Origin of the sequence: Methylobacterium sp. DB0501 (assembly GCF_011043735.1) — a bacterium.
In the GTDB taxonomy this organism is placed as follows: Bacteria; Pseudomonadota; Alphaproteobacteria; order Rhizobiales; family Beijerinckiaceae; genus Methylobacterium; species Methylobacterium alsaeris.
Genome location: NZ_JAAKGV010000003.1, coordinates 282,043 through 339,713, shown reverse-complemented (window position 1 = coordinate 339,713; position 57,671 = coordinate 282,043). Strand labels below are relative to the sequence as shown.

The window sequence follows — 57,671 nt, the reverse complement described above, 5'->3', positions numbered from 1 at the left end:
GCGGTCGACGGCGTTGTGGCAGGCATTGACCTCGGCGCCGGGAAACCAGCGGCCGTAGATCCCCTCGTCGGCCGCGAAGACGCGGGTGGCGGGGGTCACCCAGTCGATCGCCCCGGCGGCCTGCGCCCAGAAACCTTCCGGATCGCGCTGCCAGGCGGCGTAGGTCTCCGGGTAGCGGCTCGGGCTCGCCATGGCGTCTCCTCCGGTGCAGCCCGTCTGCGGGGCGGCCTCATCGTCCAGATAGGATAGGGCCCGCCCCCGCCGGAAGTCGAACTTTCGTAAGGAGCGCGGGCGGATTGATCGCCCTGCCCCGGCGGGTACTCTGGTGCGACAGCGAGGACGACCCCATGACCGGCGCGACGATCTACGACCAGGGCCTCGACCGGAACCCGGCCAACCACCAGCCGCTCACGCCCCTCACCTTCCTGGAGCGGGCGGCGGCGGTCTTCCCCGACCACACCGCCGTGATCCACGGGAGCTTGCGGCGCAGCTACCGCGACCTCTACGCCCGCAGCCGGCGGCTCGCCTCGGCCCTGAAGGCCCGCGGCATCGGGCGGGGCGACACGGTGGCGGTGATGCTCGCCAACACCCCGGCGATGATCGAGTGCCATTACGGGGTGCCGATGGCCGGCGCGGTGCTCAACACCCTCAACACCCGGCTGGATGCCGCCGTCATCGCCTTCTGCCTCGACCACGGCGAGGCCAAGGTGGTCATCACCGATCGGGAATTCGCCCGCACCATGGGCCCGGCCTTGGGCCAGGCCGGCGTCAAACCCCTGGTGATCGATTACGACGATCCCGAATATGACGGCCCGGGCGAGCGGCTCGGCACGATCAAGTACGAGGATGTCCTCGCCGAGGGCGATCCCGCCCATGCCTGGGCCATGCCCGGCGACGAGTGGGACGCGATCACGCTCAACTACACCTCGGGCACCACCGGCGACCCGAAGGGGGTGGTTTACCACCATCGCGGCGCGTCGCTTCTGGCGGTCGGCAACGTGGTGGCGGGCAACCTCGGCCGGCATCCGGTCTATCTGTGGACGCTGCCGATGTTCCACTGCAACGGCTGGTGCTTTCCCTGGACCCTGTCGGTGGTGGCCGGCACCCATGTCTGCCTGCGGCAGGTCCGGGCCAAGGCGATGTACGACGCGCTGGCGGATCACGGCGTCACGCATCTGTGCGGCGCGCCGATCGTGATGTCGCTCCTCATCAACGCGCCGGCGGCCGAGCGGCGGGAGCTGCCGCGGCGCGTCTCGTTCCTCACGGCGGCGGCGCCGCCGCCGGAGGCGGTGCTCGCCGGGATGGCGGAGGCCGGGTTCGACGTCACCCACGTCTACGGCCTGACCGAGACCTACGGCCCGGCGGTGGTGAACGAGTGGCACGCCGACTGGGATGCGCTCGGCAAGGACGAGCAGGCCGCCCGCAAGGCGCGCCAGGGCGTGCGCTACCCGCCGCTCGAGGCCCTCGACGTGCTCGACCCCGAGACGATGGAGCCGGTCCCCGCCGACGGCGAGACGCTGGGCGAGGTGATGTTCCGCGGCAACGTGGTGATGCGCGGCTACCTCAAGAACCCGACGGCCACCGAGGCCGCCTTCAAGGGCGGCTGGTTCCATTCGGGCGATCTCGGGGTGAAGCACCCGGACGGCTACATCCAGCTCAAGGACCGTTCGAAGGACATCATCATCTCAGGGGGCGAGAACATCTCCTCGATCGAGGTCGAGGAGGCCCTGTTCAAGCACCCGGCGGTGGCGGCGGCCGCGGTGGTGGCCAAGCCCGACGAGAAATGGGGCGAGACGCCTTGCGCCTTCGTCGAGCTGAAAGGCTCCGAGATGGTCTCGGCCGAGGAGCTGATCGGCTGGTGCCGCCAGTCGCTCGCCGGCTTCAAGGTGCCCCGGCACGTCGTCTTCACCGAACTGCCGAAGACCTCCACCGGCAAGGTGCAGAAGTTCGTGCTGCGGGAGATGGCGAAGGCGCTGTGATGCGAAATCCGGACGATCGGTCGGACATCTCTGTCGGACATCGCATGAGCGTCGCTGGGCCGGGGTGATTCGATCGGTTCACGCGACCGGTCCGACACCCTCCGCGACATCCCGGGGCCGCGCAGCGGAGCCTGGGATCCAGACACGCAAGCGGGAGAGAATCAGGCAGAACACTGACCGCCCTTTCCTGACAGACATCAGTGTCCGGATCCTAGTTTCCGCTGCGCGGCCCCGATGGACGCAGCGGATCACGGTCTTGTCGGGCAGACAATCAGGTTGTGACGGGAAAAGAACGCGGTGCGCCGGGATGACGTCTTGCCCGGCATGGCCTCGAGCGATCCGAGCGGGAGCGAGGCGGCGACGCGGGTCGTCAGGAGCCGCCGCGCCGAACGCGGGCGCGGCGGCACGCGGGTCTGGTCTGGGCTAGTGCATCACGCGGGTGGACGTCGTCCGCAGGCGACTGATCTCATCCTTCAAGTGAAGCTTTCGGCGCTTGAGTTCTACAACTCGCAAGTCATCGGTGGAGAGGTGGGTGATCGCGTCCTGGATCTCGCGCTCCAAGGCCTCGTGCTTACGCTCAAGCTCGGAGAGATGCGTGTGCAGCGACATCAGCCATTGCCTCCTGTCATGTAGGTGACACATGCAGCCTGCCACAGCTCGCGGCGGATGTCGAAGGCATTTGTTGCTGCACCTGCGTCATGCGCCGCAGCGTCGGCAGTCCCGGAATGCATGCCGGACGCCCGCCGGCAAGCCCTGCGAGGCCGCACCGCAAGGTGGCGCTGCACAACCCCTCCGGCGCCCGCGCGACGCCCTTGCCGCAGGCCGGGGGCTGGTTCATGCTTCGTCGCATCTCTCCCGGAATATCTCCAGGACTTGGGGCGAGGGCTTGGGGCGGCGATGGCGTTCGACGAGTTGAGTGCGGAATCCGCGGCGGAGTACGAGACCGAGCTGGCGCGGCTCCGGGAGGAGCACCGCGACCTCGACGATGCGATCGAAGCCCTGTCCGGGGTCATGGCCGGCGACCGCCTGCAGCTCCAGCGCCTCAAGAAGCGCAAGCTCTCGCTGCGCGACCGCATCACCTTCCTGGAGGACCAGCTCACCCCGGACATCATCGCCTGAGGGCGGTGGATCCGGCCGGCGGCGGCTTGCGGCATCGCGGTCGCGCCGCTACTGCGGGCGGATGACCGGTCGCGGCGTGGACCGCGGCCGATCGGCTTTTTTTGCGAGAGGATGCGCTTGACGATGGCGGCATCGCCCCCCGTCGCGGTGATCATGGGCAGCCAGTCCGACTGGGCCACGATGCGCCACGCCGCCGAGACCCTCGACGCCCTCGGGATCCCCTACGAGGCCCGCATCGTCTCGGCCCACCGCACCCCGGACCGCCTGGTTGCCTTCGCCAAGGGCGCGAAGGCCGCAGGGTTCCGGGTGGTGATCGCGGGTGCCGGCGGCGCCGCCCACCTGCCCGGCATGGCCGCCGCCATGACCCCGCTGCCGGTCTTCGGCGTGCCGGTGGAATCGAAGGCGCTGTCGGGCCAGGACAGCCTCCTGTCGATCGTGCAGATGCCGGCCGGCATCCCGGTCGGGACGCTCGCCATCGGCCGGGCCGGCGCCGTCAACGCGGCGCTCCTCGCCGCCGCCGTCCTCGCCCTGACCGACGACGACCTGGGCCAACGGCTCGATGCCTGGCGCGCCCGCCAGAGCGCGGCGGTGGCCGAGCACCCGGATACGAGCGCCCCGTGAGCAAGTCCCCCGAATCCACGCCCGGCGCGGGCAACGGTCCCGTCGCGCCCGGCGCGACCATCGGCATCATCGGCGGCGGCCAGCTCGGCCGCATGATCGCGGTCGCGGCGGCGCAGTACGGCCTCAAGGCCCATATCTACTGCCCGGATCCCGACAGCCCGGCCTTCGAGGTGGCGGGACGGCGCACGATCGCCGCTTACGACGATGCGGCGGCGCTGCAGGCCTTTGCCGAGTCCGTCGACGTGGTGACGTACGAGTTCGAGAACATCCCGAGCGCCACCGCCGAGATCCTGGCGGCGCGCCGGCCGCTGCACCCCAGCGCCTCGGCGCTGGCCACCACGCAGGACCGGCTGACCGAGAAGAGCTTCGTCGCCGGCCTCGGCATCCCGGTGGCGCCGTTCCGGGCGGTGGACGACGCCGCGAGCCTCGACCGGGCGGTGCGCGAGATCGGCCTGCCGGCGGTGCTGAAGACCCGACGCTTCGGCTATGACGGCAAGGGCCAGGTCATGCTGCGGCAAGAGGATCTCGGCGACGCGGGCTTCGACCCCGCCGCCGTGATGGCGTCGCTCGGCGACCAGCCCTGCATCCTCGAAGGCTTCGTGCCGTTCGAGGCGGAGGTCTCGGTGGTCGCCGCCCGCAACGCGGAGGGGCGCTTCTCCGCCTACGAGCCCTGCGCCAACGAGCACCGCCACCACATCCTCGCCCGCACCGTGGTGCCGGCCCCCGGCATGGCGGAGGAGACCGCGGCCGAGGCCATGGCGATCGCCCGCACCATCGCGGAGGCGCTCGGCTATGTCGGGGTGCTGGCGGTCGAGATGTTCCTGGTCCGCGGAGCGGACGGCCGCGCCGGCGTGGTGGTCAACGAGATCGCGCCGCGGGTCCACAATTCCGGCCACTGGACCATCGAGGGCGCGCAGACCTCGCAATTCGCCCAGCACGTCCGGGCGATCTGCGGCTGGCCGCTCGGCAGCCCGGCCCTGACCGGTCCGTCGGTCGAGATGCTGAACCTGATCGGCGACCAGGCCGACGGCTGGACCCGCATCCTCGCCGAGCCGGGCAGCCACCTCCACCTCTACGGCAAGGGCGAGGCGCGGCCCGGCCGCAAGATGGGTCACGTCACCCGGGTCGCGACCGGGGCCTGACCCCGGGTGCGGCCTCGCGGCCACACCCGTCCCCTGCCGCCGCCTCCCCTGCCCCTGCGGCGCCCGCAGGCCACACCTTCGCCACATCGGACCGCACAAGCGTCGGGGGCGCATCGCTTTAAGCCGGTGTTCACCCCGATCCGGAATGGTCGTCCGGCATCGGGGCCGCCGTCGAGCGGGGCGCGAGTGCGGATGGCGAGGGTGCGCGGCGCGACAGGACGCGCCGCCCCGGGGGAGCGGGCGATGAACAACGTGATCGTACTGGGCCGCATGAAGCCGGCGGCCCGGGTGCTGGGAGCGACCGTGCTGACCGCGCTGGCGCTCGCCGGCTGCGATACCGTCAGCCGTGCGACCGCGACGCGACAATTCGCGGTGGTCGAGGCCGACAAGTCCGGCGCCACCGAGGTCAACATCGCCTCGCTGTCGGACGTGATCCAGCGCAACCCGAGCGACGCGGCGGCCTACAACACCCGCGGCGCGGCCTATGCCCGCGCGGGCAACTTCGATTCGGCCATCGCCGACTTCACCAAGGCGATCCAGCTCGACCCGAACTCGGCCTCGGCCTACGGCAACCGAGCCCTGGCCTACCGCCAGTCGGGCCGCAACGACGCCGCTCTGCAGGACTTCACCAAGGCGATCAACGCCGACCCGAACTACACCGCCGCCTATATCGGCCGGGCGAACCTGCAGCGGGCGCAAGGCAACTACGAGGCCGCCTACAGCGACCTCAGCCAGGCGATCCGCCTGACGCCGGAATCGGCCGAGGCCTACCATGCCCGCGGCCTGGTGCGGCAGGCGCAGGGGCAGCACCGCTCGGCGATCGGCGACTTCGACGCCGCCATCGACCGCAACCCCTTCGTGGCCGCCCCCTACGCCGCCCGCGGCCAGAGCCTGATCGCCACCAACCAGTACGACAAGGCGATCGAGGACTACAACGCGGCGCTGAACGTCAACAACAAGGACGCCGACTCCTGGGCCTACCGGGGTCTCGCCTACGAGAAGTCCAACCGCCGCCAGGAGGCGACGGAGAGCTACCAGCGCGCCATCGCCATCGACCAGGGCAACGCGGTCGCCAAGCAGGGCCTGGGACGGATGCAGGGCGGGATGGCGTCGCTGTTCCGGTAGGGCGGCGACGTACCGCTCCGCGCGAACGAGGCCTCCGGCGACGCGCCCGGGGGCCGATATCCTCGACCGGATCGATGGGAGCGAGCGTCGGGAGCCAACCGTCTGCATCGAGACTCCGGTGCATGAGCAGTCCCTGCGGGACGTCGGTCAGGTATTCGCGAACAGGCGCGCGCCGAAGGCGGGCACGTCTCTGAAGCTCGCGGCGACGTGCCCGGCCAGGGCACGTGCGGCAGAACCGGCACCGTCGCGCATCCGCATCAGCACGTCGTAGCTCCCGAGGGGCGGCAAGTCGGACAAGCGGTGAAACGGTAGGCGCGCCGAACTGACGGGAAGCGGCGCGACGGCCAAGTCGGCTTCGACCGCCGCGATCTGCCCCAGGCAATGCTCGCTCGTATAGGCGATGCGATAGGGGATGCCCGCCTGGTCGAGGGCATCGAGCGCCATGGCCCGCCATGCACACCCGCTGTCGCAGACCGCGAGCGGCAGAGGACGCCGTTCCGCGGCGAGCCCTCCCCTAAGCCCGATCCAGGCGAGATCGTCGGCATGGACGACCTGGACATCCCGGCTCGAGGCGGCGATGCCGGTGAAGAGGATCAGGTCGAGGCTGCCCTCGGTGCAGGATTGCTGCAGCAGGCGGCTCGCCTCGAGCCGGACGTCGACCTCGACCTGCGGGTGCGTGACCGCGAAGCGGCGCAGCATCGCCGGCAGCGCGAAGAGGCCCGAATCGGTGGGCGCGCCGAACCGCACCCGCCCTTCGAGCGGCGGTGCCTCGAAGAAGGCGACCACCTCGTCGTTCAGGGACAGCAACCGTCGCCCCAGGCTCAACAACGCCTCGCCGTCGGGTGTCGGGATGACGGTCCGGGGCAGTCTCAGGAACAGCGCCCGTCCCAGACGGTCCTCCAGTCGCTTGACCTGGAGGCTGACGGCCGACGGGGTCCGGCCGACCCGTTCGGCGGCACGAGAGAAGTTGCCGGTCTCACAGATCGTCACGAAGGTGCGAACGAGATCCAGATCGAGGTTGGATGGGTTGAGCGTCGACACCGGCCCCCTCGGCTTTCCTCGTCCCGACGGACGCGACGCGACCCGGACCCGCCTCGCTCCTGTGAGCATTTCTCAACGATAACATAAAATCAATTCGCTTCTCTCATCCGTAAGACCGCGCGACAGTGTCGGCCTCGGATCACGGAGGCAGCGATGGCGGCATGGTTCGCAGACCGGTTCGGCGCTCGGATGAGGGAATTGCTGGTGCGGCCCGGCGAAGCCCGGTCGGAGAGGTGCCTGAAGGCTCTCGCGTGCGACCTCCCGGACAGCACGCTCGAGGATATCGGGCTGACCCGGGCGGGCACGCTGCTCACGCACGGCAGCGAGGCCGACCGCGCGGCGCCAATCCGCCCCCACCCGGACGCGTGGCTGATGGGCGTGGCTCATAGGCCAGGAACGCGTCCCGCTCCCGGCACGGCGGACGCCTCCCCCCCTCACGGCAGGCGGACGATCCTGGCCGGCTGGCGGCGTTACAGCACCTTCCGGTACTGGATGAAGCCCGGCCGGTCCGCTACCGTGTCGTAGAGCGCCCGCGCCGTGACGTTGGCCTCCTGGGTCAGCCAGTAGACCCGGCTCGCCCCCGCCTCCCGCGCCGCGGCGTAGACCGCCTCGATCAGCGCCCGGCCGACCCCCTGCCCGCGGGCGGCGGGTGCGGTGAACAGGTCCTGGAGGTAGCAATAGGGCCCGGCGGTCCAGGTCGAACGGTGGAAGATGTAGTGGACGAGCCCGGTCACGGTTCCGTCCTGCTCGGCCACGAGGGCGTGCATCGGCTCCGACGCATCGTTCAGGCGGGCGAAGGTGAGGTCGGTGACTTCGGGCGCGACGGTGGCGCCGTAGAAGGCGAGGTAGCCCTGCCAGAGCGGGTCCCAGACGGCGCGCTCGTCGGGGCGCAGCGGGCGGATGGTGGGGCTCGGCATGACCGGCGATTCCTCGAATCGGAGACGCCGCAAGGTTGCGGGGAAAGCTCCCCGGATCAAGGGGGCCGCGCCATGGTCCCGGCGCGGCCCACCCGTCGAAAGGTCCTATTTCAGGTGGAACTTGTCGAAGTCGCGGTGCTCGGCCTCGATGCGGCGCACGGTGCCGGTATGCGAGCGGTACACCACCGTCTCGGTGCGGATCGTGCTGCGGCCGAACTTCACGCCCTTGACGAGCGCCCCGTCGGTCACGCCGGTCAGCGCCACCACCACGTCGCCGCGGGCGAGGTCGTCGAGGGCGTAGAGGCGGTTCGGGTCGGCGACGCCCATCTTGGCGGCGCGGTCGCGCTTCTCCTCGGTGTCGAGGATCAGGCGGCCCTGCATCTGGCCGCCGATGCAGCGCAGCGCGCCCGCGGCCAGCACGCCCTCGGGGGCGGCGCCGATGCCGAGATAGATGTCGATGCCGGTGTCTTCCGGCATCGTCGTGAAGATCACGCCGGCGACGTCGCCATCGGAGATCAGGCGCACGCCGGCACCGGTCCGGCGGATCGCCGCGATCAGGTCGGTGTGACGCGGCCGGTCGAGCACGAGGGCGGTGATCTCCGCCGGCGGCACGCCCTTGGCCTTGGCCAGCGCGTGGATGTTCTCCTCAGGCGAGGCGTCGAGGTGCACGGTGCCGGCCGGGTAGCCCGGGCCGATGGCGATCTTGTGCATGTAGACGTCGGGGGCGGCGAGCAGCGTGCCGCCCTCGGCCATCGCCATCACGGCGACCGAGCCCGGCATGTCCTTGGCGCACAGCGTCGTGCCCTCCAGCGGATCGACGGCGATGTCGACCTTGGGGCCGGAGCCGTTGCCGAGGGTCTCGCCGATGAACAGCATCGGTGCCTCGTCGCGCTCGCCCTCGCCGATGACGACGGTGCCGTCGATCGGCAGGCGGTTCAGCTCGCGGCGCATCGCGTCGACGGCGGCCTGGTCGGCGGCCTTCTCGTTGCCCTGTCCGCGCAGGCGGGCCGCCGCCACCGCCGCCCGCTCGGTGACGCGCACCAGTTCGAGGGTCAGGATGCGCTCGATGACCTGGCTCGGTCCCGGCTTCTTGGCGTCCGACATGCGTTGATGATCCTCGTGCTGGTCCTTGAGGCCGGGTCTTAAAGGATAAACCGGCGCCGCTGAACTGGATTCTGTCAATCGAGGGGGCGTGGACCGGTGAATGGCGCGGACGATGCCGGACACGATCCGTCGCCGCGTCCGGGCCGATGCGCTCGCGGCGGCGGCCCTTACTCGCGCTCGATGCGGATGAGCTGCGGCGGCTCGGAGAGCAGGCCGTCCGCCGCCATCGCGTCGAGGCTCTCGCGGATCGCCGCCTCGGTGGCCGCGTAGGTGATGAGCACCAGCGGCACCGGCAGGCCCGAGCGGCCGTGGCGGTCGCGCGCCGCGGCGCTCTCGGAGCGGTGCTGCAGGATGCTCTCGAGCGAGATCTCGCGCTCGGCCATCTTGGTCGCGACGCCGGCGGCGACGCCGGGGCGGTCGTGGACGGTCAGGCGGATGTAGTAGCCACCCTCGTGGCGCTGCATCTCGGCACGGGCCGGAGCGGTGAGGGCCGCGACCGGGCGGCCGAAGGCCGGCGGCGTCCGGCCGGCCGGCCGCCACGTCGGCGATGTCGGCGACCACCGCCGAGGCGGTGGCCTCGCCGCCGGCGCCGGGGCCGATCAGGGTCAGCTCGCGCAGGGCGTCGGTGTCGATGGTGACGGCGTTGGTCACGCCCATCACCTGGGCGATGGCCGAGGATTTCGGCACCATGGTCGGGTGGACCCGCTGCTCGATCCCGGCGGCCGTGGCCTCGGCGACGCCGAGCAGCTTGATCCGGTAGCCCAGCTCGTCGGCCATGCGCAGGTCGAGGGGCGTGATCGCCGAGATGCCCTCGACCGAGACGCCCTCGGCGTCCAGCTCGGTGCCGAAGGCGAGGCTGGTCAGGATCGCGAGCTTGTGGGCGGTGTCGAAGCCCTCGACGTCGAAGGTCGGGTCGGCCTCGGCATAGCCCAGAGCCTGGGCGTCCTTCAGGCAGGCCTCGAAGGTCAGGCCCTCCAGTTCCATCCGGCTCAGGATGTAGTTGCAGGTGCCGTTGAGGATCCCGTAGACGCGCGAGATCCTGTTGCCGGTCAGCGCCTCGCGCAGGGCCTTGACCACCGGGATGCCGCCGGCCGCCGAGGCCTCGAAGGCGAGCGCGACGTTCGCACCCTCCGCCGCCCGGGCGAGCGCCGGGCCGTGGCGGGCGAGCAGCGCCTTGTTGGCGGTAACGACGTGCTTGCCCGATGCGAGCGCCGCCTCGACGGTCTCCCGGGCCTTCCCCTCCGCGCCGCCGATCAGCTCGACCACGCAATCGACGTCCCCGGAGCGGGCGAGCGCCACTGGATCGTCGAACCAGGTCACGCCGGTCAGATCGAGGCCCCGGTCGCGCGCGCGGTCGCGGGCGGCGACGGCGGTGACGGTGACCGGCCGCCCGGCGGTGGCGCCGATCGCCTCGGCGCGGCGCGCGACCATGCGGACGACGGAGGCTCCGACGGTGCCGAGACCGGCGATGCCGAGGCGGAGGGCTTGAGTCATGGCGAGCAATCCGGGCAGGCAGGCGCGCGAGAGCCGCAACCGTGGCGGCCGCGCAGCGGCGTCCTTCTGCAACGGTTTCCGGACCCGTGCAAGGAAGGCGCGTCCTTCGACGTCAGGCGGCAGGTTCGGCGCGCCGCGCCGCCCGCACCAGGCCGTAGAGCACCCAGGCATTCAGCAGGTGCCAGAGCCAGTGCGTGCCGATGGGCACGAGGGGGCAGAGGGCGGCGTCCAGGGTGCGGGCGGCGAGCGAGGCGAGGAACAGCGCGCCGATGCCGATCAGCGCCCCGCCGGCCCGGTTGCCGAAACGCCGCGCGGCCGCGCCGACGCCGAACAGCGCCAACGCCGCGGGCGCGTAGGCGATCGAGCCGTTGCCGAGGGGGCCGAGCGGCCGCCCGGCGAGGAGCGACAGGGCCGGCTCAAAGACGGCGGCGGCGACCGCGAAGGCGAGCGTGCCGGCGAGCGCCGCGAGCGCCCCGAATCCGAGGAAGCGCCGCAGGGCGAGGAAGAAGTAGGCGTGGATGAACAGGGCGATCGGGATCACGTCGGCGAGCATCGCCCACTGCACCGCGAGCGTGTGGAACAGCGCGCTGCCGATGCCGATCGCGCCGATCAGCCAGGCGAAGCCGTCGGCGATCCGGTCCGGCGCCCGCCCGCGCCCGAGCAGCAGGATCGCCGCGACCACGAAGGCGCCGTTCGAGACCGCGTTCAGCGGCTCGGCCCACGGCTCCGGCCCGGTGCGCTCGCAATAATCGCGCACGGGCTCCCACCATTCCGCCATATCCGGTCCCCAGGCCACCGCCGCGCGCCGGCTTGCCAGCGCGACGCGAAACCCCGATGACGGGGCCATCGGCGAGAGCTTGGTTGCGAGCGGCGCGGGACGCGATGCGGATCACCACCTGGAACGTCAACTCGGTCAAGCAGCGTCTGCCGCATCTCCTCGGCTTCCTGGCCGAGGCGCAGCCGGACGTGGTCTGCCTCCAGGAGCTGAAATGCGTCGACGACGCGTTTCCCCGCACCGAGATCGAGGAGGCCGGCTACGTCGTGGCGACCCACGGCCAGAAGGCGTTCAACGGCGTCGCGCTGCTGGCCCGCCGGCCGCTGCCCCTGCAGGAGATCCGCCGCGGCCTGCCGGGCGACGCGAGCGACGAGCAGGCGCGCTATATCGAGGCGGTGATCCCGACCGCGGCCGCCACCGTGCGGGTCGCCTCGATCTACCTGCCGAACGGCAATCCCGTCGGCACGCCGAAATACGACTACAAGCTCGCCTTCATGCGCCGCCTCCAGGCCCATGCCGTGGGCTTGCGGGAGCGCGAGGAGGTGCTGGTGCTCGCCGGCGACTACAACGTGATCCCCGAGCCCGAGGACGCGGCCGACCCGGCGGCCTGGACCGGCGACGCGCTGTTCCTGCCCCAGACCCGGGCGGCGTTCCGCACGCTCCTCAACGAGGGCTTCACCGATGCCTTGCGCGCCTGCGACGGCAGGCCCGGCGTCTACAGCTTCTGGGACTACCAGGCCGGCTGCTGGCCGCGCAACCAGGGCATCCGGATCGACCATCTGCTGCTCTCGCCGCAGGCCCTCGACCGCCTGGTCTCGGCCTCGGTGCAGAAGCACCTGCGCGGCCTCGAAAAACCCTCCGACCACGTGCCGGTGACGGTGGAGCTGGATGTCGGCTGACGCTCCTCAGCCCGCCCGGCACGGCCGGTCGCCCTCCGCGGGGCGCGGGTAACCGGCCTGGAACTCGGCGATGGCCTCGGACCGGCGAGGGTGAGGAAATCGATCCGCTCGCTGCCGGGCTCGACGAGCCGCATCAGCCGCAGGACGCGGATGGCGTGGACGTGCGACAGGCCGGTCGTGTCGGCGACGCGCTCGGCATCCTCACGGCGGGCGGGGCGGAAGGCGATTCGAGGTGAGCGTCGGCGCGAGGCGTCCGGCGATCCAGGCCTGGGCGGCGTCGAGGTCGGCGAACTTGCCCGGCTGCGGCGAGGCCAGGGTGCCGAACCCGGCCTCGAGGAACCACAGCCCGGCATCGTCGCCATGGGCGTCGGAGAGGCAGACAAGCACGGCCGAGAGGATGCCGTCGGCGAAGACGAGCAGGCCCTGCTCGTCCTCGCTCCCGGTCCTGACGCGCACGGGCTGGAGCGTGAGATCCATGCCGGGGCAACGGGGCGGCGCTAGCTTGGTTCTGGATTGCTGGATCCCCGGACCACCGGCCGCCGCCATCGGCGGGACCACCGGCGGCCCGTGGCACGGCGGCCGGCCCGGCCTCAGCTAAGCGGATTTCGCGAATGTGGTCGCCGGTTTCGCGACAAAGATCTGCGACAGAACAAGAAACTCAGCGGACGACGCGTTGGCCTGCCGACACAAGTCCGCTGGGCAGAGGGCAACCAGGGCGCCGGCCGCAGCAGCCTCGGCACCGGTCCCACCGGCGAGCATGCCGGCGGCAGCGCAACCGGCGCGAGCGAGCCCGGGCAGGAAAGCCGAAGTGAGGTCGGGCTTGACTGCCGCGGCAAGCGGATATCGATCAAGGCGAGGCCGGCGACGCACCGTTTCCCGGACGAGCCCCTTCGCCTCGACGGCCCCGGCGCCTCCGGAGGACGACGCCGGACCGGACCACGGCGCCGCGAGCCGCCGACAGCCGGCCCGACGGCAAGCCCGGCCGTAGTCGATCCCCGCCCGCACCGGACGCTGCCGCAGAGGTCCCCCGGCCCTTCCGCCTAAATCGCCGGTGATTGATCCAAGTTGAGGACGCCCCCCGGAAACCGGCCCAATGTCCGCCTTGGCCACGCCGGCCCTGTCCCGTCCGATCGACGGCACTCGGCTGGTGTCGCTCCCGCGGGCCGGGACATCTCTCCTCGGCGTTCAGCGCATCGGCCCGGCCCGCCCTTCCCGTTCAGGCCGCCTCGCCGTTGCAGGTGGCCTCCTCCTCCGGCACCACGTCGACCGCGACGCGCAGGCTCTGCGCGCCCGACCCGGCGATGATGCCGGCGACCGGCGCCACGTCGGCGTAGTCGCGGCCGCGGGCGACGACGATGTGGTCGTCCTGCACGCCGATGCCGTTGGTCGGATCGAGGCCGACCCACCCCTCCCCGCACCAGAAAGCCACCCAGGCATGGCTGGCATCGGCCCCCTCCAGGCGGGGCTGGCCCGGCGGCGGCAGGGTACGCAGGTAGCCGCTGACATAGGCCGCCGGCAGGCCGAGGCCGCGCAGGGCCGCGATCATGATGTGCGAGAAGTCCTGGCAAACGCCGCGCCGGCCGGCGAAGGCCTGCGCCAGCGGCGTGCCGACCTCGGTCGCCGCGGCATCGAAGGCGAAATCGGACCGGATGCGGCGCATCAGGTCGAAGGCGCCGGCATAAGCGCCGCCGCCGGCGGGAAAGCTCGGCCGGGCATAGTCGGTGACCTCGGGCAGCAGCGGCACGCGGCGGCTCGGGGCGCAGAAATGCAAGGGGGCGTCCGGGCCGAGGCTCCCGCCGACGAGGACCCGCGTCCGCACCTCCTCCCAGGCCGGCCCGGTCGCGGGATCGGGCAAGGGCGGCCGCTCGACCCGGACGCGGGAGCGCGCGTCGATCCGGAAGTCCCGATGCGGCGTCTCGACGGTGAGCGACACCGTGCGGTTGCCGAAGAAGTCGTCGCGCTCGGTCGCGGCGCGGGGCGCGGGCTCGACCACCACCTCGTGCGAGAGCGGCACCTGCCCCTCCCCCGCCGCCGGCGCGAGGCGCAGCGAGCAGCGGGCGAAGCCGACCGGGTTGCGATAGGCGTAGGCCGTCAGGTGGCGCAGGCGGTAGAGCATTTTCTTATGGGGGCTCAGGCCAGCGTGACGAGGGTTTCGGGCCGGGCCGCGTCGGACCCACCGGGGAAGTAGCGCGCACCGATCGCGTCGGCGATCTCCCACAGGCGCCGCTCCCAGGCCGCCACGGTGTCGAGCGGCAGGGTGGCGGCCTCCGCCCCGGCGATCTCGCCCCTCAGACCGGCCACGAGGCGGGCCGGCGCCTCCGTTACTCCGTCCTGGCGCAAGGACGGCAGGCCGGCCAGGCGCTCGGCCAACCGCTCGATCTGGAAGGCGACCGAGCGCGGGTTGTAGGGATCGAGCAGCACCATGTCGCGCACCGGCGCCAGCGCCACGCCGAGGATGTAGCGCGCGCCGTACGAGATGCGGGAATCGACCAGATCGAGAAGCACCCCGAGATCGTCGGTGCTCGCCCCCGCGGCCCCGAAATCGAGGGCGAAGCGGCAGGCATTGACCGCCCGCTCGACCCGCCGGCCCATGTCGACGAAGGCGAAGCCGCCGGCCCGGTTCATGTTCTCCTGGGCGAGGCCGGCCAGCGACGCGGTGAGCGACAGGGCGCGCTCGGCCCGGTCGAGGAGGGCTGCCTCGGAATCCGTGGCGTCCGCCGGCGCCTCCAGGGCGCCGTGCAGGGCCGAGAGTGCCCGCCAGGTCTCGCCCGACAGGCGCTCGCGCAACGACGCGGCGTTGCGCCGGGCCGAGAGGGCGTGGCTGAGGCCCGAGCCCCATTGCCCGCCATCCGAGAGGGCGTGGTGGGCGAGATCCGCCGCCGTGCCCTCGATGGACGGCACGGCGCCCCAAGTATGGAGCAGGGTGCGGATGCGGGCCGAGGTGGCGCGGTCCTCCTCGGCGGTCGAGACGCTGCCGGCCCCGTCGAGCAGGCAGGCGGTGAGGCGGATCACCGCCTCGGCCCGCTCCAGGTGGCGGCCGAGCCAGAACAGGTTGTCGGCGGCCCGGCTCGGCAGCAGGCCGGGCACCCGGCGCACCGGGACTCGGTCGCTCGGCGGCAGGAGGCTCGCCTGCGCTTCGGTAGAGCCGGAGGACAGCACCCAGACGTCGGCGGCGCGCACGCCCACCCCCATCGCCACCGGGCGCACGTCCGGCGTCTCAGAGATGCGGCAGAAGCCGCCGGGCATCACCCGCCAGCCTTCCGGCGTCGCGGCGGCGAAGACCCGCAGCACGAAGGGGCGGGGCACCAGCCGCGTGCCGTTCCAGACCGGGGCGGTGGAGAGCCGGACCGGCTCGTGGGCGACGAGGTCGCCCGGCCGGTCGCGCAGGACGCCGCGCAGGCGCTCGGTCTCGGCCTCGTCGCGGCCCTCGCCGAAGGCCCGGCTGGTGAAGGCGCCCTGCGCCGGCGCCGCGGCCGGGCGGAAGGCGAGCGCATCGAACCGCTCCAGCACGGCGTCGCGCTGCGCGGGGTCACCGCACCACCAGGTCGGCAGGCCGGGCAGGCGCAAGGCTTCGCCGAGCAGCCGCTCGCACAGGGCCGGCAGCGAGGCGGCGAGCCAGGCGCTCTCGACGAGGCCGGTGCCGGGCATGTTGCCCATCGCGACGGCGCCGGCCCGCAGGGCCTCGACGAGGCCCGGGGCCCCGAGCCGCGAGGCGGGGTTGAGTTCGAGGGGATCGACGAAGTCGCCGTCGATGCGCCGCCACAGCACGTCGACCCGCTTGAGACCGGCGACCGTGCGGATCGACACCATGCCGTCGCGGACGAGCAGGTCGTCGCCCTCGACCAGGGCGAAGCCGAGATAGCGGGCGAGCACCGCCTGCTCGACGTAAGTGTCGCTGTAGGGGCCCGAACTCATCAGGCCGATGCGCGGCTCGTCGCGGGTCGCCGTGGCGGCGAGGCCGTCGCGAAACGCCTGGAAGAACGAGGCGATCCGCTCGACGTCGAGGGCGCCGTAGACCTCCGGCAGGGCCCGGGCCATGACCAGGCGGTTCTCGAGGGCGTAGCCGGCCCCCGACGGCGCCTGGGTCCGGTCGGCCAGCACCCGCCAGGCGCCGTCCGGCCCGCGGGCGAGGTCGGCGGCGTAGGTGTGCATGTGGCGCCCGCCCGGGGGGGCGACGCCGACCAGGGGGCGCAGGAATTCCGGATCGCCCGCGGCGGCGGCCGCCGGCAGCAGGCCGGCGCGGGCGAGCGCGCCGTCGCCGTAGAGGTCGGACAGCACGGCTTCCAGCAATTCGGCGCGCTGCGCCACCCCGGCGGCGATCGCCTGCCACTCCGCTCCCTCGATGAGGAGCGGCAGGGCGCCGATCGGCCAGTCGCGCTCGGTCGTCTCGCCATAGGCCCGGTAGGCGATGCCGGTATCGTGGATGTGCCGCCCGGCCGCGGCGAGGCGGGCGGCGATCTCGCCGTCCGGCAGTCCGGCGAGGCGGCGCAGGAATTTGTCCCAGGCCGGCCGCAGGGCGCCATCCGCGCAGACCAGTTCGTCCGGCAGGCCGGGCAGCGGGGCGTATCCCGCGGTCCAGCGCGCCAGCCGCTCCTCCGGACCCTCGGCCCGCGATTCGCCGGGCCGCACGACCTCGACCCCGGCCGGCCCCGCGCCGGTGGTCGCTTCCGCGATCGGGGCCTCGCTCATCGGGGCCCCGTTCACCGGGGAGCGGGCGTGCGCAGGTCGAGGGTCAGGGGGAACTCGCGCCGGAGCTCGTCCGGCGGCGGGCTCACCCGGCCCGGGGTATGGCCGTGCTCCTGGAAGCGGGCGAGGCGCCGCCCCTCCGCCTCGTAGGTGTTGATCGGGAAGGTCTCGTAGTTGCGCCCGCCCGGGTGGGCGACGTGGTAGACGCAGCCGCCGAGCGACCGTCCGCTCCAGGTATCGAGCACGTCGAAGGTGAGCGGCGCGTGGACCGGCAGGGTCGGATGCAGGGCCGAGGCCGGCTGCCACGCCTTGAAGCGCAGGCCCGCCACCGCCTCGCCCGATCGGCCGGTATCGGTCATCGGCAGGCGCCGCCCGTTGCAGGTGACGACGTGCCGGCTCGGCACGTAGCCCGACACCTTGACCTGCAGCCGCTCGACCGAGGAATCGACGTAGCGCACCGTCCCGCCGATCGCGCCCTCCTCGCCGAGCACGTGCCAGGGTTCGAGGGCCTGGCGCAGCTCCAGCTTCACGCCGCCGCGCTCGACCTCGCCGTAGCGCGGGAAGCGGAACTCGGCCTGCGCCTCGTACCAGGCCGGATCGAAGGCGTAGCCGGCGCGGCCGAGGTCGCCGAGGACCGCGGAGAAGTCCTCCCACAGGAAGTGGGGCAGCATGAAGCGGTCGTGGAGCGTCGTGCCCCACCGCACGAACCCGCCCTCCTGCGGCTCGCGCCACAGCCACGCGACGAGGCCGCGCAGGAGCACCTGCTGGGCGAGGCTCATCCGCGCCTCCGGCGGCATCTCGAACGAACGGAATTCGAGCAGGCCGAGCCGCCCGGTCGGGCCGTCCGGCGAGTAGAGCTTGTCGATGCAGATCTCGGACCGGTGGGTGTTGCCGGTCACGTCGGTGAGGATGTTGCGGAAGAGCCGGTCGACGAGCCAGAGCGGCACGTCCGGCCCGCCGGGAGGCGGCACCTGAGCGAGCGCGATTTCGAGCTCGTAGAGCCCGTCGTGGCGCGCCTCGTCCATCCGCGGCGCCTGGCTGGTCGGGCCGACATAGAGCCCCGAGAACAGGTAGGACAGGGACGGGTGGCGCTGCCAGTACAGCACCAGGCTCTTGAGAAGGTCGGGCCGGCGCAGGAACGGCGAATCCGCCGGGGTCGCGCCGCCAAGCACGACGTGGTTGCCGCCCCCCGTCCCGGTATGGCGCCCGTCGATCATGAATTTCTGCGCGCCGAGCCGGGTCTGGCGGGCATCGGCATAGAGGCCGGTGGTGATCTCGACCGCCTCGCGCCAGGTCTTGGCCGGTTGGACGTTGACCTCGATCACGCCGGGATCGGGCGTGACCTTGACCACCGACAGGCGCGGATCGTAGGGCGGCTCGTAGCCCTCGATGTGGAGCGGCTGGCCGATCTCGGCCGCCGCCGCCTCCAGGAGGCCGAGCAGCTCCAGATACTCGTCCACCCGCTCGATCGGCGGCATGAACACGCACAGCACCCCGTCCCGCGGCTCGACGGCGAGCGCCGTGCGCACCGCGATGCCGGCCGGGGCGGGCTTGCGCTGTGGCGCCTTGGCGGCACCGGGGGCGAGGGGGCCACGCTGCTCCAGCGGGTCCTGCGGCACGTAGTAGGGATAGGAGTTCGGCGGCACGTAGGGCAGCGAGGCGAGCGGCAGGCGGAAGCCCGCCGGCGAATCGCCGGGCACGAGGTAGATCGCGCCGCGCTTGAGCGTCCACGGCTCGGACACCCACTGCCGGGCCGGGCCGACCGCGACGTTGGCGAGAGGCAGCACGTAGCCGGTCGCCTTGTCGAGCCCGCGGGTGAAGACCCGCACCATGCGCGCCTGGGATTCCGCATCGCCGACCTTCGGGTCGAGCGGCGTGACGTTGACCGGCAGCTCCGCCGCCTTGCGCTCCCAATGTTCGGGATCCTCGAAGAGCGGCTGGATGTAGGGCTCCAGATCGAGCCGCCGGGCGAGGCCGCGCATCAGCGCCTCGGCTTCCGCGATCCCGGCGTCGCGCGGGCCGGTCTCGGAGGCGACGAGGGCGGGATCGCGCCAGACCGGCTCGCCGTCCTTGCGCCAGTAGAGGCCGAAGGCCCAGCGCGGCAGGCTCTCGCCCGGATACCACTTGCCCTGGCCGTAATGCAGGAAGCCGCCGGGGCCGAAGCGCTCGCGCAGGCGGCGGATCAGCTGGTCGGCCAGCCCGCGCTTGGTCGGCCCGACCGCGGCGGCGTTCCATTCGGGCGATTCGAAATCGTCGACCGACACGAAGGTCGGCTCGCCGCCCATGGTCAGGCGCACGTCCTGCTCGGCGAGGTCGCGGTCGATGCGCTCGCCCAGCGCGTCGAGCGCCCCCCAGGCCTCGTCCGAGAACGGCTTCGTGACGCGGGGCGCCTCGGCGACCCGGGTGACCTGCATGGAGAAGTCGAACGTGACCTCGGCCGGTTCGGCGAGGCCGGAGATCGGCGCCGCCGACCGGTAATGCGGGGTCGCCGCGAGGGGGATGTGGCCCTCGCCGCACAGCAGCCCCGAGGTGGCGTCGAGCCCGATCCAGCCGGCGCCCGGCACATAGACCTCGGCCCAGGCGTGGAGGTCGGTGAAGTCGGTGGTGGTGCCGGCCGGCCCGTCCACCGCGGTGGTGTCGGGGACGAGCTGGAGCAGGTAGCCGGAGACGAAGCGGGCGGCGAGCCCCAAGCGCCGCAGCACCTGGACCAGCAGCCAGGCCGAGTCGCGGCACGAGCCGCTGCCCTTCCGGAGCGTCTCCGCCGGGGTCTGCACCCCCGGCTCCATCCGCACGACGTAATTCACCGTGTCCCGCACGAGGGCGTTCAGCGCCACCAGGAACTGCACGGTGCTCGGCTCGGCCGGCAGCCGGGCCATCAGGGCCTCGATCTCCGATCCCCCGTCCTCGACGGCGAGGTAGGGAGCAAGCTCGGCCTTCAGGTCGTCCGGATAGGCGAAGGGCCGGGTCTGGGCGTAATCCTCGACGAAGAAGTCGAACGGGTTGATCACCGACATGTCGGCGACGAGATCGACCTCGATCCGGAACTGCGTCGTCTTCTCGGGAAAGACCAGCCGGGCGAGCCAGTTGCCGTTGGGATCCTGCTGCCAGTTCACGAAGTGGTTGGCGGGCGTGACCTTGAGGGCGTAACTCTCGATCCGGGTACGGGTATGCGGCGCCGGGCGTAGGCGGATCACCTGCGGCCCGAGGGCGATCGGCCGGTCGTAGGTGTAGGACGTGACGTGGTGCAAGGCGGCCTTGATCGACACGACGACTCCGAACCTTCTGCTGCGTTTCAGGGGTGAGCCCGCCGGCCTCTCGTGCGGTCGATGCGGTTCTACACCTTGGCCGGGCCGGCGTCAGCCGGGACGTCGACGACTCGAGCCCGCATCGTGTGCCTTTGCGTCACCATGCGGCCCGTCCCGGGTGGCCGGGCGAAATAAAATTAGGCAAGTCCCGTGCCGCTGCCGAGGGAACCGCGGGCGGGTATCGCCCCTTGGTGCAGGCAGGTCCCGCTTCCGCCCCGGGCGCCTGCCCGGACGCCGCGATGAAGATCTTCCAGTGCCAAGCCTGCGCGCAGCCGGCCCATTTCGAGTCCGATGCCTGCGAGAGCTGCGCGTGCCGCCTCGGCTACGACCCCGACCTCGCCGACATGACGGCGGTTCTGCCGGCCGGTTCGCACTGGCGCGGCCTCGCCGATCCGCGCCGCACGTATCGCCCCTGCGCCAACCGCGAGTCCGGCGGCTGCAACTGGCTGGTGCCGGCGGGCGCGCCCGAGGCCTACTGCCTCGCCTGCCGCCACAACCGGGTGGTGCCGGACCTGTCGATCCTCTGGAACCGGACCCGCTGGCGCGAGGTCGAGGCGGCCAAGCGCCGGCTGTTCTACGCCATGCTGCGCCTGCGCCTGCCGCTCGTCTCCCGGCGCGAGGACCCGGCCGGCATCGCCTTCGACTTCCTGGTCGACCCGGCCGAATCCTACCTGATCGGCCCGCCGGTGCTCACCGGGCACGATAACGGCCTCATCACCCTCAACATCGCCGAGGCCGACGACGTCGAGCGCGAGCGCCGGCGCACCCAGTTCGGCGAGCATTACCGCACGCTTCTCGGGCATTTTCGCCACGAGATCGGGCATTATTTCTGGAACGTGCTGGTCCGGGCCGATCCCTGCCTCGACGCGTTCCGGACGGTGTTCGGCGACGAGCGGGCCGATTACGGCGCCGCCCTCCAGCGCCACTACGCCCACGGACCGGACGAGGGCTGGCAGGAGACCTTCGTGTCGGCCTACGCCACCTCCCATCCGTGGGAGGACTTCGCCGAGACCTGGGCCCACTACATGCACATCGTCGACACGCTCGAGACCGCGAGCCAGTTCGGCGTCCGGGTGCAGCCCAAGCTCCAGGCGGGCCCCGCGCTCCACGCGCCGATCACGCTCTCGGCCAAGGTCGATTTCGACCCCTATCGCAGCCCGGATTTCGGCCGGCTGATCGAGGCGTGGCTGCCGCTGACCTTCGCGATGAACTCGCTCAACCGCAGCATGGGCCAGCCCGACCTGTACCCGTTCCGGATGACGCCGGCGGTGATCGGGAAGCTCTCCTTCGTGCACGACCGCATCTATGCCCGCACCGACGCGCCGGAGGCCGAGGCCGGGACGCTGCGGGCGGTGATCGCGGGCCTGCGCCACCCGGTGGCGGCGCCGCGGTCGACGTGAGGACATCGTCGAGCGAATTGCCCGTCGGAGAGCGAGACGGGTTCGGCCCGTTCCACCCTCCCGCCTGATCCCGGGATGGGAGGGCGGGCTGGCCCCGTGCCCCCGTCACGGCGTCGCGAAGACGAACACGACCTTGATGCGGCCGGTGCGATCGCGATCCCGCATCCTGATCGACGTTCCGTCGGCCCTGATGCGGACCTGCAGGGTCGCCGCGTCGCGCCAGACCGCCGGCGGCGAGGCCGGCGCGTCCGGCCGATCGCCGTCGGGAAGGGCCGAGCAATCGCCGACGAACACGTCGTCGGCGGCGTCCGGGTCTTCGGAGGCGTCCGGACCGCCCCGGACCACGGCGACGCTCGACGTGCGGTAGGGCGAGATCGCGCCACCGCAGACCCGCGTCGCCACGACCGCGTTCATCGTCGCATCGGGAGACGGATACACGTGGCGCTGCACGTCGCCCGAGGGCGGCAGGAGGCCGGCCAGTCCGGCGATGCAGGCCGCAAGACCGGCCCCGACCACGACCGTCGCCGCGCCGATCACGCACAGGATCGTCCGCACGATCGGCCAGCCCCGCATCGCCCTCTTCCTCGATCCGATCGCCGGCAGGCTGCCGCCGCATGAACAGACTCTGAAAAATCCGCCTGCCGGCAAGTCGAATCGCGCGTCCCGGTCCCGGCGGGCCGGACCTGCCTGCCTCACCGCGGGCACAAAGGCACTTCAGATGAAGGCCACTCGCCGGACGGCATCTCTCACCTTCCGTCAGCCTTCGGCCGCAAGCTTAGCTGTGGCGAGGTCGCAACACCCCGAAAGCATCCCAGGTTTGCCCCAGACCGCACTTTGCTCCGCCGCGTTCCCGCCATAAACCGACGGCACCTCAACGGCCACGTTAAACGACTGTCCCCACAGTGATTTATCGCGGTGTTTCCGGGTCCCCGGGGATCGCGGGCGGCGCTGGCGGATTGATCCGGCAACGGGTCCGTTTCGCGTGAGCCGTCCCAGGGCGGTGCAGGGAGTGGGACCGGGGAAAAACCGGCCTTTCAAGAAACCACGGGTACGGGACAGGGCCATGGACGCGCGTCACACCACCGACAAATCGAAGCTGCCCAGCCGCTACGTGACCGAGGGTCCCGAGCGGGCGCCGCACCGGTCGTACCTGTACGCCATGGGTCTGACCCGCGAGCAGATCCACCAGCCGCTGATCGGCGTGGCCTCGTGCTGGAACGAGGCGGCGCCCTGCAACATCTCGCTGATGCGCCAGGCGCAGGCGGTGAAGAAGGGCGTGGCCTCGGCCGGCGGCACCCCGCGCGAGTTCTGCACCATCACGGTCACCGACGGCATCGCCATGGGGCATCGCGGCATGCGCGCCTCGCTGCCGTCCCGCGAGGTGATCGCCGATTCGGTGGAACTCACCATGCGCGGCCACGCCTACGACGCGCTCGTGGGCCTCGCCGGCTGCGACAAGTCCCTGCCCGGCATGATGATGGCGATGGTGCGCCTCAACGTGCCCTCCGTCTTCATCTACGGCGGCTCGATCCTGCCCGGCACCTTCCGGGGCCAGCCGGTGACCATCCAGGACCTGTTCGAGGCGGTCGGCAAGCACTCGGTCGGCACGATGAGCGACGACGACCTCGACGAGCTGGAGCAGGTCGCCTGCCCCTCCGCCGGGGCCTGCGGCGCGCAGTTCACCGCCAACACCATGGCGACCGTCTCCGAGGCGATCGGCCTCGCCCTGCCCTACTCGGCCGGCGCGCCCGCCCCCTACGAGATCCGCGACCGGTTCTGCGCCACCGCGGGCGAGATGGTGATGGAGCTTCTCGCCAAGAACATCCGGCCGCGCGACATCGTCACCCGCAAGGCGCTGGAGAACGCCGCGACCGTGGTGGCGGCCTCCGGCGGCTCGACCAACGCGGCGCTCCACCTGCCGGCGATCGCCCATGAATGCGGCATCAGCTTCGACCTGTTCGACGTCGCCGAGATCTTCAAGCGCACCCCCTACATCGCCGACCTGAAGCCCGGCGGGCGCTACGTCGCCAAGGACCTGTTCGAGGTCGGCGGCATCCCGCTCCTGATGAAGACGCTGCTCGACGGCGGCTTCCTGCACGGCGACTGCCTGACCGTCACCGGCCGCACCATCGCCGAGAACCTCGCCAAGGTGGCCTGGAACGCCCAGCAGGACGTGGTTCGCCCGTCCAGCCAGCCGATCACCGCTACCGGCGGCGTCGTCGGGCTCAAGGGCAACCTGGCGCCGGAGGGCGCGATCGTGAAGGTCGCCGGCATGCCGCCGGAGAAGCAGACCTTCGCCGGCCCGGCCCGCGTCTTCGACAACGAGGAGGCCTGCTTCGAGGCGGTGAAGAACCGCCAGTACAAGGAGGGCGAGGTCCTGGTGATCCGCTACGAGGGCCCGCGCGGCGGCCCCGGCATGCGCGAGATGCTGGCGACCACCGCCGCGCTCTACGGCCAGGGCATGGGCGACAAGGTGGCGCTCATCACCGACGGGCGCTTCTCGGGCGCCACCCGCGGCTTCTGCATCGGCCATGTCGGGCCCGAGGCGGCGGTGGGCGGCCCGATCGGCCTCCTCGAGGACGGCGACCTCATCCGCATCGATGCGATCCAGGGCACGCTCTCGGTCGACCTGACGGATGACGAGCTCGCCCGGCGCCACGCGGCCTGGCAGCCGCGGGCCAACGATTCGACCTCGGGCTACCTGTGGAAGTACGCGCAGACCGTCGGCCCGGCGGTGACCGGCGCGGTCACGCATCCGGGCGGGGCCCAGGAGACGCTCTCCTATGCGGATATCTGAGGCCGGCCTGCCCTCCCGGGCGGGCCGCCGGTTCCTCCTCGCGCTCCTCGGCCTGACCATGGCCGGGGCAGGCCCCACCGCGGCGCTCGACGCCGCGGTGCGGACCCCGGTGCCCGCGGCCACGGGCTACCGCAACGCCCGCGAGGCGATGCGGACGGGCATGCGCGACTACAATGCCGGCGACAAGGAGGGCGCCGCCCGCGCCCTCGAATACGCCGCCGGCCAGGGCCACGCCCTGGCCCTGTGGAAGCTCGGCCGCATGTACGCGGAGGGAGACGGCGTCCCGCACGACGACCTCAAGGCGTTCGAGTTCTTCTCGAAGATCGCCGACGAGAACGCCGACGAGGGCCCGGAGGCGCCGAATGCCGGCGTGGTGGCGAGCGCCTTCACGGCGCTGGGCCGCTACTTCCTCGACGGGATCAAGGGCTCCTACGTGCGCCCGAACGTCGAGCGCGCCTACGACATGTTCAACTACGCGGCGACCTATTACGGCGACCCGAACGCGCAGTACAACCTCGCCCGGCTCTATCTCGACGGCACCGGCGTGACCCAGGACCCGCGCCAGGCGGCGCGCTGGTTCAACCTCGCCGCCGAGAAGGGCCATCCGGCCGCGCAGGCGCTGCTCGGCCAGCTCCTCATCAACGGGCAGGGCGTCACGGTGCAGCGCGCCCGGGGCCTCGCCTGGCTGACGCTCGCCCGCGACGCGGCGGAGGGGCCGAAGGACCAGTGGATCGTCACCCTGCAGGAACAGGCGATGGCCGCCGCCAACGAGCGCGACCGGGCCGAAGCCCAATCCCAGGTCGACGGCTTCTACCGCCGCAGCGCCAAAGGGCGCTGAGGGACTCGGGGCGCTGAGGGGATCGGGGCGCTGGACGAGGGGACGGTCGCCCGCCCCCTCCCTCCTCAGCCTTGCCGGGCCGCGATCGCGGCCTGGAACGACGGGCGTTCCAGGATGCCCTTGATGTAGGCCGCGAGGCGCGGCCAGCGTCCGGCATCGACCGCCTCGCCGGCGAGGTGGAAGTTGTGGAAGCCCGTCGCGACCGAGATGTCGGCCAGGCCGAAGGCGCCGCCGACCAGATAGGGCCCGTCGATCACCCCCTCGAGATAATCGAACAGCCGCGGCAGTTCCTCGCCCATGCACTTGGCCACCACGGCCTCGTCGCAGGGCTGGTTCATCATCTTCGGCCGCATCACCCGCTGCACGAACGGCTTGATCAGCACCGGGAACAGCTCGGTATCGCCGAACTCGTCGAACCAGATCGTCCGGCCGAGATCCTTTGCCTCCGTCGCCAGCAGGGCCGGCGCCGGGTGCTTGCGCTCCAGGTAATGAATGATCGCCGAGGAATCGGCGAGGCGGAACTCCCCGTCCTCCAGGGCCGGGATCTTGCCGAACGGGCTGGCGGCCCGGAAGCGCGGATCGGGATCGTGGAAGCGCAGTGGCACGTGCTGGGCCTCGATGCCCTTCTCGGCGAGGACGACGAGCACCTTGCGGACGAACGGCGACAGGCTGGTGCCGTAGAGTTTCATCGGGTTGTTCTCCCTTGAGGCCGTCAGGCCGGCGTGGCGGATATCGTACAGGACCGGCCGGTTGACACCCCTCCCCGCCTGGAAACCGGAGACCCCTGCGCCCATACTCCGCCACGGCCGTTCCCGGCCCGGGGAGGGCGATCCGTGGACGATACCTTCGAACTGCGCGAGCGCCTGTCCCGCGCCTGGCGGGCGGTGTTCGACAATGCCGTCGAGGCGGGCAGCCCGCCCGCCGCGGTGGTGGAGACGATGACGGCGGTCGCCCATGCGCGCTTCGCCGAGTTGTTCGGCACCTCCGCTGCCGCGAGCTACCTCGCCCTGCTGGCCGAGCAGATGCGCGACGTCGACCATGGCGAGGCCGAGAGCCTGATCCGCGGTGAGGCGCCGGGGCCGGCGCCGTTCGACGAGACGGTGATGGCGATGGACCCGTCCTGGATCGAGCGCGATCCGGTGTGAGACGCGGGCGCCGACGTGCGCCGGCGCACATCGCAAGTCGCACCCAGAGGAACGGGTACCGTCGCGGAGGGTTCTGGCTGCGGATCACATCATCTGCTTGCGAATGCCGCCATGATCGTCAGGTCTTCTCTCGCCGTGATTGCCTGGACCGCGTTCTGCTTCGCCGCTCAGCCTCACAGGGAACAGGCGACGCCGCAGGATCCGGTGCTGCTCTCGGGCATCGAAGCCGACCTCGCCAGCCGGACATGCGACGGCGTCCGGATCGACGCCGAGCATTTCCGGGCCTTCTCGTCCCGGGCCCAGCTCAATCACGCCGACTTCTTCCAGAAGCCCCGCTCCGTGCGCCTCCAGGCCGCCCTCGACGACCTGGATGCGCGGTTCAAGCGCGACCGGCCGGGAGCCTGCGCGGCGATCTGGGTGGCGTACGGGCCGGGGAGTGCGTTGCAGTTGCTGCGGCGGGCGTGAGGTCTGCCGGACCATATCGCGATCCCGACATCCTCCGCGACATTCCAGGCTCCGCATTCGCGGCCCCGGGGGACCCCTGCGTGGCATGAACGCGGAGGACTGCACGATATCATAGGGGCATAAAAGAAAGCCCGGCCTCCCGGCCGGGCTCCCCGCATCCAGCAACCCCGATGCGCTCAGGCGCTGGCCTGGATCCAGCGGGCCAGATCGCCCTTCGGGGCGGCGCCCACCTTCTGGCCGGCGAGCTGGCCGCCCTTGAACAGCATCAGGGTCGGGATCGAGCGGATGCCGTACTGGGAGGCGATGCCCGGGTTCTCGTCGACATTGACCTTGGCGATCTTCACCCGGCCGTTCATCTCGGTGGAGATTTCCTCCAGGGCCGGGCCGATGGCGCGGCAGGGGCCGCACCACTCGGCCCAGAAATCCACCACCACGGGCTCGGCCGATTGCAGCACGTCCTGCTCGAAGCTCGCGTCGGTCACCTTCACGGTCGCCATCGCTGGAAATCCTTCTCGTCCTGAAAGCCGGTCAACGGTGCGGACCGGCCCGCGTGAGGGGGAAGGTAAGAACCGGGAGGGAGCCGATCAAGCGCAACGGCCAAGTCATCCCCGCTCTCATCCATGCTCTCTCGCGCCGTCCCTGCATGGCCCGTGCGATCGCGCACCCCGGTTCACGCCGGCGTGTTCATGCCAGCGTATCGAGGGCGGCGGCGCAATCCAGCGGGGTCAAGCGGCGCATCACCGGCCCGGCGGTCCAGACCAGGAGCGGCACCAGGGTGCGGCCCGGATAGATCTGTTCGAGGAGGCGGGCGTAGAGCGCAACCTGCGCCGCCTGGCCCCGCGGCGTCGGGGCGCCGTCCCGGGGCGGGCGGCCGGTCTTGAAGTCGACGAGCCAGATCGCCGTCTCGGTGACCGCGATCCGGTCGACCCGGCCATGCACCGGGCGCATCACCCCGTCGACCGGAATGCTGCCGGCCAGCGTCACCTCGGCCCGGGCCTCCGGCCCGAACAGGACCGCGAGGTCGGGGTCGGCGAGGAGCCGCAGGGCCTCCGCGGCGATGGCCGCGCGCCTGTCCGGATCGAGGCCCGGGGCGCGGGCGGCGACGAAGGCCTCCGCGGCACCGGCGCGCCGCTCGGGCGCAAGGCCGGGCAGGTGCTCGAGCAGGGCGTGGACCAGCACGCCGCGGCGGCGCGCCGCCGGGTCGCTGGAGCGGGCATCCGAGCGGCGCGGCTCGTCGGCGGCGCCGAGGCCGGAGGGACGCAAGGGCGGCAGCGGCTCGGCCTCCGGCGTCACCGCCCGGTGCAGCCAGTCCGGCACCGCCTCGGGCTCCGGGACACCCTCGGGCGTCGCCGGGGCCTCCGGCAGGGCGGCGCCCTCGCGCCAGCTCTCCGCCGGGCCGTAGGGCATCTCGGCGATCTCGACGCCGCCGAACTGCTTGACCAGGCCGCGGCGGATCATCTCGCACCAGGCCGCCGCCGGGGTCTCCTTGTCGTTGCCGGAATAGGGCGCGATCACCAGCCGGTCCTTGGCCCGGGTCATGGCGACGTAGAGCAGGCGGTTGTGCTCCTCGCCGGCCTTGGCGTGGAGCGCGTCGCGGGCGGCCGCGACGCCCGCGCTGTCATGCGCCTTGGCGCTCGACCAGACCGGGACGGTACTGCCGTCCTCGAGCCGCATCGGGATCAGGGCCGGGTCGCGGCCCAGGGCGTCGCAGCCGTCGAGCACCAGCACCAGCGGCGCCTCCAGCCCCTTGGCGCCGTGCACCGTCATCACCCGCACCTCGTCGCGGGCGGAATCGAGATCGCGCTTCACCGTGTGGCCGCCGGCATCGCGCCCGCCGCTCGGGGCGTAGCGGGCGAGGAAGCCGGTGAGCGAAGGCGCGTCGGGCCCGGCCTCGGCCTGAGCCGCCGCCGTGAGGAACACGTCGATGGCGTCGCCCGCCTCGCCGCCGAGGCGCTGCACCAGGAGCGCCCGGCCGCCGAGAGGCCCGAGCAGTTCGGCGTAGAAGCCGAACGGCCCGTGCGTCCGGGCAAGCGCCATCCAGCTGTCGAGCGCGCCGGCGCCGCGCCGGGCGGCCGGGTCGCCGGCCTCGGCCCGGCGGCGCAGCGCCGTCACCAGCGCCTCGTCCGGGTCGCGGCCGGACGCGATGGCGACGAGGTCGTCGTCGGTGAGGCCGACGAGCGGCGTCTTGAGCGCGGTGGCAAGCGTCAGGTCGTCCTGCGGCAGGAGCGCGGCGCGCCCGGCGGCGACCAGATCGAGCACCGCGATGTGGGCGGCGATGTCGAGGCGGTCCTGGCCGGCGACCGGCACGCCCTCGGCCTTCAGCGCCCGGATCACGCCCTCGAAGGCGGCCGAGCGCTTGCGCACCAGGATCAAGACCTCGCCCGGCCGCCAGACCCGGCCGGTATCGTCGCCTTGCGTGGTCCAGAGCCGCACCGCCCGCGCCACCCGGCGCGCGGTGACGAGGGCGGGCGCGCCGGCCTCGATCGCATCGACCGGATGGGTCCAGGCGTCGGGCTCCTCCTCGGCGCTCGGCCGCTCGACCGGCCACAGCTCGATCTGGCCCGGCGCCCGCACCCGGGCGGTGGAATGTACGGTGCCGATGGCGGTGTCGCCGAAGGACAGCCCGCGATAATGCTCCTCGAGCGCGAAGGTGGCGTCCACCGCCCGCAGGACGCCGATGGCGGAGCGGAACGACAGGGTAAGGCCGACATCGGCGAAGGGCATCCCGGCCCCTTCCGCGTCGCGCCGCCAGGCTCGCCGCGTGGTCTCGAACTCCTCGGGCGCGGCGCCCTGGAAGCTGTAGATCGACTGCTTGGGGTCGCCGACGGCGAAGCGGGTGCGGGCGAGGCCGGCGCCCGCCTCGCGGGCCCCCTCCCCGGCGCAGAAATCCTCGGTGATCCGGCGCAGGATCTCCCATTGCTGCGGGTTGGTGTCCTGCGCCTCGTCGATCAGCACGTGGTCGACGCCGCGGTCGAGCTTGTACAGCACCCAGGCCGAATCGACCCGGGTCAGCAGGTCCAGGGTCTTGTGGATCAGGTCGTCGAAGTCGAGGGCGCCGAGGCGCGCCTTCTGCGCCTCCATCCGGCGGTGGATCTCGGCCGCCAGGGTGAACAGGGCCTCGGTGCGGGAATGGGCCCGGGCGGCCTTGAGGCGGTCGCGCAAGGCGCCGAGCCGCGCCTGCTCGGCGAGCAGCGCCTCCTTCACGTCCGCCGGCACCGCCTTGGTGCCGAGGGAGGCGGCGGCGTAAGCGTCGCCCTCGCCCTCGTCCTTGAAGAACGCCGCCAGCGTCAGCGTCAGCCGGGCCGGCCCGGTGGCGCTGGCCGCGAGCGCCAGCGCGTCGGCGCGCTTCTCGTCGGTGGCTTTCCCCGTGCGCAGGGCCGCGCTCAAGCCGGCAAGGTCGGGCCCGCCGTCGAGCATCCGGGCCTCGATCGCGCTCAAGCTCTCGTCGGGCGCGAGGCCGAGTGCGGTCCGCAGGGCATCGAGGCGGGCCGGCACCCCGTCGGGATGGCCGATCAGGCCGCGGTTCTGCACCGCCGCCACCATCGCCCGGCGCAGGGCCTCGCCCGCCGCCTCGGGGGCGACCAGGCTCAGCGCCTCGGCCAGCTCCGGGTGGCGGGTGTCGACCGCATCGGCGAGGACGTTGTCGATCGTGCGGTCGATCGCCTCGCGGGTCTGGGCCTCGTCCAGCACCACGAAGCGGGCCGGCACGTTGGCCTCGAACGGGACGAGGTGCAGCAGCCGCTCGCAGAGGGCGTGCAGGGTCTCGATCTTGAGCCCGCCCGGCGTCTCGACCGCCCGCGCGAAGAGACGGCGGGCGCGCCGCAGGGTGGCCCCGTCCGGTGCCTCGCCCTCGAGGGCGGTCAGCTCGGCGCGCAAATCCGCCTCGTCGAGGGTGACCCAGCGGCCGAGCCGCTCGAACACCCGGATCGCCATGTTGGCGGCGGCGGCCTTGGTGAAGGTGAGGCAGAGGATCTTGGCCGGTGCGGCGCCGTGCAGCAGCAGGCGCACCACCCGGTCGGTGAGCACCTTGGTCTTGCCCGCCCCGGCATTGGCCGACACCCAGGCCGACGCCCGCGGATCCGCCGCCCGCCGCTGCGCGTCCTGCGTCAGGCCGTCGACGACGAAACCCTCGATGCCCATCCGTCCTCCCGATCACGCGCCAGAATGCTGGGCTCGCACCGAAGGAAGCGTTGCCTCAAGGGCGCCCGGGGGGTGGTGCACAGGGTTTTCGCGGGGCGTGGCGGCGGGGGCACAGGGTCGTTCCCCGGATCTCGCCGGCCCGACGAGGCGCACGGGCCGACCCCTCCCCCTCGTGGGGGGGAGGGGTCGACCGGCAAGGGTCAGGCCCTCATACGCTTTCCGACCGATTGCTTTGCAATGCGGACAGCAGCTTCGCTCAGGCGCCGCGCGGGCTGGTGATACGACATCCGGACGTCATCGTCCGGATGTCGTATCACTCCTCCCCCTCGACCAGCGACCATTCCCTGACCCGCGCCAGATGGTCGTAATCCGAGTAGGCCTTGGCGTATTTCGGATAGGGCCGCGACAGGTAGGACGCCTCCCCGGCCATGAACGCGCCGACGAGCCGGCGCAAGCCGGCGACATGGGCCTCGACCAGCTCGGGCAGCGTTCGCCCGTCGTTCCGCGGCGGCTTGAGCGGGATCGGGTCGAGGGGCGTCTTGCCGCCGCTCGCCCGGATGTAGAGGAGGTCGGGCGTCTCCTCGACGGGCCCGAGCCCCTTGAAGGCGCCGGCGCGCAGCATCGCGGCCTCGAGCGTCAGCTGGGGCGAGAAGCCGGCGAAGACCTCGCGGGCGCTCGGGGGCTGGCCGGTCTTGAAGTCGATGATCGTGTGGCCGCCGTCCCGACGGGTCTCGATCCGGTCGGCGCGGGCGCGCAAGGTGAGCACGTGGCCGCCCGGGATGTCGAGGGCCCAGCGCCCGCCGGTCTCCGGGTGAACGCGGCGCAGGCCGGGCCGGCGCTCGGCCTCCCAGGCCAGGAACGCCTCGGCCAGGCGTACGAAGCGCGGCCACCACTCGGCGTAGAGCTCCGGATAGGCGTCCGAAATCGGCGCGAAGGCGTTGGCGGCGAGCGCGTAGAGGACCTGTTCGGCCTCGTCGAGGGAGGGCAGGCCTTCCGGGAAGCGCTCGGCGAAGCCGCCGAGCACGTCGTGGACGATGGTGCCGCGGTCGCTGGCGCTCGGCTGCACCGCCACCGGTTCGAGGGCGTCGAGGCCGAGCACGTGGCGGGCGAAGATCCCGTAGGGATCGCGCACCAGGGTCTCGATCTCGGTGACGCTGAGCGAGCGCGGAAACAGGCCGGGATCGGGCCGCGGCGCCGGGCGGCGCAGGCGCGGCGGCACGGGAGCCGTGCCGGCATCGATCACGGCGGCGAGCGCCCGGAACCGCTGTCCGCCCGTCACGAGATCCGTCCAGGCCTCCTCGCCCGCGAAGGCGCGCAGGCGCTGCAGGAAGCGCGACGGCACGGTCGGCGCGCCCTCGCGCTTATGCGCCCGGGTGACGATCGCGTCCGGGCAGCCGAGGGCCTGGACGAAGTCGTGCGCGGTCTGTCCGAGGCGGCGCTCCGGCGGGGCCAAGCCGACGCGGCCGCGCATCGGCCGGTTGAGGAAGGCGTCGGTCTCGGCCTTGGGCGGCCACACTCCCTCGTCGAGGCCGCCGAGCACCACCCGGTCGACGGTGAGGAGCCGCGCCTCGAGCAGGCCGAGGATGCGCAGGCGCGGATGCGGGCTGTCGTTGCGCCGCGACACCACCCGCTCGCGGGCCAGCGCGGTGAAGAAGGCCGGATAGTCCGAGAAGCGGCCGGCGAGCAGGCCGGGCTCCGCCATCTCCATGTCGTCGAACAGGGCATCGAGCACCGCCACGGAGGCGTCGGGTCCGGCATCGCGCTCCGGCTCGTCCTCCTCCGGGCCCTCCATCAGGAGGTCGCAGGCGGCGCGGTGGGTCTTCGCGATGGCGATCAGGTCGCCGGGGGCGTCGTCCTCGTCGGCGGCGAAATCGCGAAACGCCAGGGAGAGGCGCAGCAGCAGGTCCTCCGCCGCGTCCCAATCCCCCGCGGTGAGGCGCCGGCGCGGGCGCGGATCGTGCGGGCGCTCCTCGGTGCGGGCGAGCGCCAAGGCCTCCTCGATGCCGGCGAACCCCTTGGCCGGGGCGGGACCGCGCAGGCACCCGATCTCCAGCGCGCTCGCCGCCCGCTCCACCTCCGCGCGCGGGAGGCCGAGGCGCACCAGCGGGTGGGCGAGGAGCGCCAGCACCCGCTCGGGCCTGGCGTCGAGCGCCGCGACGTCGGCGGCGAGGCGCGCCAGCCGCCCGGCCGGGCTGCGCGCCAGGGGCTCACCGGCGGAATCGTCGGCGACGATGCCCCAGCGGCGCAGCTCGGCGGCGACCCGGAGCGCCAGGGCGCGATCCGGGGTGATGAGGGCGGCCGTGCGGTCGGGCCGCTCCAGCGCCTCGCGCAACGCGACCGCGATCGCCAGCGCCTCCTCGCGCTCGTCGGCGGCCTCGACCACCCGGATGCCGGCGGCGCCGTCGCGGGCGAGCGCCTGGCGAAGGCCCGCGTCGAGATCGGCCCAGGCATCGGTGGTCTCGGCCGGCCGCAGGGCCTGGGAGAGCAGGCCGGCCCGGGCCGCGGCGGCGGGAGTCGGGCTGCCGAGGGGGACGATGTCGGCCCGGTCGAGGGCGAGGAAGCCTTGTCCCACCAGGCGGTGCAGCACCGCCTGCGGGTGGGCATGGGCCGCCGCCTCACCGTCGCCGGCGGGGTCGATGGCGCTCCAGCCGGCGGCGTCGAGGTCGCGGTCGAGGCCGGGCAGCACCACGGCCCCGCGGGGCAACCGCGCGATCGCCGTGATGAGCCGGGCGGTGGCGGGCACCGAGCCGGTCGAGCCGGCGACGATCACCGGGTCGGCCGGGCGCTCGCGGGTGAGGCGGGCGGCCTCCGCCAGCACCAGGGCGCGGCCGCGCTCGACCGGGTCGGCGACGCCGCGCGCGGCCAGGATCTTCGGCCAGTGCTCGGCGGCGATGCGCACGAAATCGAGGGTGAGCGAGAAGTAGCGCGAGTGCTCGGCCTCGACGGCGCCCGCGATGTCGTCCCAGGGCAGGCCCTCGACGGTGAGGCTGTCCATCAGCCCCTCCAGGTCGGCGGCAAGCCCGATCGCGTCGGCCGGCGAGGACGGCACCCGGAACGGGACGTCGTCGCCGAGCGGCAGGAGCTGGCGGTCGACGGTGCCGGCCCAGGCCTGGACGAGGCGCGCGAGGATCAGCCGGCGTTCGAGCGCCGGGATCGGCGGGCGCAGGACCTCGTCGCGGCGCTCGCCCGGGGGGGCGGAGAGAAGGTCGAGCTCGGCCTCGTCGGCCTCGCCGAGCGGCACCATGCGCGGCAGCAAGGCGGCCGGGCCGCATTCCCGGGCGAGGATCGCGGCGAGCGCCCGGGCGGCGCGGCGGGTCGGCAGGTAGAGCGTGACCGCGGCGAGCCCGAACGGCCCTCCGGCCAGGTCGCCGACGAGGCGGCCGGAGAGGAGCGCCTCGGCGAGCGTGTCGAGGAAGGGCGCCCCCGGCGGGATGGTGAAGACGTGACCGGCGCTCATCGGGCGACCTCGCGCAGGAGGTAGCGCACGGTCTTCGCGCCGTCGTGGATCTCGGCCGTGCCGACCGGCGCGAAGCCGAGGGCGGCGTGGAAGGCGTCGGAGCCCGGATTCGGCGGCACGCGGTTGACCTCGCAGGCGATGCGGTCGTGGCCCGCGGCCGCGGCGCGGGCGAACAGGTCCTGGTAGAGCGCCCGGGCGCGCCCGCGGCCGCGCTGCGCCGGGGCGGTCACGATCCGGTCGACGTAGACGAAGCGGGGATAGCGGGCCTGGAACCAGCGGAAGTTGGGGCTGGCGTAAGTCGCGTCCTGGTCGAGGGCGATCAGGAAGGCGGCGAGGCCGTCGGGGCCGGTGATCGCGGTCGCTAGAAAGGCTTGATCGACGAGGGCGCGCAGGGCCGGCTCGTCGAGGGGCGAGGTCTCGGCGGCGTTGCCGGTGTTGAGCGCGAGGACCGCCGAGAGATCGTCGATGGGACGGAGCGAGAAACCGGAGGCCATGCGGGGTCCGTATGATCTATCCGATGGAACGGTGGCGGGATCGGTAGCCATGGTGCCGGCATGCCTACCATCCCTCGCACACCTCCCCTTTCCCGGACGATTGTAGCGTCAGCGGAAGGAGATCCGGGAAAGGGCGAGGCTTGCGAGGATCCGTCGGCGGTAGAGCCCGGCTGGGGTCGTCGTGTCGCAGACCCTGCATCCAGACGAGCTTCGGCACACGACGGGCCTTCCCCTCACGGCTGCGTCGCGCTCGCGCGCACCCGCTCCTCCGCCTCGCGCAGGGCCTCCGGCGTGCCGACATGGAGCCACTGCCCGTCGAGGCGAAGCCCGAACAGGCGCTCGGCCGCGATGGCGCGGTCGAACAGCAGGTTGAGGGAGAACGCGCCGTCCGGCGTGTCGGCGAACAGGTCGGGCTTCAGAATCGCGACGCCGGCATAGACGAAGGGCGAGACCTCGCGCTCGGCCCGGCGCGTCAGGCGCCCCTCCCCGTCCATGTGGAAGTCGCCCGGTCCGTCATAGCCGAGGCTCGTCGCCGCGGAGGCGAGGAGGAGCAGCATGTCCATCCGCTCCGGGTCCCAGGCGGCGACGAGCCGGCCGAGATTCGGCTGCGGCCCTTCGAGCCAGAACGAATCGGAGTTCAGCACCATGAACGGTGCCGGCCCCAGATGCCGGAGCGCCTTCTTCACCCCGCCGCCGGTCTCGAGCAGCGTCTCGCGCTCGTCCGAGATGGTGATGAGCGGAGCGGAGCGGCGGCGCACCAGATGCGCCTCCATCAGGTCGGCGAGGTAGTGCACGTTGACCACCGCCTCCGGGATGCCGGCCTGCGCGATCCGGTCGAGGGCGTAATCGACCAGCGACTTGCCGGCAACCTCGACCAGGGGCTTGGGCGTGGTCGCGGTGATCGGGCGCATGCGCTTGCCGAGCCCCGCGGCCAGCACGAAGGCACGGGTCACGGCGGGCTTTGGGGAATCGGTCATCGGGAGATGTTTCGCGGGCGATGTGGCGGCGGTCAGGAATCGGCGGGACAAAGGCGCGGCAGGTGCTCGGCATACCAGGCCCGCACGCCGGCGAGCGCCGGATGGGCGAGGTTGCGGGCGAGGTAGCCCTCGATGCGCGGCAGGTGGGCGAGATAGCCCGGCTTGCCGTCGCGCCGGTCGAGGCGGGCGAAGATGCCGAGGATCTTGGTGGCGCGCTGCGCCGCCAGCACCGCGTAGGCGCGGGCGAAGCCCTGCATGTCGAACTCGGCGTCGCGCAGACGGCGCTCGCGGGCGTAGAGGCCGAGCAGGCGCAGCTCGAACTCGGCGCTGGCATCGACCCGGGCGTCCTGCAGCAGCGAGGCGACGTCGTAGGCCGGGTGGCCCAGCACCGCGTCCTGGAAGTCGATCACGCCGATCCGCTCGATCCCGTCGCGCTCGGGCAGCCAGATCAGGTTGGGCGAGTGGTAGTCGCGCAGGGTCCAGGTCCGGGCCTCGGCCTCGATCCCGTCGAGCGCCTCGCTCCAGGCGGCGACGAAGGCCGCCCGCGCCGCCGGCGCCAGCGGGCGGTTGGCGACGTACGGCGCGTACCATTCGGGCAGCAATTCGGCCTCGAACAGCAGCGCCTCGCGGTCGTAGAGCGGCAGCTCGTGGTCGCGGCCCTCGGCCACCGGCAGCACCGTCGGCAGGGGCGTGCCGTGCAGGCGCGCCAGCACCTTCACGGCCTCGGCGTAGCGCTCGGGGCGCGGGCCGTTCTGGTCGGTGACCGGCTCGCTGCCGAGGTCCTCGAGGATCAGTAGGCCGGCCTCCAGGTCCTCGCCGAGGATCTTCGGGGCGCTGAGGCCCAGGGCCCGCAGGCCGCGATCCATCGCCACGAAGGCGTGCACGCTCTCGGCGAGATGGACGATGGCGCTGTAGGGCTTGCCGTCCCGCACCGGCGGCCCGTCGGCCTTGGGCGGCGAGATCATCAGCACCGCCTTGGTGCCGTCCGGGTTGACCAGACGCTCGTAGGACCGGCTCGACGCGTCGCCCTGCATGTGGAACCGCTCGGCCTCGCCCCAGCCGGAGCGGTCGAGGAGGACGCGCAGCGCCCGGGCCCGCATCAGACGGCCGCCCAGGCCCCCGCCGCCGATCAGCCGGGCGAGGCGGGCGTCGTCGCCGAATTCGGGCTTGAGGGAGAGGTCGATGGCGAGCGTCGGGCCGTGGCGCGGCGGCAGCCGGTCGGGCCACTCGACGAGGGCAATCGCCCGCTCGGTCATCTCGTCGAAGCCGAGCTCGACGAGTTCGTCGGGCCCGCGCAGCCGATAGAGGTCGGCATGGACCACCGCCTGCCCGGCCCGGCCCTCGTAGGGCTGGATGAGGGTGAAGGTCGGGCTCGGCACCTCGAGATCCGGGTCCCCGACGATCTCGCGGATCACCGCCCTGGCCAGCGTCGTCTTGCCGCCGCCCAATCCGCCGGACAGCGCCACCAGGTCACCGGGCCGCAGGATCTCGGCGAGGAAGCGGCCGAGATCCTCGGTCGCGCTCTCGTCCGGCAGCACGATCTCCCAGGGTGTACGCTCGGCCATGCCCTCCTGGTCCACTCCGCCATCCTCGCTCACGGGCCCGTCCGGGGCTGAAGGCCCCCGTGATAACCCATGAACCTTAACCTTTCGAACCTTGGGCTTTCCCGGATGCAGGCGGGGCCCGCTCCGGAACGGTAACGCGTCCAGGGTGCCGGAATATCCAGGGTCCGTCACCCTCGCTCCGTCACCCGCCGGCACCGAACGCAGTCACACGGCGGCCGCTCGCCGGCTACTCGGCCGCCGCCAGACGGGCCTCCCCGTCGCCGACCGGGAAGGTGCAGGTGACCCGGGTTCCGGCGCCGGGGGAGGACGCGATGTCGATGCGCCCGCCATGCAGCTCGACGAAGGAGCGCACGATCGACAGGCCGAGGCCCACGCCGCGGTGCCGGGTGCCGAGCGTATTGCTCTCGAACCGCTCGAAGACCCGCGCCATCACCTCGGGCGGCATGCCGCGGCCCTGGTCGATCACCTCCAGCACCAGGCTCTCGCCGTCCTTGCGGGCGCAGACCCGCACCTGCTGGCCCGGGGCCGAGAAGCCGACCGCGTTGGAGAGGAGGTTGAACAGGATCTGGCGGACGCGCTTGCCGTCGGCGACGAAGCTGCCGATGTCGGCCGGCACGTCGAGGACGAGAGCAATGTCGGCCTCAGCCAGCCGGTCGCCGATGCCGCGCACCGCCGCCGCGATGGTGGTCTGCACGTCGACCCGCTCCCGCGTCAGTTCCATCGAGCCGGCATCGATCGAGGCGAGGTCGAGGATGTCGTTGATGATGACGAGGAGCGCCGCCGAGGAGCGCATGATGTGGTCGGCGTATTCGCGCTGGCGCGGGTTGAGCGCGCCGACGGTCTCGTCGCCGAGGAGCTCGGTGAAGCCGATGATGTTGGTGAGCGGCGAGCGCAGCTCGTAGGAGACGTGGTGCACGAACTCGTCGCGCAGGCGCGTCGTGCGCTCCAGGGCCTCGTTCTTGTCGGTCAGCGCCCGCTCGACGTTGACGCTCGCCGTCACGTCGATGTGGGTCAGGAGCGTCGCGCCGTCGGGCAGCGGCTCGGCGGCGCAGTCGAGCATGGTGCCGTCGGCGAGCGCCAGCCGGCAGGTGAGGCCGCGGCGGGCATCCACCAGGCCGGTCACCGCCTCGCGGATCCGGGTCCAGGGCTCCTCGGCCGGGCTCAGGGTGCGGCAGACCGCGATCACCTGGTCGATGTGGACCTCCAGCATCTCGGGGCCGATGCGCCAGACCTGGCTGAAGGCGCGGTTGGCGAATTTCAGCCGCCCGTCGGTGCCGAACACCGCCACCGGCTCGCGCAGGGTGTCGAGCGTCTCGCTCTGCACCTGCATCAGCACGTTGTAGCGCGATTCGAGGTGGACCCGCTCGGACACGTCCTCGAAGAGGTAGGTGAGGCCCCCCTGCGGGTTCGGGTCGGCGAGGACGCGCAAGGTCCGCCCGTCGGGCAGGTGCCACCAGGTCTCCTGCGCCTCCACCGCCCGGTAGGCGGCGAGCACCCCGGCCTTCCAGGTGCGGAAATCCGCCTGCTCGGGCAGCTTGCGGGCGTTGCGCAGGGTATCGAGGATCTCGCCGTCGAGGGGCCGGGTCTCCAGGAAGGCGGGATCGAGATCCCAGAGCTGGCGATAGGCGGCGTTGTGGAAGATCAGCTGCTGGCGCGCGTCGAACATCGCGACGGCGGTGGGCAATTGGTCGAGGGTGCGGACGTTGGCGTCCATCTGGCGCTGCAGGTCGGCGCGCACGCTCTCCAGCTCCGAGACGTCCACCGCGATGCCGACCGTGCCGGCCTCGGTCGAGACCTCGGTGACGTCGAGGGTGCGGCGCGCGCCCGCGATCACCGCCGAGACCCGCAGGGGACCGGCGGTGCCGCGGGAGCGGCGGCGATCCGCCTCCTCGCGGGCCTGCCGCTCGAGGAGTTCCGCCCCCTCGCGCACCGCCCGGGCGACGTCGCCGGCCTCGGCCGCCGCGACGTAGGCGGCGTTGGCCCAGGCCAGGCGCCCGTCGCGGCCGCGGCGCCAGACCGGCTGGGGAATCGCGTCGAGGAGGCCGGCGAGTGCCGAGAGGCCGTGGCGGGCCTCGTCGAGGGTGGCGCGCAGCTCGACCAGCTCCCGGCGCTCGCCGGTCAGTTCGCGCAGGCGCAGGAGCGCCTGGCCGCCCACCGCCTGCCCTTGCGCCTCGATGGTACGGCCCTGCAGCGTGTGGACGGTGCGGCGGAAGCGCTCGCCGCGCCCGCGCAGGGATTCGACCGCGGCGTCGAGGGCGGCGGCGTCCTGGGAGACGAGCCAGGCGCCGAAGGCCAGCACCCGGCGGGCCGAACCCGGCCGCGCCCCGTCCGCGGTCATGCCGACATCGCCCTCGATCCGCGGCTCGCCGCGGCTGTCCCAGGTCACGACGACCTGCGGCTCGGAGCCGAGCAGCAGCTCGGCCCGGTCGTGGGCGCCGCGCAGGTCGGCGAGTTCCGCGTTCAACCGGACCTCCCGCCGAGCCCAGCGGGCGCGCTCGCGCAGGTAGAGCAGCGACAGGATGGTGGCAAAGATCGTCAGGCCGATCAGCACCGCGAAGCCGACGGCGTTGTGCGCATGCAGGCCCGGGGCGGTCTCGGCCGCCTGGGCCGCGGCGGCGAGGCCGAGCGCGCCGCCCAGAAAACCGGCGCCCGCGCGGCCGCCGAGGCGCCGAGGCGTTCGTCCTACCCCCATGATCCGTTCGTCTCCACGCAAACCGGCGCGCCGGCCCTCGACCGGACCGGCACGCCTTCGACCTCAACGCCACGCCTCGATGAACGCGGGGGACGGCCCGCGACCGCGGAGCAGGCCCCCTCACCACAGATTCGGCCCGAGTTTAGCGCGCCGTGGAATCCGGCAGGAAGGGGTGAATTGGACGGAGGCGGGCGATGCCGGCGCGGAGCACCGTCAAGAGCACAGAAATGCCACACTCGCGTCAGAACAAAGGTAGAACATTGGCAGCGTGGCCGCACCCACAACCACTGTCACCAAGCGTACACGCAAAAAAGAAGAGCCCGGCCTTCCGGCCGGGCTCCCGATTCCATCACGCCGTGATGGGAATCTTATCAGTAACGGTAGTGGTCGGGCTTGAACGGGCCGGCCTGGCTGACGCCGATATAGGCAGCCTGATCCTCACGCAGCTTGGTCAGCTTGACGCCGATCTTTTCGAGATGCAGCGCCGCGACCTTCTCGTCGAGGGCCTTGGGCAAGGTGTAGACGGACTTCTCGTACTTGCCCGGATTGGTCCAGAGCTCGATCTGGGCCAGGGTCTGGTTGGTGAACGAGGCCGACATCACGAAGGAGGGGTGGCCCATCGCATTGCCGAGGTTCACCAGGCGGCCCTCCGACAGGAGGATGATGCGGTGGCCGTCGGCGAACTCGATCTCGTCGACCTGCGGCTTGATGTTCTGCCACTTCAGGTTCTTGAGACCCGCGACCTGGATCTCGTTGTCGAAGTGGCCGATGTTGCAGACGATCGCCCGGTCCTTCATCGCCCGCATGTGGTCGAGGGTGATGACGTCCTTGTTGCCGGTGGCGGTCACGAAGATGTCGGCGCGGGGCGCGGCATCCTCCATGGTGGTGACCTCGTAGCCTTCCATCGCGGCCTGGAGGGCGCAGATCGGATCGACCTCGGAGACCAGCACCCGGCAGCCGGCATTGCGGAGCGAGGCGGCCGAGCCCTTGCCGACGTCGCCGAAGCCCGCGACCATCGCGACCTTGCCGGCCATCATCACGTCGGTGCCGCGGCGGATGCCGTCGACCAGCGACTCGCGGCAGCCGTAGAGGTTGTCGAACTTCGACTTGGTGACCGCGTCGTTGACGTTGATCGCCGGGAAGAGGAGCTTGCCCTCCTTGGCGAGCAGGTACAGGCGGTGCACGCCGGTGGTGGTCTCCTCCGAGACGCCCTTGATCGACTCGGCGAGGCCGGCGAACCAGCCCTTCGGCTTCTCGGCCAGCATGCGCTTGAGGAGCGCGAAGAAGATCTCCTCCTCCTCGGAGCCCGGCTTGTCGAGGAAGGCGGTGTCGCCCTGCTCGGCGCGCAGGCCGAGATGCACGAACATCGTGGCGTCGCCGCCGTCGTCGAGGATCATGTTCGGCATGCCGCCGTCATGCCACTCGAACAGCTTGGCGGTGTAGTCCCAGTAATCCTTCAGGGTCTCGCCCTTGATGGCGAAGACCGGGATGCCGGCGGCGGCGATCGCGGCGGCGGCGTGGTCCTGGGTCGAGTAGATGTTGCACGACACCCAGCGGATATCGGCGCCGAGAGCCTTGAGCGTCTCGATCAGCACCGCGGTCTGGATGGTCATGTGCAGCGAGCCGGCGATCTTGGCGCCTTTCAGCGGCTGGCTCGCGGCGTATTCCTCGCGCACGGCCATCAGGCCGGGCATCTCGGTCTCGGCGATCGCGATCTCCTTGCGGCCGAAATCGGCCAGCGCGATGTCCTTGACGATGTAGTCGTTCGTGCTCGGCATTGGTCGGTCTCCCGTGTCGGCCGGTTCGGCTGCGCCTATAGCAGCCCCCCGGCGGGGAGGCAATCAAGATATAAAGATGTCTTTATGCGACCGGTTCGAAAGTGAGCGGGCGGTCGCCGCCGCGGTGCGGCGCCACCCGCATGCCCCCGCCCTGCCGCCTCGCAAGAGCGGCTCCTTGCCCTTGCACGCTCCTTGCAGACGTCAGGCGCGTAACGCGGCGGCCCGGAAGCGGCCGCGCGCCTGTCCGGGATCATTCGCATGCGTCACGCCTCCCTTTCGCGCCGCCAGCTGCTGGCCGGGGCCTCGGCCCTGGCCGCCCTCGGGCCCAACGGTGCCGTCCTGGCGGAGGGCGCCGCCCCGGCCGGCGCGACGGGGACGGCCTCGGGCAGCCTGACCTACGGCATCTCGCTGTTCGACCTGCCGCTCACCACCGGCCAGCCGGACCGCGGCGCCGGCGGCTACCAGTTCACCGGCCTCACCCTCTACGATCCCCTGGTCGCCTGGGAACTCGACGTCGCCGACCGGCCGGGCCGGCTGGTACCGGGGCTCGCGACTTCCTGGGAGAGCGATCCGGCGGATCGCCGCAACTGGGTCTTCCGCCTGCGCGAGGGGGTCAAGTTCCACGACGGCTCGGCCTTCGACGCCGATGCGGTGATCTGGAACTTCGACAAGGTGCTCGACGCCAAGGCGCCGCATTACGACCAGCGCCAGGCCTCGCAGGTGCGCCCGCGCCTGCCGTCGGTGGCCTCCTACCGCAAGCTCGACGCCGGGACCGTGCAGGTCACCACCAAGGCGGTCGACGCGCTGTTTCCCTACCAGATGCTGTGGTTCCTGATCTCGTCGCCGGCGCAGTACGAGGCGGTCGGCCGCGACTGGACCAAGTTCGCCTTCCAGCCCTCCGGCACCGGCCCCTACCGCCTCGCCGCCCTGGTGCCGCGGGTGCGCCTGGATCTGGTGCCGAACGAGACCCACTGGAACCCCAAGCGGATGCCGCGCCTCGCGAAGCTCACGCTCGCCTGCATCCCGGAGGACCTGGCGCGCGCCAATGCCCTCCTCTCCGGCAATGCCGACCTGATCGAACTGCCCGCGCCCGACGCGGTGCCGCGCCTCAAGGGCGCCGGCATGCGGGTCACCGGCAACGACACGCCGCATGTCTGGAACTACCACCTGTCGATGCTGGAGGGCAGCCCGTGGCGCGACCTGCGCCTGCGCAAGGCCGCCAACCTCGCCATCGACCGCGACGGCGTCGCCGCGCTGATGGGCGGGCTTGCGACGCCCGCCGTCGGCCAGGTGCAGCCCTCGAGCCCGTGGTTCGGCAAGCCGGGCTTCACGATCTCGTACGACCCCGACGCGGCACGCAAGCTGGTGAAGGAGGCCGGCTACTCGGTGCAGAACCCGTTGCGCACGAAGTTCGTCATCCCGACCGGCGGCTCGGGGCAGATGCTGTCGCTGCCGATCAACGAGTTCGTGCAGCAATCGTGGGCGGAGGTCGGCATCGCCGTCGAGTTCCAGGCGGTGGAGCTGGAGGTCGCCTACACCGCCTGGCGCCAGGGCGCCGCCGACCCGTCGATGAAGGGCATCACCGGCAGCAACATCGCCTACGTCACCTCGGACCCGCTCTACGCGATCCTGCGCTTCTACGATTCGAAGCAGGTCGCACCGACCGGCGTGAACTGGAGCCATTACCGCAACCCGGAGGTGGACCGGCTCTGCGACGCGGTGCGGGCGAACTTCGACCCGGCCGAGCAGGACCGGATGCTGGCGCGCATCCACGAGATCGTGGTGGACGACGCGGTGCAGGTCTGGGTCGTCCACGACACCAACCCGCACGCGCTCTCGGCCAAGGTGAAGGGGTACACCCAGGCGCAGCACTGGTTCCAGGATCTGACGACGCTCGGATAGGGGCGGCCTGCGGCGCGGCTGAGGATGACGATCCTCAGCCGCGCAACGCGGCGTAGCCCCGCTCCGCCACCCGGCGGCCGGCATCGGCCTCCACGGACACCCCGACGCTCCGCGGCCTGTCTCGGTCCGCGAGCGCATGCACCGTCATCGCCTCGCTCCGCCCCCGCAGCCGGTACGCGCCGAGCGCCTCCGCCTCGATCCCCTCGGGAAGGTGCGGCAACCGGGCGAGAACCGCGTCCGAGATCAGCACGGCCCGCCGGGTCTCCCGGCACAGGCCCTCGAGCCTCGCGGTCGCGTTCATGACGTCGCCGAAATACGCGATCTTGTGCCGGTCGACGCCGACCTCCGCCGTCACCACGCTGCCGCCGTGCAGGGCCGCGCGCATTTCGGGCACCAGGCCGAACCGGGCGAGCCACCGCTCCCGATCGCCGTCGAGGGCTCTCCGGATCGCGAAGATGCAGGCGACACAGCGTGCCCGCTCGATGCCCCTGGCGAACGGCCAGGAGACGATCACCTGATCGCCGACGTAGTCGTCGACCTGGCCGCGATGCCGCCGCACCGGCTCGGCGATGGCGGAGAACACCGCCTTGAGGAGTTCCTGCGCGGCGAGATCGCCGTGGCGTGCGGCGTAGGCCGTCGAGCCGACGAGATCGAGGAACAGGAACACGCGCTCCTCCCTGACCGGACGGTGATAGCGCCCGAGGATCAGGTTCAGGAACGTCTCGCCGCCGATCAGGTCGCGCACGCGCAGGACCGAGACGATGATGGCCGACATCGCCAGCGCGAAGGGAATGGTGGAGAGCTTGGGCGTGACGGCGCCCATCAGGGGCTTCTCGACGATTCCGAGCGTCCAGAGGAGCAGCCCGGTCAGCGCCATGCCGACGACGATCACCAGCACCAGGCTGACCTCGGCGGCCGCGACATAGGCCGGCGTGGGCAGCCGCCGCAGGCGCTCGCTGTAGCCGGCGAGGAAGACGCCGCGCTCGTAGGCGATCGCGAGGACGCCGACGCCGGTCCCGTAGAGGATCCCCGCGAGATTGGGTCCGTCGCTGAACAGGAATCCGTGCAGGGCCCCGAACGAGGCACTCACAGCGGCGATGATGATCCAGAAGGTCGCGGTGCCGCTCGACATCGTCTTCCTCGCCTCGGGAGCGCGGAATCCTGGATGACCGGGGAATAGCGGCGACGCAATGATCATTGGATACTTGGCGGCTACGCACGCTCGAGCCGCGTGCGGCACCGCACAGGGCGAAATCACGGATCATCGAACCGTGACGCTCGCGCGGGCCGGCCTCCGCTACCCGGCCATCCCGTGAACTCGGCGGTGCGGCCGGTCGGTCGACGACCCGAGCAGGCGCGGTGCCGGCAGCTCCCCGGTCTATCGCAAGCCCCTCCCTTTTTCCGGACGACGGCAGCGCCGGCGGAAGGAGATCCGGGAAAGGGGCGCTCTACGGTCAATCGAGAGGGACAGGTGGAGGGATCGACGAGAAGGCCGGTTCGTCACGGCGAGCGCCGCACCGGCTGCCAAGACCCTCGGCGAACCCGTCTCGGCGAGCGACCGCCGCCCGTTCACCCCTCGCCGAACACCCGCGCCACATCCCCCTCCCCCATCACCCGATACTGCCCGGGCTCCAGGTCGGCAGGCAGGTCCAGCGCCCCGACCCGATCCCGGTGCAACGCCGTGACGTGGTTCCCCAGAGCCGCGAACATCCGCCGGACCTGGTGGTAGCGGCCCTCCGTCAGGGTCACGGCGGCGCTTGTCGGACCGTGGACCTCCAGGGACACCGGAAGGAGCGGCTTCTCCTCACCCTCCAGCATCAGGGTGCCGGAGGCGAGCACCGCCCCCTCGTCGCCGCGCAGCGGTCGGTCGAGCGTCACCTGGTAGCGCTTCGAAACGCTGGCCTTCGGCGAGATGATCCGGTGCAGGAGCGCGCCGTCATCGGTGAGCAGCAGCAGGCCCGAGGTCTCCTTGTCGAGGCGGCCGACCGTCGAGAGCGGCGGCTCGCGGCGGCGCCAGCGCGGCGGGAGCAGGCCGTAGACGAGCGGGCCGGCCTCCTTGTGCGAGCAGGTGACGCCGAGCGGCTTGTGCAGCATCAGCGCCACGCCCGGCAGTGGGTCGAGGGGCTTGGTCTGGACGGTGAGCCGGGCCGGGAGATCGGGGTCGAGGGCGATGCGCCGGTCGGCATCGCGCAAGGCGGCGCCGTCGAGCACGATCGTGCCGGCGCGGGCGAGCATCTGGATCTCGCGGCGCGAGCCGTAGCCGAGATTGGAGAGCAGCCGGTCGAGCCGGACCGACGCCACCTTGCCCTTGGTACTCATCTCTTGGCGTTTCTCTTGCCGGATCTCGTGCCGAGTCTCTTGCCGAGTCTTTTTTCGGCGCTCATTTGCGCGCCTCGTGGATCTTGTAGCCCTGGGCGGTGGCGCGCGGCACGACCTCGCGAAACACCTCAGAGAGCGTCGCCTCGTAGGGCAGATGGGTGTTGGCGGTGAGCCACAGCGTCCCGCCCGGCCGCAGGGCCGCGGCGGCGCGGCGGATGAAGGCCTGGCCGAGCGCCCGATCCTCGGTGCCGCCGTCGTGGAAGGGCGGGTTCATCACCACGAAGTCGAGGCGCTCCGGCACCGCATCCGCGGCGCGGGCATCGGCCCATCTGATCGCGACGCGGGGATCCTCGACGTTGCGCCGCGCCGCCGCCACTGCCCGGCGGTCGTTGTCGACGAGGGTGAGCCCGGTCACTTTCGCCGAGGCCAGCACGGCCCTGGCGAGGATGCCGAGGCCGCAGCCGAGATCGGCGCCGCGGCCCGACAGGGCCGGGAGCTGCGCGATCAGGAGCGCCGTGCCGGGATCGATCCGGTTCCACGAGAAGATGCCGGGCTGCGACCACAGGCCGAGATCGGGCACGAGCCGCATTGCGCCGTCAGCGATGGCCTCGTCGAGGCCGGCCGGGGCCTCGGGCCGCGCGGTGCGCACGATCCGGTGGTGGCGCTTCGCGGTCTCGTCGAGGCGGCAGCCGAAGCCGGAGAGTTCGCGGGCGAGGCGCGAGCCGCCGCGATCCTTCGGCGCCAGCACCGTGAGGGCCGCACCCGGGGCGAGCGCCCTCAGGGCCAGCGCGAGGGCATGGCGGCGCTCGAGCGTGCCGGGCGGGGCCAGCACCGTCAGGCTCTCGAGCGCGCCGGGGGCCAGATCCTCCAGGGGCTGGGCGCCCGGGACGAGCGGAGAGAGCTGCACCGCGCCGTCCGGGACGGCGGCGAGGTCGGCGGGTGGGTGGCCGTAGACGCCCGGCCGGGCGGAGATCGGGTCGGTCACGTCAGCCGCGGGGGAATTCCAGGCCCATCTCGCGGTAGCGCTCGGGATCGTCGGCCCAGTTCTCCCGCACCTTCACGAACAGGAACAGGTGGACCTTCGCTTCCGCCGCCTCGGCGATGTCGATCCGGGCGGCCTGGCCGATGGCCTTGATGGTCTGCCCGCCCTTGCCGAGCACGATCGAGCGCTGGCTCTCGCGCTCGACGAAGATGGTCTGCTCGATCCGCACCGAGCCGTCGGGCCGGACCTGCCACTGGTCGGTCTCGACGGTCGAGGAATAGGGCAGCTCCTCGTGCAGCCGGTCGTAGATCTTCTCGCGGGTGATCTCGGCGGCGAGCATGCGCAACGGCGCGTCGGAGACCTGGTCCTCGGGGTAGAGCCAGGGGCCGGACGGCATCCGGGCGGCGAGGTCGCGGCGCAGGTCGTCGACCCCGTCGCCGGTGAGCGCCGAGATCATGAAGGTGCGCTCGAACGGCACCCGGGCGTTGACCGAGGCGGCAAGCGCCAGCAACCGCTCGCGGGCGATCACGTCGATCTTGTTGAGCACCAGGAATTTCGGGCGCTTCAGATCCGGCATCCGCTTGAGGATCGCGTCGACCTCCTCGTCGACACCTTTTCGCGCGTCGATCAGCAGGCAGACCGCGTCGGCATCGGCCGCGCCGCTCCAGGCCGAGGTCACCATCGCCCGGTCGAGGCGGCGCTTGGGCGCGAAGATGCCGGGGGTGTCGACGAGGACGATCTGCGCGTTCCCCTCGATGGCGATGCCGCGCACCAGCGCCCGGGTGGTCTGCACCTTGCGCGAGACGATCGACACCTTCGTGCCGACCAGGCTGTTGAGCAGGGTCGACTTGCCGGCATTCGGCACGCCGATCAGGGCGACGAAGCCCGCGCGGGTGTCCTTCGGGGGCGTCGTGTCGGCGGGAGCGCCCGGGATCGGGCCGTCATCCTCGGTGTCGGGTGTGGTGTCGTCGATCATTCTGGTTGCTCCCCGGGCTCGTCCCCGGTCCACAGCCCCTCGCGCACCAGCAGCGCACGCGCGGCCGTCTGCTCGGCCAGGCGCTTGGAGCCGCCGATGCCGATGCCGGGCGCGGTGCCGGTGACCCGGGCCTCGATGCGAAATTGCGGCGCGTGGTCGGGCCCGGCCCGCTCCACCACCACGTAGGTCGGCGTCGGCCAGCCCTGCGCCTGCGCCCATTCCTGCAACGCCGATTTCGGGTCGCGGCTGCGCGTGCCCTCCGTCTGCCGGTCGGCCTCGAAGGCGCGGTCGATCACCGCCTTGGCGGCGCCGTAGCCGGCATCGAGGAAGACCGCGCCGAGGATCGCCTCGCAGACGTCGGCGAGGATCGCCGAGTTGCGGCGCCCGCCGCCATGGACCTCGCCGCCGCCGAGGTTCAGGTGCGGCCCGACCTCCCAGGCATTGGCCACCATGGCGCAGCTCTCGCGCCGCACCAGGCTCGACAGGCGCCGCGACAGGTCGCCCTCGTCGGCCCCGGGCAGGGCGTTGTAGAGCCCGTCGGCCACGGCGAGGCCGAGCACCCGGTCGCCGAGGAATTCCAGGCGCTGGTAGCTGACCCGGCCGTTGGTCGCGCTGACATGGGTGAGCGCCTGCACCAGGAGGTCGCGGTCGGCGAAGCGGTGGCCGATGCGCTCCTCCAGCACCGAGAGGTCGGGCCGACGCCTCATGCCGCGCTTGCGCCGCGGCGGGGCGTCACCCGGACCGGCGGTCCCGGGTCCCGCAACCGGCGGTTCGCCCTGCGGCGTTGCGGCGTCGGCGTCGATCACGCTCTTCGGCTCCCGTCAGTGGATCGGCTTGAAGATCCGGTTCCAGCGCACCGTCCAGGGCCAGTTCCAGATCTGCCAGGCGGCAGCGCCCTCGTCGATCGAGAAGAAGATCACCTCGGCCCGGCCGATCAGATTCTCGTAGGGCACGTAGCCGACATTGCCGAGATCGCGGGAATCGGTGGAGTTGTCGCGGTTGTCGCCCATCATGAAGAAGTGGTTCGGCGGCACGGTGTAGACCTGGGTGTTGTCCCACAGGCCGCGGTCGCCGTCGCGCTCGATGATGTCGTGGGTGACGCCGTTGGGCAGGGTCTCGCGGTATTGCGGCACCAGGGTCGGCTGCCCGAACGCGTCGGTGGTCGAGTAATCGGCGATGCGCTCGCGCTTCACCGGCCGGCCGTTGATGTTGAGCACGCCCTCGATCACCTGGATCCGGTCGCCCGGCAGCCCGATCACCCGCTTGATGTAGTCGGTCGCGTTGTCCTTCGGCAGCTTGAACACCGAGATGTCGCCCTGCTTGGGGTAAGCGCCCCAGATCCGGCCCTTGGCCTCGATCGGCAAATACTCGCTCAGCGGCAGCGAGTACTTGGAATAGCCGTAGGAGTACTTCGATACGAAGAGGTAGTCGCCGATCAGCAGGGTCGGAATCAGCGAGCCGGAGGGGATGTTGAACGGCTGGAACAGCAGGGTGCGGACCACCACGGCGATCAGCAGCGCCTGGATGCCGACCTTGACGGTTTCCTTGATCGAGTCCCAGACGCCGGCTTCCTTGCCGCGTTTCAGGTCGTGGTCCGTGCGTGCGCGATCCATGCTCGTTCTCTCCGGCGGTCCGTGCAGAATGCGCCTTCGCCCCCGCCGAGGGCACGCGGCCGGCTTTTTGCGCGGTGCGGGGGGTCTAGACCAACGCTTGCCCGCCCGCAACGCGGTGGCGCGACGGGAGCGAATCACCTCGCCGCCCGCGACCGGGTCCGGACGACCGGGACCGGGTCGGCCTCGCGATCCTCCATCCCACCTCCGGATCGGGGCCGGGGGCTGGAGGAGGCCTACCGTCTCCGCCCTACCCCTCCGGCAAGGCCTCGATGATGACGAAGGCCTGGGCGAGCGGGGGATCGTCGGTCAGCGTCACGTGGACCACCGGGCGGTGGCCCGGCGGCATCAGGGCGGCGAGGCGCTCGGCCGCGCCGTTGGTGAGCCGCAGGGTCGGACGGCCGCCGGGCAGGTTCACCACCTCCATGTCGCGCCAGAACACGCCGTGGCTCATGCCGGTGCCCAGCGCCTTCGAGCAGGCCTCCTTGGCGGCGAAGCGTCGCGCATAGGACGGCGCGCGGGCGGCGCGCCGGTCGCTGCGGGCGCGCTCGCCCTCGGTGAAGACCCGGTGGGTGAAGCGGTCGCCGAAACGCTCCAGCGAGCGCTCGATGCGGCGGATGTCGCAGAGGTCGGAGCCGATGCCGACAATCATGCGGGGCCTCCGGCCTGCGCCTGCGCGCGGCCCGCCTCCATCGCCGCCCGCATCGCCCGGATCGCGGCGGGCAGGCCGTCGAAGATCGCCTCGGCCATCAGGGCATGGCCGATATTCAGTTCGCGCACCTGGGCCAAGGCCGCCACCGGCCCGACGCTCTCGACGGTCAGGCCGTGGCCGGCATGGATCTCGAGCCCCAGGCCCCCGCCATGCTCCGCCGCGCGGGCGAGCCGGGCGAGCTCGGCCCGGATCTTCTCCGGATCGCCGGCGATCACCGCCTCGCAATAGGTGCCGGTATGCAGCTCGACGACCGGGGCGCCCAGGGCGCGGGCCGCCTCCATCACGTGGATCTCCGGCTCGACGAACAGCGAGACCCGCACGCCGGCCGCGTTGAGGCGCGCGATGGCCGGGGCGAGGTGCTCGCGGCCGCCGATGATGTCGAGCCCGCCCTCGGTGGTGCGCTCCTCGCGCTTCTCCGGCACCAGGCAGGCGGCGTGGGGCTTCAGGCGCAGGACGATCCCCATCATCTCGTCGGTCACCGCCATCTCGAAGTTGAGCGGCCGGTCGATCTCGCGCATCAGCCGCTCGACGTCGGAATCGCGGATGTGGCGGCGATCCTCGCGCAGGTGGGCGGTGATGCCGTCGGCGCCCGCCGCGATCGCCGCATGGGCCGCCCGCACCGGATCCGGCAGCGTGCCGCCGCGGGCGTTGCGCAGGGTGGCGACGTGGTCGACGTTGACGCCGAGGCGGAGAGGCGAGGCGGGCATCGGGCGGGTTTCTCGGACGGTGTCTTCTCTGGAGTCCCCGCGATGTAGCGTGGGGCACCGCCCCCCGCCACCCGCCCGTATTGCGGAACCACACTCCCTGGAGAAAGCGCGAACGGGCCGGGACTCCGCCTGGACAACCTCGCCCGGTGCACCGCACTGTGCGGTTTCCACGGCGCGGGCCCTCGAAGACCCGCCCGGCGCGGCGCCCCCCGCCGCGACAACCCGACGACCGATGCTCGGGCGGGCCGCCGTGCCCGCCCCGGAGGCCCACGATGTCTGCTCGACGGCTCGACCGCGGCGGTGACGCGCCCGCCCGGCTGCCCCTGCCGCCCCGCCCCCACACCTTCGCCGCGTTTCTCCCCCATGGAGGACGCGCAGTCCCGGAACCCGCGGCTCCCGCCGCGGTTGCCCTTGGGACAGCCCGCGTGACGCTGCGAGAGACCCGCTTGACCGGAACCCTGCGGACGATCCTGACGGCCTTCGCCGCGCTCTCCGCCGTGACGGCGGCCGAGGCGCAGCAGGGCTCGGCGCCCGCGGACGCCGTGAAGCCGCCGGCGGCGATCCCCGCCCAGCCGCCGCAGGCCGCTCCCGCCCCGCAGCCCGCCGCCCCGCCGCCCGCCGCGAACCAGGCCGCCCCGGCGAACCCGGCTCCTGCGCCGGCTCCCGCCGCGCAGGCTCCGGCGATCCCGACCGGCACCCCGGCGACCGTCCTCGACACCCAGGATTACGACGGCGTCCTCGGCAAGCCGGTGCGCAGCGCCGCCGGCGAGGATATGGGCCGCATCATCGACATCATCGTCGACAAGGACGGCCGGCCGCGGGCCGCGATCATCGATTTCGGCGGCTTCCTCGGCGTCGGCTCGCGCAAGATCGCGGTCGATTGGCGCGCCCTGCACTTCTCGGCCGACAACAAGCCCGGCCGCGCGGTGCTGCAGCTGAACCGCAACCAGGTGCGGGTCTCGCCCGAGTACAAGCCCGGCGACCCGATCGTCGTGCTCGGCCCGGCCGGCCCGGTCCCGGCGCCCGCCCAAGGTGCGCCCTCCCAAGCATCCCCTACCCCTAGCCAAGCGGTCCCTGCCCCTAGCCAAGCGGCCCCCACCCAAGCGGCGCCCGCCCAACCCTCGGCGTCCGCGCCGGCGCCCGCTCCCGCCACGCCGCCGGTCGCGGCCCCGGCTCCGGCTCCCGACGCCGACCAGGCCGCTTCGCGCAACCCGCCGGACAAATGACGCGACCGCGCCAGGCCTTCCGCCGCCCCCTCGCCCATCGCGACCGGGACGTTCCTCGCTCCGACGCGCGGCCGGATTCCCGCCAGGATCCGGCCCGCGACGCTCTGCGGGACCGGGCCGGCGGGTCGGCGGGGCGGCGGCGGGAGAAGCCGGCGCCCTCGCTCGCCAGCACCCGCGGCCTCGACGCGTTCACGTTCTTCGTCGCCAACCTGCAGACGGGCTTCGGCCCGTTCGTGGCGGTCTACTTCACCTCGCAGAGCTGGACACAGTCCGATATCGGGCTGGTGCTCACCATCGGCGGGCTGTTCAGCCTGTTCGGGCAGGTGCCCGGCGGCGCCTTCGTCGACTGGGTGACCTCCAAGCGCTTCATCGCCGCCCTGTCGGTGGCGATCATCGGCGCCTCGGCCGCCGGCCTGGCGCTGTTCCCGACCTTCCTGATCGTGGCGCTCGCGATGGCGGCGCACTCGATCGCAAGCTGCACCCTGACGCCGGCGATCGCCGCGATCAGCCTCGGCCTCGTGGGCCATGCGGGCCTCGGCGAACGCCTCGGGCGCAATGCCCGCTTCTCCTCGATCGGCAACGCGCTCGCCGCCGCCGGCATGGGCGCCTGCGGCTACTACCTGTCGAGCGAGGCGGTGTTCTACGTGACGGCGGCGCTCGCGCTGCCGACGCTGGCCGCGCTGTACTGCGTGCGCGCGAGCGAGATCGACGTGGTGCGGCCGCAAGCCCCCGGCGGCGGCGAGGCACCGGGCGGCTGGGCGAGCCTGAAGCTCCTGCTCACCAACCGGGCCCTGCTGTGCTTTGCCGCCTGCATCACCCTGTTCTTCGTCGCCAACGCGGCGATGCTGCCGCTGGTCGGCAGCGTGCTCACGGTGCGGGCGAGCCAGACCGCCACCATCCTGATCGCCGCCTGCATCATGGCCCCGCAGATGGTGATGGCGCTGATCGCGCCCGCGGTCGGCCGCGCCGCCCAGGCCTACGGCCGGCGCCCGCTCCTCATCATCGGCTTCGCCGCCCTGCCGATCCGCGGCCTGCTATTCGCCTATACGGATGCGCCCGAACTGCTGGTGGCGGTGCAGGTCTTCGACGGCATCTCGGCCGCGGTGCTCGGCGTGATGGTGCCGCTGATCGTGGCGGATTGCACCCGCGGCACCGGCCGGTTCAACATGGCGCTCGGGGCGGTGGGCACCGCGATGGGACTGGGCGCCGCCGCCAGCACCACCCTGTCGGGCTACATGGCCGACCATTTCGGCACCCATGCCGCCTTCCTGGGACTGGCCGCGGTGGCCTTCGCGGCGCTGGTGCTGGTGGCGTTCATCATGCCGGAGAACCGGCGGGCGCGGGAGGCGTGACGGGGATCGATCCGGGGAACGGCGCTGCGGGAAAGCGGTGTGCGGTGCAGCGCCGCTCAACTCCCGTTCAGGAACGGCGGATTACAAGACGGATTGCACCGCTCGCCTGAAACATAAGGTGACGCTTGCGCGTTGCGAGAAGCGGGTGGGGCCTAACGGGACGTACGGGGAGAATGCGGCGGGGTTCTTGCATCCCGCCTCTCTCCCGACCGTGGGCCGCACGCGTGCGAAGAACCGGGATCGATCGCCACGATGGATGACCTCTGCGCGTACGCCAACCGGCCCTGGGCCTTCGTGGCCCGCTACCTGCGCCGCCGCATCGTACCCCACGCGGCCATTCTGGTCGCGGTCCTGGGCGCCGTGGCCTGCTCGGTCAGCACCCAGTACGGCCTGAAGGGCGTCGTCGACGCCCTCGGCAAGGGACCCGAGAACAACACCCTGATCTGGCCGGCGCTTACGGTCCTGATCTGCTTCATCGCGGCCGACAACATGCTGTGGCGGGTGGCGAGCCTGATCGCCAGCTTCACCTTCGTGAAGGTCACCGGCGACGTCCGGCGCGACCTGTTCCAGCACCTGACCGGCCACTCGCCGTCCTACTTCGCGGACCGGCAGCCCGGCACGCTGGCCAGCCGCATCACGGCGACCTCGAATGCCATCTTCACCGCCGAGAACATGTTCGTTTGGAACGTGATGCCGCCCTGCGCGGCGGCGTTCGGCGCGATCCTCTACGTCGGCAGCGTCAGCATGCCGATGGCGCTCGGCCTGCTCGTCATCTGCGGCGGCGTGGTGGTGCTGATGTTCCGCATCGCCGCCGCCGGCAAGCCGCTGCACCACGACTTCGCCGAGAAGGCGGCCTCCGTCGACGGCGAGATGGTCGACCTCGTGAGCAACATGCCGCTCGTGCGCGCCTTCTCGGCCTACAAGCGCGAATTCGCCCGCTTCGACCAGACCATCGGCACCGAGATGAAGGCGCGCAGCCGCTCGCTCCTCTACCTCGAGCGCCTGCGCATCATGCACGCGCTGATCACCGTCGTGGCGGTGCTCGGCCTCCTGTTCTGGGCGATCAAGATGTGGCAGGCGGGCGCCGCCACCGCCGGTCAGGTGGTGCTGGTCTGCACGCTCGGCATCACCATCCTGGCCGCGACCCGCGACCTCGCCGTCGCCCTGGTCGACGTGACCCAGCACACCGCCCGCCTGTCGGAGGCGCTGCGCACGCTGCTGCAGCCGCACGACCTGCGCGACCACCCGGAGGCGAAGCCGCTCGTCGGCGAGGGCGCCCGCATCACCTTCGAGAAGGTCGCCTTCAACTATCCGGACGGCCGCGAGGTGTTCGGCGACTTCAACCTCGACATCCAGCCCGGCCAGCGCGTCGGCCTCGTCGGTCGCTCGGGCGGCGGCAAGTCGACCCTGTTCACCCTGCTCCAGCGCTTCTACGACCCGCAGAACGGCCGCATCCTGATCGACGGCCAGGATATCGGCCGGGTCACCCAGGAGAGCTTGCGCGAGGCGATCACCGTCGTGCCGCAGGACATCTCGCTGTTCCACCGCAGCTTGCGCGAGAACATTCGCTACGGCCGGCCGGACGCCTCCGACGAGGACGTGTGGGCCGCGGCCGCGGCCGCCCGCTGCACCGACTTCATCAACGACCTGCCGGGCGGCTTCGACACCATCGTGGGCGACCGCGGCGTGAAGCTCTCGGGCGGCCAGCGCCAGCGCATCGCGGTGGCCCGCGCCATCCTGAAGGATTCGCCGATCCTGCTCCTCGACGAGGCCACCTCGGCCCTCGACACCGAATCGGAGGAGGCGATCCGCGAGGCGCTCGGCAACCTGATGAAGGGCCGTACCGTCATCGCCATCGCGCACCGGCTCTCGACGCTGAAGGATTTCGACCGGATCGTCGTGCTCGACGGCGGCCAGGTGATCCAGGACGGCTCGCCCGACCGCCTGGTGCATCTCGACGGGTTCTACCGCGACCTGATCCAGCGCGAGACGATCAAGCTGTCGCGCGAGGCGGCGTAAGCGACTGTCGGGGACAACACTTCCCTAGAACGATCGCACTCCTGTCCCCTCCCCCCACGGACCTCGGGCTCGCCCGAGTTCCGCATCGACATGCGCAAATCGGGCCCGCCCGACTTCGGACGGGAGAGCGTGGCCTGTGGAGCGGGCCGGGAGAGGGGCAGCGCGCGACGCCGATCCAGGTCGCGCCCGTCGAACGGTTCAGTCATGTTCGGAAGCGTCGTCGCCTCTCCCGCCCCGCTCCGCGGGGCACCCTCACCCGCAGAGGGGGGGAGGGTTCAGGAGCGCGCAGTCCGGCCGGGACTTCGCTATCACCGAAGCATCCGACGTGCGCCGGCGCACTTTCCGACGGACCCGTCTCAATTGGCGCCCCGGGATTTGTGCGTTGCGGTGAACTTTCCGCCGCGTTCGTCGTTCTATCCGGAAGCCGCCCGCCGTCGCGACCCCACCGGCGCGTGATCTGCGTGCAGCGGGCTCCATCCAACCCGGCAAGACGAGACCGACGATGCTGAAGACCATCACCTATGCGATGATCGGCGTCCTGGCCTGCGGGCTGGTGGTGGCCGTGGTCGGCGCCTCCGGCGTCATCGGAGGCTGAGAGACAACGAGGAGCCCGTCCCGGTGACGGGCCCCCGCCTCACTTCTCCCGGAACGCGCGCGCGACCTGATCGGCGAGAGGCTTCGTGAAGTAGCTCAGCACCGTGCGCGGCTGGGTCTGGATGAAGGCCTCGACCGGCATGCCGGGGGTGAGCCGCACCGTACCGAGGCGCCTCAGCTCGGCGTCCGGCACGGCGACCCGGGTGGTGTAGTAGCCCTGGCCGGTGCGCGGGTCGGTGGTCAGGTCGGGAGAGATCCGCGACACCGCCCCGTTGACGATCGGCGTGGTGCGCTGGTTGAAGGCCGAGAACCGCAACGAGGCCGCCTGCCCGACATGGACCTGGTCGATGTCCTGCGGCGCGAGCTTCGCCTCGACCGTCAGGTGATCGGCGGTCGGCACGATCTGCATGATCTCGGCGCCCGGCGCCACGACGCCGCCGACGGTGTGGACCGCCAGCTGGTGCACGAGCCCGTCCTGCGGCGCCCGGATCTCGACGCGCTTCAGCTGGTCCTCGGCGGTGATGCGCCGCTCGGCGTATTCCGAGGTCTTGCTGCGGATCTCGGCCAGCTCCTTGCCGACCTCGGTGCGCAGGTCCTGGTCGATCTGCAGGATCTGCAGCCGCGTCTCGGTGATGCGGCCGCGGACCTGGGCGATGGTCGAGACCAGCGTCCCCTTCTCGCCCTCCAGCCGCGCGAGGTCGCGCTCGAGCGCGCTCACCCGCTGGATCGGCACCAGCTTCTTCTCCCATAGGTCCCGCACCCCGCCGAGCTCGCGCTCGATCAGGACGATCTCCCGGGCCTTGGCGGCGATCTGCTCGTCGAGGCCGCGGATCTGCTCGTCGAGCTGGCCGACCCGCTCGGCGAGCTGCGACTTCTGGCCCTCTCGGGCGCTTCCCCTCGTCTGGAACAGCCGGCGCTCGCCGCCGATCAGCCCGGCCACCACCGGATCGGCGACCCGCGCCGTCAGCTCGTGCGGGAAGGTCACGTCGGACGCACCGTCGCGCTCGGCCTCGAGCCGGGCCCGGCGGGCGGTCGATTCGTCGATCGAGCGGGTGACGATGGCGAGGTTGGCCTGCAGCACCGTCTCGTCGAGGCGCAGGAGCACGTCGCCGGCGGCGACCCGGTCGCCGTTCTTGACCCGCAGCTCGCCGACGACGCCGCCGGTCGGATGCTGCACCTTCTTGACGTCGGACTCGACCACCAGCGAACCGGCGGTGACGACGGCGCCGGAGAACTCGGCCAAAGCCGCCCAGCCGCCGGCACCGACGAACAGGAGCGCGCCGCCGAGCGCGCCGGCGAGCAGGTGGCGGCGGATCG

The 57,671-nt window shown here is 72.1% G+C and carries 44 protein-coding genes and 1 pseudogene (2 of these 45 only partly in view); 15 read left to right on the top strand and 30 right to left on the bottom strand.

The genetic code is table 11. The features are described 5' to 3' along the window. Positions 1-192, bottom strand: the 5' end (the start) of a protein-coding gene (locus G4G93_RS07170) for a propionyl-CoA synthetase (RefSeq protein ID WP_165082633.1). It extends 1,719 nt beyond the left edge of the window; the window shows 192 of its 1,911 coding nt (coding positions 1-192); the start codon lies at positions 190-192; its stop codon lies beyond the left edge, outside the window. 155 nt (positions 193-347) lie between these two features. Here G4G93_RS07170 and G4G93_RS07165 point away from each other — a divergent pair, with 155 nt between their 5' ends. Next, a complete protein-coding gene (locus tag G4G93_RS07165; RefSeq protein ID WP_165082715.1) occupies positions 348-1,979 on the top strand; it encodes an acyl-CoA synthetase in 1,632 nt (543 codons plus the stop codon). 423 nt (positions 1,980-2,402) lie between these two features. On the opposite strand, the gene G4G93_RS07160 is transcribed toward G4G93_RS07165, so the two are convergent. Then, positions 2,403-2,588 carry a YdcH family protein gene (locus G4G93_RS07160; protein WP_165082631.1) on the bottom strand — a complete coding sequence of 62 codons (186 nt, stop codon included), beginning with the start codon at positions 2,586-2,588 and terminating at the stop codon, positions 2,403-2,405. Positions 2,589-2,876: 288 nt separating this feature from the next. On the opposite strand from G4G93_RS07160, the gene G4G93_RS07155 reads away from it, so the two are divergent. The 4 genes from G4G93_RS07155 to G4G93_RS07140 all read left to right on the top strand — a co-directional run bounded on the left by G4G93_RS07155 (position 2,877) and on the right by G4G93_RS07140 (position 5,986). Then, positions 2,877-3,098, top strand: coding sequence for a YdcH family protein (locus G4G93_RS07155; protein WP_165082628.1), 222 nt, complete (start codon positions 2,877-2,879; stop codon positions 3,096-3,098). A gap of 123 nt (positions 3,099-3,221) precedes the next feature. Further along, positions 3,222-3,719 carry a 5-(carboxyamino)imidazole ribonucleotide mutase gene (gene purE, locus G4G93_RS07150; protein ID WP_165082625.1) on the top strand — a complete coding sequence of 166 codons (498 nt, stop codon included), beginning with the start codon at positions 3,222-3,224 and terminating at the stop codon, positions 3,717-3,719. Then, complete coding sequence (locus tag G4G93_RS07145) at positions 3,716-4,861, top strand: 5-(carboxyamino)imidazole ribonucleotide synthase (protein ID WP_165082623.1); 1,146 nt, start codon at positions 3,716-3,718, stop codon at positions 4,859-4,861. The genes purE and G4G93_RS07145 overlap by 4 nt, the downstream gene beginning before the upstream one ends. 243 nt (positions 4,862-5,104) lie before the next feature. Continuing rightward, on the top strand, positions 5,105-5,986 hold the full coding sequence (locus G4G93_RS07140) for a tetratricopeptide repeat protein (RefSeq protein WP_165082621.1): 882 nt from the start codon (positions 5,105-5,107) through the stop codon (positions 5,984-5,986). A gap of 147 nt (positions 5,987-6,133) precedes the next feature. On the opposite strand, the gene G4G93_RS07135 is transcribed toward G4G93_RS07140, so the two are convergent. The 5 genes and pseudogenes from G4G93_RS07135 to G4G93_RS07115 form a co-directional block, all read right to left on the bottom strand. Then, positions 6,134-7,027, bottom strand: coding sequence for a LysR family transcriptional regulator (locus G4G93_RS07135; protein WP_165082619.1), 894 nt, complete (start codon positions 7,025-7,027; stop codon positions 6,134-6,136). A gap of 470 nt (positions 7,028-7,497) precedes the next feature. Continuing rightward, a complete protein-coding gene (locus tag G4G93_RS07130; RefSeq protein WP_165082617.1) occupies positions 7,498-7,944 on the bottom strand; it encodes a GNAT family N-acetyltransferase in 447 nt (148 codons plus the stop codon). 105 nt (positions 7,945-8,049) lie between these two features. After that, on the bottom strand, positions 8,050-9,048 hold the full coding sequence (gene glpX, locus G4G93_RS07125; RefSeq protein ID WP_165082615.1) for a class II fructose-bisphosphatase: 999 nt from the start codon (positions 9,046-9,048) through the stop codon (positions 8,050-8,052). A 167-nt stretch (positions 9,049-9,215) separates the two neighbouring features. Then, positions 9,216-10,542: pseudogene (locus G4G93_RS07120) on the bottom strand (homoserine dehydrogenase). A 112-nt stretch (positions 10,543-10,654) separates the two neighbouring features. Next, positions 10,655-11,320, bottom strand: a complete 666-nt coding sequence (locus G4G93_RS07115; protein ID WP_165082713.1) for a hypothetical protein — start codon at positions 11,318-11,320, stop codon at positions 10,655-10,657. A 104-nt stretch (positions 11,321-11,424) separates the two neighbouring features. Here G4G93_RS07115 and xth point away from each other — a divergent pair, with 104 nt between their 5' ends. Then, on the top strand, positions 11,425-12,216 hold the full coding sequence (xth, locus tag G4G93_RS07110) for an exodeoxyribonuclease III (RefSeq protein WP_165082710.1): 792 nt from the start codon (positions 11,425-11,427) through the stop codon (positions 12,214-12,216). Positions 12,217-12,417: 201 nt separating this feature from the next. Here the strand turns inward: xth and G4G93_RS07105 are convergent, their stop codons facing one another. The 4 genes from G4G93_RS07105 to G4G93_RS07090 all read right to left on the bottom strand — a co-directional run bounded on the left by G4G93_RS07105 (position 12,418) and on the right by G4G93_RS07090 (position 20,168). Then, complete coding sequence (locus tag G4G93_RS07105; protein ID WP_165082613.1) at positions 12,418-12,693, bottom strand: hypothetical protein; 276 nt, start codon at positions 12,691-12,693, stop codon at positions 12,418-12,420. Positions 12,694-13,432: 739 nt separating this feature from the next. Beyond that, positions 13,433-14,332 carry a transglutaminase N-terminal domain-containing protein gene (locus G4G93_RS07100; protein WP_165082611.1) on the bottom strand — a complete coding sequence of 300 codons (900 nt, stop codon included), beginning with the start codon at positions 14,330-14,332 and terminating at the stop codon, positions 13,433-13,435. A gap of 14 nt (positions 14,333-14,346) precedes the next feature. Beyond that, positions 14,347-16,905 carry a circularly permuted type 2 ATP-grasp protein gene (locus G4G93_RS07095; protein WP_165082609.1) on the bottom strand — a complete coding sequence of 853 codons (2,559 nt, stop codon included), beginning with the start codon at positions 16,903-16,905 and terminating at the stop codon, positions 14,347-14,349. Positions 16,906-16,916: 11 nt separating this feature from the next. After that, the gene (locus tag G4G93_RS07090; protein ID WP_165082607.1) at positions 16,917-20,168 is read right to left on the bottom strand and encodes a DUF2126 domain-containing protein; all 3,252 of its coding nucleotides are present in this window, start codon (positions 20,166-20,168) and stop codon (positions 16,917-16,919) included. A gap of 278 nt (positions 20,169-20,446) precedes the next feature. Here G4G93_RS07090 and G4G93_RS07085 point away from each other — a divergent pair, with 278 nt between their 5' ends. Continuing rightward, the gene (locus G4G93_RS07085; RefSeq protein WP_165082605.1) at positions 20,447-21,607 is read left to right on the top strand and encodes a putative zinc-binding metallopeptidase; all 1,161 of its coding nucleotides are present in this window, start codon (positions 20,447-20,449) and stop codon (positions 21,605-21,607) included. Positions 21,608-21,712: 105 nt separating this feature from the next. On the opposite strand, the gene G4G93_RS07080 is transcribed toward G4G93_RS07085, so the two are convergent. Next, on the bottom strand, positions 21,713-22,180 hold the full coding sequence (locus tag G4G93_RS07080; RefSeq protein ID WP_165082603.1) for a hypothetical protein: 468 nt from the start codon (positions 22,178-22,180) through the stop codon (positions 21,713-21,715). A gap of 490 nt (positions 22,181-22,670) precedes the next feature. Here G4G93_RS07080 and ilvD point away from each other — a divergent pair, with 490 nt between their 5' ends. Both ilvD and G4G93_RS07070 read left to right on the top strand, forming a co-directional pair. After that, positions 22,671-24,404: a dihydroxy-acid dehydratase gene (ilvD, locus tag G4G93_RS07075; RefSeq protein ID WP_165082601.1), complete on the top strand. Its 1,734-nt coding sequence runs from the start codon at positions 22,671-22,673 to the stop codon at positions 24,402-24,404. Beyond that, on the top strand, positions 24,391-25,242 hold the full coding sequence (locus G4G93_RS07070; protein WP_165082599.1) for a tetratricopeptide repeat protein: 852 nt from the start codon (positions 24,391-24,393) through the stop codon (positions 25,240-25,242). Before ilvD ends, G4G93_RS07070 begins: the two co-directional genes overlap by 14 nt. Before the next feature lie 65 nt (positions 25,243-25,307). Here the strand turns inward: G4G93_RS07070 and G4G93_RS07065 are convergent, their stop codons facing one another. Then, a complete protein-coding gene (locus tag G4G93_RS07065) occupies positions 25,308-25,931 on the bottom strand; it encodes a glutathione S-transferase family protein (protein ID WP_165082597.1) in 624 nt (207 codons plus the stop codon). A 144-nt stretch (positions 25,932-26,075) separates the two neighbouring features. Here G4G93_RS07065 and G4G93_RS07060 point away from each other — a divergent pair, with 144 nt between their 5' ends. Together G4G93_RS07060 and G4G93_RS07055 are read left to right on the top strand one after the other, a co-directional pair. Beyond that, positions 26,076-26,387 (top strand): hypothetical protein, encoded by a 312-nt coding sequence (locus tag G4G93_RS07060; protein ID WP_165082595.1) that lies wholly within the window; start codon positions 26,076-26,078, stop codon positions 26,385-26,387. A gap of 111 nt (positions 26,388-26,498) precedes the next feature. Continuing rightward, complete coding sequence (locus G4G93_RS07055; protein ID WP_165082593.1) at positions 26,499-26,852, top strand: hypothetical protein; 354 nt, start codon at positions 26,499-26,501, stop codon at positions 26,850-26,852. A 176-nt stretch (positions 26,853-27,028) separates the two neighbouring features. Here the strand turns inward: G4G93_RS07055 and trxA are convergent, their stop codons facing one another. The 8 genes from trxA to ahcY all read right to left on the bottom strand — a co-directional run bounded on the left by trxA (position 27,029) and on the right by ahcY (position 41,955). Further along, positions 27,029-27,349, bottom strand: a complete 321-nt coding sequence (gene trxA / locus G4G93_RS07050; protein WP_165082591.1) for a thioredoxin — start codon at positions 27,347-27,349, stop codon at positions 27,029-27,031. Positions 27,350-27,536: 187 nt separating this feature from the next. Then, complete coding sequence (gene addA, locus G4G93_RS07045; protein ID WP_165082589.1) at positions 27,537-30,992, bottom strand: double-strand break repair helicase AddA; 3,456 nt, start codon at positions 30,990-30,992, stop codon at positions 27,537-27,539. 313 nt (positions 30,993-31,305) lie between these two features. Beyond that, complete coding sequence (addB, locus tag G4G93_RS07040) at positions 31,306-34,449, bottom strand: double-strand break repair protein AddB (RefSeq protein ID WP_165082587.1); 3,144 nt, start codon at positions 34,447-34,449, stop codon at positions 31,306-31,308. Beyond that, positions 34,446-34,943: a GNAT family N-acetyltransferase gene (locus tag G4G93_RS07035; protein ID WP_165082585.1), complete on the bottom strand. Its 498-nt coding sequence runs from the start codon at positions 34,941-34,943 to the stop codon at positions 34,446-34,448. The genes addB and G4G93_RS07035 overlap by 4 nt, the downstream gene beginning before the upstream one ends. A gap of 233 nt (positions 34,944-35,176) precedes the next feature. Further along, positions 35,177-35,920 (bottom strand): nucleotidyltransferase family protein, encoded by a 744-nt coding sequence (locus tag G4G93_RS07030; RefSeq protein WP_165082583.1) that lies wholly within the window; start codon positions 35,918-35,920, stop codon positions 35,177-35,179. A gap of 32 nt (positions 35,921-35,952) precedes the next feature. Continuing rightward, positions 35,953-37,485, bottom strand: a complete 1,533-nt coding sequence (tsaE, locus tag G4G93_RS07025) for a tRNA (adenosine(37)-N6)-threonylcarbamoyltransferase complex ATPase subunit type 1 TsaE (protein ID WP_206289582.1) — start codon at positions 37,483-37,485, stop codon at positions 35,953-35,955. 226 nt (positions 37,486-37,711) lie between these two features. Continuing rightward, positions 37,712-40,177, bottom strand: a complete 2,466-nt coding sequence (locus G4G93_RS07020) for a PAS domain-containing sensor histidine kinase (protein WP_165082572.1) — start codon at positions 40,175-40,177, stop codon at positions 37,712-37,714. Between the two features lie 371 nt (positions 40,178-40,548). Continuing rightward, positions 40,549-41,955 carry an adenosylhomocysteinase gene (gene ahcY / locus G4G93_RS07015; protein ID WP_165082570.1) on the bottom strand — a complete coding sequence of 469 codons (1,407 nt, stop codon included), beginning with the start codon at positions 41,953-41,955 and terminating at the stop codon, positions 40,549-40,551. Positions 41,956-42,213: 258 nt separating this feature from the next. Here ahcY and G4G93_RS07010 point away from each other — a divergent pair, with 258 nt between their 5' ends. Further along, entirely contained in the window at positions 42,214-43,857 is a 1,644-nt protein-coding gene (locus G4G93_RS07010) for an ABC transporter substrate-binding protein (protein ID WP_165082568.1), read from the top strand. A gap of 34 nt (positions 43,858-43,891) precedes the next feature. Here the strand turns inward: G4G93_RS07010 and G4G93_RS07005 are convergent, their stop codons facing one another. The 8 genes from G4G93_RS07005 to G4G93_RS06970 all read right to left on the bottom strand — a co-directional run bounded on the left by G4G93_RS07005 (position 43,892) and on the right by G4G93_RS06970 (position 51,163). Further along, complete coding sequence (locus G4G93_RS07005; protein WP_165082566.1) at positions 43,892-44,989, bottom strand: adenylate/guanylate cyclase domain-containing protein; 1,098 nt, start codon at positions 44,987-44,989, stop codon at positions 43,892-43,894. Between the two features lie 437 nt (positions 44,990-45,426). Further along, on the bottom strand, positions 45,427-46,176 hold the full coding sequence (locus G4G93_RS07000) for a pseudouridine synthase (RefSeq protein WP_206289581.1): 750 nt from the start codon (positions 46,174-46,176) through the stop codon (positions 45,427-45,429). 61 nt (positions 46,177-46,237) lie between these two features. Beyond that, entirely contained in the window at positions 46,238-47,161 is a 924-nt protein-coding gene (locus G4G93_RS06995; protein ID WP_312891772.1) for a methyltransferase, read from the bottom strand. A gap of 1 nt (position 47,162) precedes the next feature. Beyond that, positions 47,163-48,134 (bottom strand): GTPase Era, encoded by a 972-nt coding sequence (gene era, locus G4G93_RS06990; RefSeq protein ID WP_206289580.1) that lies wholly within the window; start codon positions 48,132-48,134, stop codon positions 47,163-47,165. Then, positions 48,131-48,841 (bottom strand): ribonuclease III, encoded by a 711-nt coding sequence (gene rnc / locus G4G93_RS06985; protein ID WP_165082564.1) that lies wholly within the window; start codon positions 48,839-48,841, stop codon positions 48,131-48,133. The genes era and rnc overlap by 4 nt, the downstream gene beginning before the upstream one ends. A gap of 114 nt (positions 48,842-48,955) precedes the next feature. Continuing rightward, complete coding sequence (gene lepB, locus G4G93_RS06980; RefSeq protein WP_165082562.1) at positions 48,956-49,747, bottom strand: signal peptidase I; 792 nt, start codon at positions 49,745-49,747, stop codon at positions 48,956-48,958. 247 nt (positions 49,748-49,994) lie between these two features. Next, positions 49,995-50,396 (bottom strand): holo-ACP synthase, encoded by a 402-nt coding sequence (gene acpS, locus G4G93_RS06975; protein WP_165082560.1) that lies wholly within the window; start codon positions 50,394-50,396, stop codon positions 49,995-49,997. Further along, complete coding sequence (locus G4G93_RS06970) at positions 50,393-51,163, bottom strand: pyridoxine 5'-phosphate synthase (RefSeq protein ID WP_165082558.1); 771 nt, start codon at positions 51,161-51,163, stop codon at positions 50,393-50,395. Before G4G93_RS06970 ends, acpS begins: the two co-directional genes overlap by 4 nt. Before the next feature lie 446 nt (positions 51,164-51,609). Between G4G93_RS06970 and G4G93_RS06965 the strand changes: the two genes are divergently transcribed. From G4G93_RS06965 to G4G93_RS06955, 3 genes are all read left to right on the top strand, one after another. After that, positions 51,610-52,389 carry a PRC-barrel domain-containing protein gene (locus G4G93_RS06965; RefSeq protein WP_165082556.1) on the top strand — a complete coding sequence of 260 codons (780 nt, stop codon included), beginning with the start codon at positions 51,610-51,612 and terminating at the stop codon, positions 52,387-52,389. Further along, positions 52,386-53,741 (top strand): MFS transporter, encoded by a 1,356-nt coding sequence (locus G4G93_RS06960; protein ID WP_165082554.1) that lies wholly within the window; start codon positions 52,386-52,388, stop codon positions 53,739-53,741. The genes G4G93_RS06965 and G4G93_RS06960 overlap by 4 nt, the downstream gene beginning before the upstream one ends. Before the next feature lie 252 nt (positions 53,742-53,993). Further along, positions 53,994-55,760, top strand: a complete 1,767-nt coding sequence (locus G4G93_RS06955; RefSeq protein WP_165082552.1) for an ABC transporter ATP-binding protein — start codon at positions 53,994-53,996, stop codon at positions 55,758-55,760. A gap of 634 nt (positions 55,761-56,394) precedes the next feature. On the opposite strand, the gene G4G93_RS06950 is transcribed toward G4G93_RS06955, so the two are convergent. After that, a protein-coding gene (locus G4G93_RS06950) for an HlyD family type I secretion periplasmic adaptor subunit (protein WP_165082550.1) crosses the window boundary here: on the bottom strand, positions 56,395-57,671 show its 3' portion. It continues 31 nt past the right edge of the window; the window shows 1,277 of its 1,308 coding nt (coding positions 32-1,308); its start codon lies off the right edge, out of view; its stop codon occupies positions 56,395-56,397.

Bases quoted from the DNA above. Each gene is read 5' to 3' on its own strand.
- G4G93_RS07165 (WP_165082715.1), top strand. From the start codon at position 348: ATGACCGGCGCGACGATCTACGACCAGGGCCTCGACCGGAACCCGGCC.
- G4G93_RS07160 (WP_165082631.1), bottom strand. From the start codon at position 2,588: ATGTCGCTGCACACGCATCTCTCCGAGCTTGAGCGTAAGCACGAGGCC.
- G4G93_RS07155 (WP_165082628.1), top strand. From the start codon at position 2,877: ATGGCGTTCGACGAGTTGAGTGCGGAATCCGCGGCGGAGTACGAGACC.
- purE (WP_165082625.1), top strand. From the start codon at position 3,222: ATGGCGGCATCGCCCCCCGTCGCGGTGATCATGGGCAGCCAGTCCGAC.
- G4G93_RS07140 (WP_165082621.1), top strand. From the start codon at position 5,105: ATGAACAACGTGATCGTACTGGGCCGCATGAAGCCGGCGGCCCGGGTG.
- G4G93_RS07130 (WP_165082617.1), bottom strand. From the start codon at position 7,944: ATGCCGAGCCCCACCATCCGCCCGCTGCGCCCCGACGAGCGCGCCGTC.
- glpX (WP_165082615.1), bottom strand. From the start codon at position 9,048: ATGTCGGACGCCAAGAAGCCGGGACCGAGCCAGGTCATCGAGCGCATC.
- G4G93_RS07115 (WP_165082713.1), bottom strand. From the start codon at position 11,320: ATGGCGGAATGGTGGGAGCCCGTGCGCGATTATTGCGAGCGCACCGGG.
- xth (WP_165082710.1), top strand. From the start codon at position 11,425: ATGCGGATCACCACCTGGAACGTCAACTCGGTCAAGCAGCGTCTGCCG.
- G4G93_RS07105 (WP_165082613.1), bottom strand. From the start codon at position 12,693: ATGGATCTCACGCTCCAGCCCGTGCGCGTCAGGACCGGGAGCGAGGAC.
- G4G93_RS07100 (WP_165082611.1), bottom strand. From the start codon at position 14,332: ATGCTCTACCGCCTGCGCCACCTGACGGCCTACGCCTATCGCAACCCG.
- G4G93_RS07095 (WP_165082609.1), bottom strand. From the start codon at position 16,905: ATGAGCGAGGCCCCGATCGCGGAAGCGACCACCGGCGCGGGGCCGGCC.
- G4G93_RS07085 (WP_165082605.1), top strand. From the start codon at position 20,447: ATGAAGATCTTCCAGTGCCAAGCCTGCGCGCAGCCGGCCCATTTCGAG.
- G4G93_RS07080 (WP_165082603.1), bottom strand. From the start codon at position 22,180: ATGCGGGGCTGGCCGATCGTGCGGACGATCCTGTGCGTGATCGGCGCG.
- ilvD (WP_165082601.1), top strand. From the start codon at position 22,671: ATGGACGCGCGTCACACCACCGACAAATCGAAGCTGCCCAGCCGCTAC.
- G4G93_RS07070 (WP_165082599.1), top strand. From the start codon at position 24,391: ATGCGGATATCTGAGGCCGGCCTGCCCTCCCGGGCGGGCCGCCGGTTC.
- G4G93_RS07065 (WP_165082597.1), bottom strand. From the start codon at position 25,931: ATGAAACTCTACGGCACCAGCCTGTCGCCGTTCGTCCGCAAGGTGCTC.
- G4G93_RS07055 (WP_165082593.1), top strand. From the start codon at position 26,499: ATGATCGTCAGGTCTTCTCTCGCCGTGATTGCCTGGACCGCGTTCTGC.
- trxA (WP_165082591.1), bottom strand. From the start codon at position 27,349: ATGGCGACCGTGAAGGTGACCGACGCGAGCTTCGAGCAGGACGTGCTG.
- addA (WP_165082589.1), bottom strand. From the start codon at position 30,992: ATGGGCATCGAGGGTTTCGTCGTCGACGGCCTGACGCAGGACGCGCAG.
- addB (WP_165082587.1), bottom strand. From the start codon at position 34,449: ATGAGCGCCGGTCACGTCTTCACCATCCCGCCGGGGGCGCCCTTCCTC.
- G4G93_RS07035 (WP_165082585.1), bottom strand. From the start codon at position 34,943: ATGGCCTCCGGTTTCTCGCTCCGTCCCATCGACGATCTCTCGGCGGTC.
- G4G93_RS07030 (WP_165082583.1), bottom strand. From the start codon at position 35,920: ATGACCGATTCCCCAAAGCCCGCCGTGACCCGTGCCTTCGTGCTGGCC.
- tsaE (WP_206289582.1), bottom strand. From the start codon at position 37,485: ATGGCCGAGCGTACACCCTGGGAGATCGTGCTGCCGGACGAGAGCGCG.
- G4G93_RS07020 (WP_165082572.1), bottom strand. From the start codon at position 40,177: ATGGGGGTAGGACGAACGCCTCGGCGCCTCGGCGGCCGCGCGGGCGCC.
- ahcY (WP_165082570.1), bottom strand. From the start codon at position 41,955: ATGCCGAGCACGAACGACTACATCGTCAAGGACATCGCGCTGGCCGAT.
- G4G93_RS07010 (WP_165082568.1), top strand. From the start codon at position 42,214: ATGCGTCACGCCTCCCTTTCGCGCCGCCAGCTGCTGGCCGGGGCCTCG.
- G4G93_RS07005 (WP_165082566.1), bottom strand. From the start codon at position 44,989: ATGTCGAGCGGCACCGCGACCTTCTGGATCATCATCGCCGCTGTGAGT.
- G4G93_RS07000 (WP_206289581.1), bottom strand. From the start codon at position 46,176: ATGAGTACCAAGGGCAAGGTGGCGTCGGTCCGGCTCGACCGGCTGCTC.
- era (WP_206289580.1), bottom strand. From the start codon at position 48,134: ATGATCGACGACACCACACCCGACACCGAGGATGACGGCCCGATCCCG.
- rnc (WP_165082564.1), bottom strand. From the start codon at position 48,841: ATGAGGCGTCGGCCCGACCTCTCGGTGCTGGAGGAGCGCATCGGCCAC.
- lepB (WP_165082562.1), bottom strand. From the start codon at position 49,747: ATGGATCGCGCACGCACGGACCACGACCTGAAACGCGGCAAGGAAGCC.
- acpS (WP_165082560.1), bottom strand. From the start codon at position 50,396: ATGATTGTCGGCATCGGCTCCGACCTCTGCGACATCCGCCGCATCGAG.
- G4G93_RS06970 (WP_165082558.1), bottom strand. From the start codon at position 51,163: ATGCCCGCCTCGCCTCTCCGCCTCGGCGTCAACGTCGACCACGTCGCC.
- G4G93_RS06960 (WP_165082554.1), top strand. From the start codon at position 52,386: ATGACGCGACCGCGCCAGGCCTTCCGCCGCCCCCTCGCCCATCGCGAC.
- G4G93_RS06955 (WP_165082552.1), top strand. From the start codon at position 53,994: ATGGATGACCTCTGCGCGTACGCCAACCGGCCCTGGGCCTTCGTGGCC.